Origin of the sequence: Pseudomonas sp. NFACC51, assembly GCF_900103575.1 — a bacterium.
GTDB lineage: Bacteria > Pseudomonadota > Gammaproteobacteria > Pseudomonadales > Pseudomonadaceae > Aquipseudomonas > Aquipseudomonas fluorescens_Q.
This window is the reverse complement of sequence record NZ_FMXH01000004.1, coordinates 287,178-342,979: the sequence shown is the minus strand read 5'-3', so window position 1 is coordinate 342,979 and position 55,802 is coordinate 287,178. Positions and strand designations below refer to the sequence as shown.

Below are 55,802 nucleotides of genomic sequence, written 5' to 3'. Positions count from 1 at the left end.
CGCCGAAGGCCTCGCCGAACTCGAAGGCGCCTCCGCCCGTGTCGCCGTCGACGAAAAGCGCATGATCAACTGCCGCGCCGACCTCAACCAGCTCGTGCCATTCAAATACGATTGGGCCTGGCAGAAGTACCTGGACGGCTGCGCAAACCACTGGATGCCGCAAGAAGTCAACATGACCGCCGACATCGCCCTCTGGAAAAACCCGGAAGGCCTGACCGACGACGAGCGCCGCATCGTGATGCGCAACCTGGGCTTCTTCTCCACCGCCGACTCCCTGGTTGCCAACAACCTGGTCCTGGCCGTGTACCGCCTGATCACCAACCCGGAATGCCGCCAGTACATCCTGCGCCAGGCCTTCGAAGAGGCGATCCACACCCACGCCTACCAGTACTGCATCGAATCGCTGGCCATGGATGAAGGCGAGATCTTCAACATGTACCACGAGATCCCATCGGTCGCAAAAAAAGCCGCCTGGGGCCTGAAATACACCCGTTCGATCTCCGATCCGAAGTTCGAAACCGGCACCCCGGACACCGACAAAGAGCTGCTGCGCAACCTGATCGCCTACTACTGCGTCCTGGAAGGCATCTTCTTCTACTGCGGCTTCACCCAGATCCTCTCCATGGGCCGCCGCAACAAAATGACCGGCGTCGCCGAGCAGTTCCAGTACATCCTGCGCGACGAATCCATGCACCTGAACTTCGGCATCGACGTGATCAACCAGATCAAGATCGAAAACCCGCACCTGTGGGATGCCGAGATGAAGGAAGAAGCGACCCAGATGATCCTGCAGGGTACGCAGCTGGAGATCGAATACGCCCGCGACACCATGCCTCGCGGCGTGTTGGGGATGAATGCGGCAATGATGGAAGACTATCTGAAGTTCATCGCTAACCGTCGCCTGTCGCAGATTGGTCTGAAGGAAGAGTATCCAGGCACGACTAACCCGTTCCCTTGGATGAGCGAGATCATGGACTTGAAGAAAGAGAAGAACTTCTTTGAGACGCGAGTGATTGAGTATCAGACGGGTGGGGCTTTGAGCTGGGATTGATTTCGAGAGAGAAATCCTGAGCTGAACCACCAGCGACTTAACTTAAAACCCCGTGAAAACGGGGTTTTTTGTGTTCCGCAGAAGCCAAGCCACGTTTAACTCTGGCGCAGGCGCGCTACCTTTGCCCTACGAAAAACTCAGAATCCTTCCGCATTGACGCCGTATCGCCTCGTTACCTATCTTAGTCGCAGGTGCCTAAGAAACGCCCAACGTAGTAGCTGATCGCCCCCCCATAGAAGCGCATGTTGTCTAGGAACATGAGCAATTCTGTGTAGGGAAATAGCTTGTTGGGATTTTCTTACATCCTCTACGTCGGGCTCGCGCCGCTAACCTTCGAACGTAGAGGTGGTTATGCCCACAAAAATTTCACCCTGCTCTCCGTATACCTTGGAGATCAATCATGCCTGATGCTTATCTCCCGGGATCGTTCACCCGTCACAACCTCCATCTTCATGCCCTCTTGGTTGAAAACCAGGCTTGGTTCAGCGCCTACGACTTGGGACGTTTGATGAGCAAGCACCTCGATGAGCGCATGACCCGCAAGCTTGACCCTGACCAACGCCGAATGATGCTCGTGCATGTCCACGGCTTGACCGAAGAGCGTCTGATGCTGAGCGAGTCGGGCGTTTATGCGTTGTTGGTTTATCACTACTGCCCTGAGTATCGGTTGCTGCGTGAGTGGATCACGCATCAGGTGGTGCCTGCGCTGCGGGATGAGCGCTGCTCGCATAAGGTGGAGCGGCCGACGTTGAGCGTGTTGGATTGGCCGAAGATGTCGCTCTGCATGCTGCATTGGCAGGATGAGCCATGGATTCGTTTGCGGGATATGCCGGCGGTGTTGGTGGATGATCCGTTTGGCCAGCATGAGTCTTGGTGGCGGAAGGCGTCGCGGGTTTTGCGTGGGTTTTGAAGCTCAGTCTGAAGCCGTCGTTCGTGTTCGAGCGGCGGTTTTTCGTTGGTGAAATGAGGTTGGGGGCTGCTTCGCAGCCCAGCGGGAGCAAGCTCCCTCGCCACAGGGTCGGTGTTGAGCTGGAAGAATATCAATAACGTCTCGGGCGCTGTCCATGGGCGGGGCATCGCTACAAATTTGCTCTGAGCTGAAAACAGTCAGTGCAACCCACCCCGCCTCCCGCTATTAATACCCTTCTCCTCTCAAGGACCCGAGCCCGTCATGAAATTCGACCTCGCCTACTGCCGCAGCCTCGACGACAAGCTGTCGATCTATGACGTGCGCGATCTGAATTTCGACGAGACGGTGGCGTTCGATTCCGCGAAAGAACAGTTCCAGTGCCCCAACGATGCCTGTCGAATGGCGTTTGATGCGGCGAATGTGTTGGGGACGTTCAACGCCAAGAATGTGAATTACGTGCGCACGCCGCACTTCAAGAACATCCCCAGCACGCGGCATATCGAGGGTTGTCCTTATGTCAGCCTGAAGGCATCGGCGTCGGACCTGGAAGCGGATGGGGCGGAATCGGATGACGGGCGGGAGGAGCATTTCCCTTCGGAGTTGTTGCTGACTCGACGTGAGTATGTGCGCAAGCCCTCCGGCCCGGCGGTGGTGGCGGACGTGATGCCCGATGAGCGCCTACCTTCAGCCACCTGGCATGACGAGCACCCGGGCCATGGCTCGGCGCCGGACAAGACCCATGTCTTCGCCCATCCGGTGGAGTGCTTCGTGTCGAACTTCGCGGACAAGGACCTGCTCAAGCGCATGATGCTGAAGATTGGCGAGCACACGGCGCCCTATGGCTCGTTCTTCAAGAAGGTCGAGTACCTGCTGGATAACAAGGGGCTCATTTACTGGGGCAAGATCAAGGAGATCAAGGATTACACGCAAAGCTTTCGCATCGATTTCGAACAGAAGGTCTGGTTCAAGCAACCGGACGAGACGAAGAAGAAGCCTTACTCAGTCAATGTTTACCTGAGCAAGAAGTTGATCGACAACTACCGCAAGCGCAAAGCGTTCCTGGAAGAGATCAAGCATGCCGTCGACAGTGACGCGCCGTTGTATTGCTTCTTTTATGGCGTGACGCCGGAGTTGAAACAGGTACCGAGCAAGAAGAACCCCGAACAGACGTTCGGGGTGTTCAGTGCCAGTATCGAGAACCTCGATCACTTCGTTATTCGGGAGGCACCCGGGTTGGCTGAGGGTTAGTCACCAGTCCCGGGCAATTGAAGTTTGACCGCACCGGGGTGTTGTTTTACGACTGCGTATGGCAGCACCGACCAGCCAGGATCATCACAAACGCGTTGCGCGCGGGCGAAGAACGGTCCCAGGTACAAACCTTTTTCGGTGAAGTACCAATTGGAATATCCCCAGACGCCTTCATCGGTGTAGTCGCAGCTGTCTTCATCCGTTGGCTTCAGCATCTCGTCGGGGTACAGCGTGGTGAATTGCTTGATCAGCCATGGCGCGAATACCTCGCGCTGGTAAGTGTATCGCGCCTGGCTCTCTGCATCGGTCAACGGAGCATCACCCATGTCGTTGTGGCCGGCGTACAGCGGTGGCTTGCCTGTGCCAACCCAGAGCACATCTTCCAGCGACAAACTGTGGCCGGTGTGAGCATCGAGATTGAGCGGCGAATTGCCAAAATCCGGATGCACGCCGCCGCAGTAGTAACTTGTGGAAATGTTCAGGCTGATCACATCGGGCGATAGGAATTTGGGCGCAACGCCTTGGTCGAACTCGGCATTATCCGCGCCCTGCAACAGACAGCCGTGGTAGCTGATGACTTCGGTCCAGAGCCGTCCCAACAATTGCCGATTGACCCGTTGTAGTTCGTCTTTCGAGTAGCCGGACTCGACGCTGAACATGGAAATACCGGAATCTGGCTCCGTCCACCATTGCAAGTCATGCCCCATGAAAGATTCTTTCTTGCCCGGCTTGAGTTTCAAGCCTTGCAGGCGGAGATACTCATAAGGATCACTTTTTTGCAGCTCGGCGATAACGGGGGAAAGATCAGCCCCAGGTGCCGGGAGCCTGGCCTCGGTCAACTGTACGGGCAGAACTTTGCCCTTGAGACTTTTCCATTCACCCTGCCAGCCGTTGGCCGTTTTTTGCAGCGTCAGGGTTGGCAGCGATTGGCCGTCGTCGTAACGGGTACCGCTCTCGACCAGCGTCAGGGTCTTTCCTTGCTGCGAGCCGCTCAATCCCAAGTCACGATGGTATTTCTCATAGAAATAACGACCGATGACCTCGTCCTCTTGAGCAGTGTTGAGTCCCAGCACAATCGGCATCTTGCCCAAGGTGCCGGTAAAGACGCCACTACCACCATCGGCACTGGCTGTCGAACAGAGCGCGAGCAGGCACGCGGCGCTGGATGCGAGGAGCAACAGTCCTTTGAACATGGAATCTTCCTGGAAAAAGCGAGCGTCAGCTCACGAAATGAGTGGCGCGAAGTATGACGAATCAGCCTCATAGAATCGATATGCCACCCTCTCCCACAAAATTTTTAGCAATGCCACGCAGCAACTTACCGCACCGATATGCCCAACATCACGACGATCAACAATCCGATATAGACCCCGGCGTGAAATCGATCCGGTATCCGCCCGATCCATGGCGTAGCTAATCGAATCCCCACTAACGAGCCCAGTGTCAAAACCGCAAACGCCTGCAAATCCACATACCCAACAAACCACGGCCCCAAATCAAACTCGGTAAACCCGGCCATGGCCATGTAAGTCAACGTCCCGGCCACCGCAACCGGCAAACTCAGCGGGTTAGCCATGGACGTCGCGCGCGACATGTTCAGCCCGCAACGACGCAATAACGGCACGGTCATGACGCTGCCACCCACGCCCAGAAAAGTGGCGATGACGCCGATGCTGATTCCGCCTGCCGATACCTCTGCCCTGCCCAATCGCCGTGGGACTACAGCGTCAGGCTGCGTCAGAAAACCGCGTCTGAACAAGCAGTCCAGGATGGTCACGCCCAGATAAACGATGAAGGCATAGCGAATGACTTCGCTACTCGCCCACATCGCGGCAACGGCTCCGACGATAGCGCCCAGGCCGATGAAACCGCCCAACGGCCACACGTAGTGGCGAATGAGGTTACCGGCGCGGTGATGCTTGGTGGTGGCGATCAGCGCGTTGACTATCATCACGCAGGTCGAGGTGGCCACGGCAATATGCATCGCCGATTGGCCGATAGGGTCGTCAGCGCCGTGGCTGGCGGTGAGCATGCGGTATAGCAAGGGCACCACGACGAATCCACCGCCGAAGCCGAACAGCACAGCAGTGATGCCAGTCATGCAACCGAAGAGTGCCAGCAAGAGGTAGAACATCGCGCAGCATCCGTAAATTGAGAGAGGCCGACGATAGAGCGATGGGGCTTGGCCTGCCTCAGCAAGTAGGCCAATAATGTTTGTGTTTACGCCAATCGCTGGATACCGCTCGATGCGCAATGTTTCGATTGACCTGCTGGACGACACGCCACGGCCAGTAGTGGCTATCGGCACGGATTACCCCGACGGTCATCGGTTGCCGCGCCATACCCACCGGCGGGCGCAGTTGCTCTACGGCGCCACCGGAGTCATGCAGGTCAGCACCGCGGACGGCAATTGGGTGGTGCCGCCGCAACGGGCGGTGTGGATCCCGCCCGGGGTTGCCCATGAGGTGCTGATGCTGGGCGTCAGCACGCGAAGCTTGTATATCGAACCGGCCGCCGTAACGGCCATGGACGCCCGTTGCCAGGTCATCAGCGTGTCGCCGCTGATGCGCCAGTTGCTGATGGAAGCCGTGGAACTTGCCCCGGACTATGACGAGGCTGGACGCGACGGTGCATTAATCGATCTGTTGCTGCACGAGCTGGCCCGCAGCGCGCATTTGCCGCTGCACCTTCCACTGCCCAAGGACCCGCGTCTGCTAGGCCTGTGCCAGGGTTTTCTGAAACACCCCAACGCCCACGTCTCGCCCGTGCAATGGGCGGCGCAGCTACATATCAGCTTGCGCTCGTTCAATCGCCTGTTCAGCCAGCAAACCGGGGCAAGTTTCAGCCAATGGCGGCAACAGGCGTGTGTGATGTCGGCATTGTCCCGATTGGCCGTAGGCGATTCGGTAACCCGCATTGCCCTTGATCTGGGCTACGACAGCCCCGCCGCGTTCTCCACCATGTTCCGCCGGGTACTGGGACACGCACCGAGTGCCTGGCTGGAAAAGACCGCTGGTCATTGATCAAAAAAATGAGATTGATCGGGATTCAAAACAACTGTACAAAAACACAGTGCTTTTTTATCCCATAGCTTTGGAGCCCCCCATGGCCTCTCTCGCAATCAAAACCACCCTGCAACGCATCGCTGTCTATCAATTCACCCCTGCTCACAGTGCACAGGCGCGAGCCATGCTGGGCTGGAGTGTCGAGGAGCTGTCCCGCCAATCCGGCGTCTCGGTCCAGGCCATCCGCCGCTTCGAGGCTGGGGGCGAGTTGCTCGATGTGACCCGCCTGGCCCTGGCCTTTCGGCTGGAGGCCGAGGGCCTGGTGTTCTTCCCCGGCTTCGCACCGGGGCGCGGCATGAACATCAAGGGCGCCACGCCGGATCCGATGGAGCGCCCAGACTACGCAATGATCGAATGATCGATGCGTCGGGAGTCAGGCCATGTCGGGCTGGTCCTGATAAGCCGAGGGCTCCACATCCAGCCACCAGGCGCGGCCACGTTTCGGCTGCGTCAGGGTGAATGCTTCGCCCATTTGCGGCGTAGCGATGCTGACGTTGCGCTCCCAGGCCAGCGCCAGGATGCGATCGAAGGGTTCATACCAGGCATGCATCGCCAGGTCGAATGTGCCGTTGTGGATCGGCAGTAGCCAACGGCCCTTGAGATCGATATGAGCTTGCAGGGTTTGCTCCGGCTGCATGTGGACATGCGGCCAGTCGACGTTATAGGCACCAGTTTCCATCAGCGTCAGGTCAAAGGGGCCGTATTGCTCACCGATGCGTTTGAAACCATCGAAATAACCAGTGTCGCCGCTGAAGAAAATCCGGGTACCGGCGTCGATCATCACCCACGAGGCCCATAACGTGCCGTTGCTGTCGAACAGGCCGCGACCGGAAAAATGCTGGGATGGCGTGGCAATGAACTCGATACCGTCCACTTCGGTGCCTTGCCACCAGTCCAACTGACGGACCTTGCTGGCGTCGATGCCCCATTTGATCAGGGTGTCGCCCACGCCCAAGGGAGCCAGGAAGTGGCGAGTCTTGGCAGCCAGTTTGAGAATGGCCTGATGGTCGAGGTGATCGTAATGATCATGGGAAAGGATCACTGCTTCGATCGGCGGCAGTTCTTCCAGGCTGATGGGTGGCTGATGAAAACGCTTGGGACCGACCCATTGCACGGGTGAGGCACGTTCGGAGAAAACCGGGTCGGTCAGCCAGAACTTGTCCCGCAGCTTGAGCAGCACGGTGGAATGGCCGAGGCGCCAGACACTGTTGTTTGGCGCGGCCAGCAGGGTGTCGCGCGACAGCGGTTGAACCTCGATGGCGCCCGAAGGCCGAGTGGTGCGCGGCTTGTGGAAGATCATGTTCCAGATGATACGCAGGGTGGTGCCAAAGCCTTCCCGAGGCGTGAAGGCATGATTGCGATACTTGCCCTGTTCACGCCGGGATGCGTCTTGGGCGGACGGATTGTCGGTCGAAAGAGAGGGAATGGTCATGGTGCGATAACTCCAAGGGCGTCGGCGCAATTGCGCTTCGCCGTTGTGGGACGCTGGATGGCCGTTGCATGCACGCTCAGCCGCTTGACTCAAAAAACTACACCACTCGGTGTACTTTCTAGATTGCATGAATCCCGGCAGCAAGTAAACTGCCGAGTGTAAGTTCTCTCATCTCACCGACGAATTGCCCATGACCGTACCGCAGCGCCTTACCGAGCGAAAACGCGAAGCCATCCTCCAGGCCGCGATTGCTGAATTCCGTAGCAGCGGTTTCGAGATCACCAGCATGGACAAGATTGCGGCGACTGCCGGCGTATCGAAGCGCACGGTGTATAACCATTTTCCGAGCAAGGAAGAGTTGTTTGCCGAAATTCTGAATCGGTTATGGAACAGCATTACCGCGGAACAGGACATGCCCTACAGCCCGCGAAAGCCGCTACGGGAGCAGCTGCAAACGTTGCTGCAAGCCAAACTGCACATGCTGGCGGACGAGAACTTCCTTGACCTGGCGCGCATCGCCATCGCCGCAACCATTCATTCCCCGGAGCGGGCGCGGGACATGGTGTCGCGCATGGGCCAGCGGGAAGAAGGCCTGACGGCCTGGATTCGCCAAGCCCAGGCCGATGGCCGGTTGAAAGCCGTGGAACCAGCATTTGCCGCCCAGCAAATGCATGGGCTGCTCAAGACGTTCGCCTTCTGGCCGCAGGTCTCGATGGGGCAACCCAGCCTGACCCAGGATGAGCAGGCCCAGGTGATCGAATCGGCCCTCGACATGTTCCTGAGCCGTTACCAGGCTTGATCAAGAAGTCTTGGCGTGAAGGGCTATTGAACCGATGGGTTGTGCACGACCTTCTGGTGCATTTCAGTGGTCAAGTTGTCGATGCGCTCGGTCAATGCCTTGGTCATTTCCGTCAGGCGGGTGTTCTGTTCCAACAACTCAAGTAACTGCGCCGTATTCTGCGCGGCCTGGGCCTGGCGCTCGCTATTGGCGATGGCCAAGGCTTCACGATGCTGGGCATCGGCTTCCGCCTGGGCTTTGTCCCGAGCAGCCTGACGGGTTTGTGCCAGCAAGATCAGCGGCGCGGCATAGGCTGACTGCAGGCTGAACGCCAGGTTCAGCAAAATGAATGGGTAAGCATCGAAATGAAAGACCCCCAGCAGGTTCAGGCTGACCCATATCAACACGATCAAGGTTTGCGCGCCGAGGAACATCGGCGTCCCGAAAAAACGCGCAAACGCCTCCGCTCTCAGCGCAAAGCGGTCATTGCCGAAGGTCGGCGCCAGATGCGCGTGGGGGCGATGAAAACGCAAGTGGTCAACGGGTGCGGCGGGAGTGGGTTGGGAAGACTTCGTCATCGTGATGTTCTCTGCCAAGGGCGGGTGCTTGAGGCACTATAATCGTTGGGGGCCCATCATCCATTGAGTCATGCACACCCTACTCGTTAAAAGTCAGCGCCAGCGCAGATTGCGCCCCAGCTCATCGAACAAGCTCACCACCGAGCGCAAGGCCCGGCAGTCAGGGCGAGTCAGGAGCCACAGGGCGGTGTCATACCCCTCCAGCGGTTCGCCAAGGGGTATCAGGCCCTGGTGTTCATCGATCAGAAAGTCTGGCAGCGCCGCCACCCCCAAGCCGGCTCGCACCAGTTCGGTGACCGAGAGCATGCTGTTGCAGCGATAGGCGGGCACCACGGCGGGTAGATGTTGGCGGCGCCAGGCTACGGTGGGGTGATCCGGGAGAAAATCGTCCGACGCGATCCAGGTCATGGAAGCCAGGTCATCCGTATTCGCCAAGCGCAGGTAGGTGGCGCTGGCGCATACCCGGTATGCCACATCGCCCAGATTTCGACCGACCAGGTGTTCCGGCGGCGTACGGGTCAGGCGTAACGCGATGTCGGCATCGCGGCGGCTCAGGTTGGCGAAGTCGTTCGAGGTGCTCAGCTCAAGGGTCAACGCCGGATACGCGGGCATGAAACGCGCCAGCGCAGGCAGCAGCAACGCTTGCAGGACCGAGTCGCTGCACGTCAAGCGTACCGTCCCGCTGATGACCTCGCCGCCCTGCTCCACCCCCACCCGCGCCGCCTCCAAGGCCTGTTCGGCGCGCTCGGCTTGCTCGGCCAGCGCCTGGGCCAGGCTCGTGGGCAAGTACCCGGAACGGCTTTTTTCGAACAAGGGCTGGCCCAGGGCCGCCTCCAGCCGACGTACCGAACGAAACACCGTGGACACATCCACCTGCAGCAATCGAGCGGCCCGGGCCAATGAGCCGCCACGGACCAGTGCGAGGATCAGGGACAGGTCGGGATAGTCCAGACGATAGTGCACTGCTGCATTGATCACTTGTATAAACGCCAATATTGATTGCGTGAACGCCAATCTATAGTGGCGACCAGGAATCAACAAGCGGCGACTCTCCCATGGAAAAACAGCGTCCTTTACACATCGCCCTGGTCGGCGACCATGCCCCCCAGATAACGGCTCATCGGGCAATCCCCATCGCCCTTGAGCTCATCACCAGACAAACCGGCCAAGACATTCACTTCCAATGGTTGGCAACCGACTCCATCGCTGACAACAGCGTTCTAAATGACTTCAACGGCGTCTGGTGCGTGCCCGGCAGTCCTTACCGAAGTGAAGACGGCGCCGTGCAAGCGATTCGTTTTGCCCGCGAACAGCGTCGCCCTTTCCTCGGCACCTGCGGTGGTTTTCAGCATGCCGTGCTGGAATACGCGCGCAATGTGATGGGTTGGGCCGATGCCGCCCATGGCGAAACCGATCCCGAAGCTAAACGCGCGCTGTTGACGCCGCTGAGCTGTGCCTTGATCGAAACCATCGATAGCCTTCAGCTCGATGCGGACTCGTTGATTGCCAAGGCTTATGGTCGCCAGATGGTATTCGAGGGCTACCATTGCCGCTTCGGGGTCAACCCGAACTTTGAAGAAGACTTGCTCAATCAGCGCCTGCATCCCGTGGCCCGAGACTCGGCCGGCGGCCTGCGAGCGGTGGAGCTGCAGGACCATCCGTTCTTCGTCGCCACGCTGTTCCAGCCTGAACGTGCCGCATTGGAAGGGCGCGTGCCGCCGCTGGTCAGCGCGTTTGTCCAAGCCTGCGCCAGGACAACGCCATGAACGCCCACTACTACGCAGTGATTTTCACCTCCCTGCGCACCGAGGGGAACCAAGGATACGCCGAAGCCGCCGAGCGCATGCTGGCCTTGGCTCGAGAGCAGCCGGGGTTTCTCGGTGTCGAATCGGCGCGTGGCGAAGATGGCCTGGGGATTACCGTGTCCTATTGGAGCGATGAAGCCGCGATCCTGGCCTGGAAGCAGCATCCCGAACACTGCGCGATCCGTGAGCGCGGCCGCTCCACCTGGTATAGCCATTGCCATACGAGGGTGTGCAAGGTCGAACGCGACTATGCCTTCCAACGCCCAATCTAATGTCACAGTGTTTACCGTTGATCAATCTGTAGCGTGATAGCAGGGAAGCTTTTGTGGCGAGGGAGCTTGCTCCCGCTTGAGTGCGCAGCGCTCATCGCTTTTTTGCGGGCCGCTGCGCGACCCAGCGGGAGCAAGCTCCCTCGCCACAGGACCGTGCCATTCCAAAAATCCTTGTGGGCTCCCACAGGATCTCTGTTCAACGCAAGCTCGAGGGCTTCAGCCCTCCACCAACTGCCGCACCGCCACGATCTCTGGCAAATCACTGCGGGCCATGTACACCCGCAAGGGTTCGGTGAGGTTGATCCGGTCGTCGATGTGCTGGTCCAGCAGCAACTGGATCCGCTCGCGCTTGAGGGCCATGGTGCCGTCTGCCACGGGGGCCCAGACAAATTCGCAGGTGGGGATGATGCCGTCGTCGGCCACGTCCATGCCGAAAGCGTCTTCGCTGAAACGCACGATGTACTGGCCAGTCTTGCGGTTCAAGCCGACAAAACCCTTGAGCTGGTCGGCGGCCTGGCAGATGAATGTCGAAGTGGTGCGCATGGTAAACCTCATGGATGCGTCCCTCAGGACGTCTGATCAATGGTTTACACGCAGGGCAAGCGGACGCAGGATTTAAGGTTTCCCTCTGCCGGGGAAACTGATGCGGCAAGGGTACTGCAAAGCGGCCTGGAAATGCGTGGGAAAAATCTTCTTTGCACAGCTTTATGTCGGTATGGCGATAGCGCCGACCGCGTTCAGTTGTTAAAAGATAGTTTTTTGCACACCGACGAAAGGATTTCGAGCATGCCTGTCACCTTCACCCGCACCGCCTTGATGCTGAGCCTGTTGCTCGGCTTCGGCCAGCCCCAAGCGTCCGAGGCCCCAAGCCCCAAGGCCCTGGCAACCCTCCAGGGCATTCCGCACCCCGCCGTGATCGCCCACCGCGGGGCCTCGTTCGACGCGCCGGAATCTACTGCTGCCGCCTACAAGCTGGCCCGCGACCTGGGCGCCGATTACCTGGAACTGGACCTGCAACGCAGCAAGGACGGCGTGTTGTTCGTCCTGCATGACGACAGCCTGCTGCGCACCACGGATGTCGCGGTCAAATTCCCCGAGCGTAAGGACAGCACCGCCAACGAATTCACCATGGCGGAACTCAAGACGCTCGATGCCGGCAGTTGGTTCAACACCGCTTACCCGGACCGCGCGCGCCCTTCGTTCGCCGGCCTGAAGATCCTGACCCTCGATGAAGTGATCAATATCGCCGAGGGCAATCCGCAGCAAAAACCCGGGCTGTACATCGAAACCAAAGAGCCGAAACTGTTCCCCGGCATCGAGCGCGACCTGAAGGACAAATTGCAGGACCGCGGTTGGCTGAGCCCGGCCGGGTCGAAACTGGCCAAGCGGGCCACGGGAGTCGGCCAGGGCAAGGGCAAAGTCGTCTTGCAGACCTTTGAAAAGAGCAGTCTCGAACTGCTGCACAAAGAGATGCCGAAGGTGCCGAAGATCCTGCTGTTGTGGGTGGGCGAAGGCAACATCGAGCCCAAATCCAAGGTGCCTTTTGCCGAGTCCGGCGAAACGGACAAGGCCGCCTATTACGCCAAACAGGAACCCAAGGACAAGGCTGAATTCGAAAAATGGATTCAGTACGCCAAGGCCCAGGGCGCCGTTGGTACCGGGCCATCCGCGGCGTTGACCCATGGCGGCAGCCAGAGTTACGCGGACCTGGTGCAACCATGGATGAACCAGTACACCCATGACCAGGGTCTGCTGGTGCATGTCTACACCGTGGATGAAGCGGTGGACTTCAAGAAAGTGATGGATGCCGGTGTCGATGGCATCTTCACCAACCGTGCCAATGAGTTGCTCAAGTACTTCCAGCGTCCCGAGACAGGCAGCGTGGTGCAACTATTGGAAAAGAATGGCTACTGAGTCGCAAGACGGTTGCCAGGCAACTTGCTTCAGGTTTTTTCGAATTAAGGGTGAATTAAGTTGCCACAGTTAATCTGAGCTCACTTAAACGACTCACCCTTAACGACACCAAGGAAAGAACTCATGAAAACATTGACTGCCCTGTTTACCGCCGCTGCCCTGACCCTGACTGCTGGCCTGGCCCAGGCAGATGTTCGCGTCGATCAGATTCCTCAACTGGTCAAGGAAGGCAAGATCAAGTCCCTTGAGTCGATGAACGACGAAGCCCTGAAGTTGCACCCGGGCGCGACCATCACCGACACCGACCTGGATAACCACTTCAACGGTTATGAATATGAAGTCGAATTGAAAACCGCCGACGGCAAAGAGTTTGATGTTGATTTCGATGCCACTAACGGCAAAGTCTTGAGCAACAAGCAAGACACTTGATCCATCAGCAAAAAAGAGCCGCGCAACCTTGGGGTTGCGCGGCTCTTTTGCGTTTATCAATACCTGTCGCGAACGACCGTCAGGCACTCAACCGCGCCGTCACTTCATTCAACTGTCCCGACAAACCGTGCAAGTCCCGACTGGCGGCTTCGGTGCGCTGCACATTGTCCAGGTTAGTGCTGGCAATGCAGGTGATTTCCGTCAGGTTGCGGGATATGTCTTCGGCCACGGAAGTCTGCTCTTCGGCTGCGGTGGCGATCTGGCGGTTCATGTCGCGAATCGCTTCGACAGCCTGGGTGATGCGTTCGAGCATCACACCGGCCTGGGTCACTTGCTCCACACTTTCTTCGCTGCGCGATTGCCCACTCTCAATGGCGTGGGCCGCGTCCACCGCTCCCGTTTGTACAGTCTGGATAATCTGGTTGATCTCGATGATTGACGAGGCTGTACGCTGGGCCAGGCTGCGGACCTCATCGGCGACCACCGCGAAACCGCGCCCAGCCTCCCCGGCTCGCGCGGCTTCGATGGCAGCATTGAGGGCCAGCAGGTTGGTCTGTTCGGCGATCCCGCGGATCACCTCCAGCACCTTGCCGATGCGCCCGCTGTCGGTTTCCAACTGACGGATGACCGTGGCCGTGTTGGCGATCTCGCCGCGCATCCGGGTGATGGTGTGAATGGTCCCTTGCATGACCTTCTCGCCCTGCTGCGCCGATTGATCGGCGTCATCGGCCGCCCTTGCAGCGTCAGCCGCATGGCGGGCCACTTCCTGGGCTGTGGCGGACATTTCGTTCATCGCCGTCGCCACCTGATCGGTGCGTTCGAATTGCTCGCTGGTGCCCTGGCTCATCAGGCTGGCGATGGCATTGAGCTCACCGCTGGCACTGTCCAGTTCCGTGGCACTGCGTTGCAGGCGGGTAAAGGTTTCGGCAAGGAAATCGCGCAATGTGTTGGCCGCTACCGCCAGATTGCCCAACTCGTCCTGACGGTTGCTCGTCACACGCTCGGCGAAACGCCCATGGCTGAGTCGGGTCACGTAGTCGATCAGGTTACGGATCGGTTGAACCAGGTTGCGATTGACCAGCCACAGGCTGAACAGCCCAATCAGCACACCCGACACCAGCATGATCACGGTGCCCAGCATAATCGTGCGATCGGCGCCGGCACTGATCAGCGTCGATTGCTCGGTGGCCAGCTTGCGCAGCTCCACCACCAGCGCACTCATTTGCTCACTGGCCGCACGGTCCACGCCCTTGACCGCCGCATCGCCCGCCGCCGAATCGCCACCGGAGGCGACAAATGCGTCACGGCCCTTTTGGTAGGCAGCACCCAACTGACGATGTTCATCACGCAGGGCCACGATGCGGGTCTTGATTGGCGCCGGCACACCTTCACGCCCGCTCAATTGGCCAAGGATGTCTTGGACCTCACGCTGACGTTCCTCGAACTGCTTCCAGTATTTATCCAGGTCCGCCGGCTGCTTGCCGCGCAGCAGGACGTTTTTCCATTCCTGCACCTGCACCTTGAACTGCAGGTTGGCCTCGTCGATCAATTGCGAGGCACGCAACGGTCCATCGATCAGGTTGCGATAGTTCTGGACACCATTGGAAAGGAAATGAAAGGACGCCAGGGCGATCAGCAACATCGCCAGCAGGCTGCCGCTCAACAGGGCGAGAATCTGGGCTCGAAGGGATTTTTGTAGAATCATGGGGCGCAATCTCTAAGCAAGAGGAACAGGAACGATGTCCCGCCCCCATATCCGCAACACACCGAATACGGGGGATATGTACACGACATCGGCCTGCCCGGGGCATTCTTGAAACTTGGCGACTGCCGGTAGCGCCAGCTTGGCGGTGCGGATGGAACTGTCACAAAACCATCAAGAAAGCTTGCGAAGATGGCGTTCAAGTGAACCTGTAGCCGCGACAGGCACTTCCCGCCAGCGAGACTTCATGAACCACAGCCTTGATCAAAGCCACCGTGATCCGGACCTGTTCGGCCTGCTTTACGGGTTCCGTTTCCGCCCCGGCGAACGCGGGCAGGAAATCGATTCGGCCCAGGCCTTACGGAGCCTGCAACACCCGCAAGACTCGGATGAGTTCCTCTGGCTGCACCTGAACCTGGCCCACGCTGCGTGCGAGCGCTGGATGAAAGGTCACCTGGCCCTGCCCCAGGAATTTTTCGAAGCCTTGCACGAAGGCTCGCGCTCGACCCGCATCGAGCATGTCGACTCGGCGTTGCTGGCCGTGGTGAACGATGTCGTGTTCAACCTCAGCAACATGGTGTCCTCGGATGTCTCCACATTGTGGGTTTGCGTGCACAGCCGATTGATCGTCAGCGCGCGCCTGCAACCCTTGCACTCGGTCGACAAGCTGCGCTCGTCGGTGAAGGCCGGCGAGTGCTTTCGCTCGCCAGTGGAATTACTCGTGCACTTGCTGCGCGACCAGGGCGAAGTGCTGACCCAGATCGTGCGCAAGACCAGCCTGAGCGTCGACCAGGTCGAAGATCAATTGCTGTCCTCGCGGCTGTCCACCAACCGCGCCGAGCTGGGCAGCAACCGCCGGGTGCTGGTGCGCTTGCAGCGCTTGCTGGCCCTGGAGCCGGGTTCATTGCTACGTCTGCTCAACCGCCCGCCGCAATGGTTGCAGAAAGAAGACGTCAAGGAGCTGCGCAAATCCACCGAGGAATTCGCCCTGATCATCAACGACCTCACCGCGTTGAGTGAACGGATCAAGCTGCTCCAGGAAGAAATCGCCGCCAATCTCAACGAACAAAGCAACCGCACCCTGTTCACCCTGACGGTGGTCACGGTATTGGCATTGCCCATCAACATCATTGCCGGTTTCTTTGGCATGAACGTCGGTGGCGTGCCGCTTGCCAGCGATCCCGAAGGCTTCTGGATCCTGGTGGCACTGGTGGCAACCTTCACGCTGATTGCCGGCCGCTGGGCATTTCGCAAGCGAGGTGACTATTGAACATGACGTGTCTAGACAATCCCTTTTGTCGGCCCGACGGGATTTAAAAGTCTTTTTGTCATTTCTCCTGCTGTATCCTGCCCAGGCTTTGTAAAAGCGCGGATCTACCAGATCTATCCACAGACCTTGCGAGGAGCGCGATATGCACGAGATCCCTAATCTCCCCTTCCCAAGCCTGCACGACACTGAGCAGACGACCACGCTACAAGCCGGGGGGCAAGCAGACGCCCAGCAACCCGAGCCAAAAGAAGCCACTGAACGCCGCCAGGCCGACAGCGAAGACTGATTGACCCGCACCACCAGACCGTGTGGAAAGCGCTAAGATGCGCTTTCCACACCGCCTGAACCCCGAGCCCTCCATGACCGATGACACCCCTCCATTCAGCGAAGCCCAGGCCAGCGTACTGATCGGCACTGCCGAAAAAATGGTCGAGATCTGGACCCGCCTTCCTGCCGAGAAACAAGCGGCCCTGCTGGCGCGCTTTGGCAGCGAAGAAAACGCCATCGCCGCACTGGTTACCACACGCCTGGTCAGCGGTGAGAGCGGCAACTGAACCACCATTGGGCAAATAGTTTTACTTTTCTGCGCCCTGACCCCACGGTCGCCGTTATCATAAGCAGCCTATCTATCCTGCTGCTCCGTGGACCTTTACCCCATGTCAGATTCCCAGCGCCCCCTGGCGGTCACGCTGCAAGTCGTCTCCATCGTCCTGTTCACCTTCATCGGCTACCTGAATATCGGCATTCCCCTGGCCGTGCTGCCCGGGTTCGTCCACGGCGAACTGGGCTTCGGCGCAGTGATCGCCGGGTTGGTGATCAGCGTGCAATACCTGGCCACCCTGCTCAGTCGTCCTTACGCCGGGCGAATCATCGATAACCTGGGGAGCAAGCGCGCGGTGATGTTCGGCCTCGCCGGCTGCGGGCTGAGCGGCGCGTTCATGCTGGTCTCTGCCTGGACGCCCCACCTGCCCACGTTCAGCCTGATCAGCCTGCTGATCGGTCGTCTGGTGCTCGGCAGCGCGGAAAGCCTGGTGGGCTCCGGTTCGATTGGCTGGGGCATCGGCCGGGTCGGCGCGGCGAATACCGCCAAGGTGATTTCCTGGAACGGTATCGCCAGTTACGGCGCGCTGGCGATCGGCGCACCGCTGGGGGTGTGGCTGGTCAATGCGCTGGGGCTGTGGAGCATGGGCGTGAGCATTATCTTGCTCGGTTTGCTGGGGTTGGCATTGGCCTGGCGCAAAACCGCCGCGCCCATCGTCACTGGCGAACGCCTGCCGTTCATGCACGTGCTGGGGCGCGTCCTGCCGCACGGCTGCGGCCTGGCCCTGGGTTCCATCGGGTTTGGCACCATCGCCACGTTCATCACCCTGTACTACGCCACCCAGCATTGGGACAACGCGGTGTTGTGCCTGAGCCTGTTCGGCGCCAGCTTCATCGGTGCGCGCTTGCTCTTTGGCAACCTGATCAACCGAATGGGCGGCTTCCGCGTCGCCATTGCCTGCCTGTCGGTGGAAACCCTGGGCCTGTTGCTATTGTGGCTCGCACCGGATGCCCACTGGGCCCTGGCGGGCGCGGCGTTGAGCGGTTTCGGCTTCTCCCTGGTGTTTCCGGCGCTGGGCGTGGAAGCGGTCAACCTGGTGCCGGCCTCCAGCCGTGGGGCGGCGGTGGGGGCTTATTCACTGTTCATTGATTTGTCGCTGGGGATCACCGGCCCGCTGGCCGGTGCGATTGCTGCGGGCTTCGGCTTTGCCTCGATCTTTCTGTTCGCCGCATTCGCGGCCCTGGGCGGGTTGGCATTGAGCGTCTATCTGTACCGACAGGCGCCGAGGCATCGCCAGGAACGGGAGAAAAGCTAGAAGTCCACCTTGCCGCGGCCGGCCTTGATCGAGCCGCGCTTGGTCTTGGATTCCAGGCGACGCTTTTTCGAACCCAGGGTCGGTTTGGTCGGACGGCGCTTCTTCTCGACCTTGGTGGCGCTGAGGATCAGCTCGAGCAGGCGCTCCAGGGCATCGGCCCGGTTCTGTTCCTGGGTGCGGTACTGCTGGGCCTTGATGATCAACACACCGTCGCTGGTAATGCGACTGTCACTCAGGGCCAGCAGCCGCTCCTTGTAGAACTCGGGCAGCGACGAGGCCGGAATGTCGAAGCGCAAATGCACGGCACTGGAGACCTTGTTGACGTTCTGCCCCCCGGCCCCCTGGGCGCGGATGGCCGTCAGCTCGATCTCGGCATCCGGGATGTGCACGGTGTTGGAAATCGCCAGCATGGAAAGTGTCCGGTATCAGGCCCCACAGGATACCGCGAATCCCCCCGACAACGCCTAACCCTGTGGGAGGTGTGAGCCGGAAACGACAAACCCGGCACTTGGCCTAATGCGGTTCATTCAAGAAAAATGATGGACCTGTGGCGAGGGAGCTTGCTCCCGTTCGGCTGCGAAGCAGTCGAAAACCGGCGGGTGCGGTGCGTCTGATGCTCCGCATCTGGCAGGTTTTGGGGCCGCTTCGCGGCCCAGCGGGAGCAAGCTCCCTCGCCACGGGTTTGTCGATTGCCTTGAGTGAACAGCATTACGGCACTTCGCCGGTTTGTTGTTTTTTCAGGAGGGGTTACTTGGCTGCTGCCGCCACAGCCAGTTCCTGCCGCGCACTGCGCTTGTTCTTGATCCAATAGCACACGGCCATGAACACCACCCACACCGGAATCGCATAGACCGATACCTGGATGCCCGGGATCAACAACATCACGCCCAGGATGAACACCACGAACGCCAGGCAGATGTAGTTGCCGTACGGGTACCACAGCGCCTTGAACAGCGGCGTCTGATGGGTCTGGTTCATGTGCTGGCGGAACTTGAAGTGCGAGTAGCTGATCATCGCCCAGTTGATCACCAGGGTCGCGACCACCAGCGACATCAGCAACTCCAGCGCATGTTGCGGGATCAGGTAATTCAACAGCACCGCCACCAGCGTGACCGCCGCCGATGCGAGGATCGAACGCACCGGCACGCCGCGCTTGTCGATCTTGGACAAGACCTTGGGCGCATCGCCCTGCTCGGCCATGCCCAGCAACATACGGCTGTTGCAATAGGTGCCGCTGTTGTACACCGACAGCGCGGCGGTCAGCACCACGAAGTTGAGGATATGCGCTGCGACGTTGCTGCCCAGCATCGAGAACACCTGCACGAACGGGCTGCCGCTGTAGGCATCGCCGGAGGCGTTGAGCGTGCTCAGCAGGCTGTCCCAAGGCGTCAGGGACAGCAGCACCACGAGCGCACCGATGTAGAAAATCAGGATCCGGTAGATCACCTGGTTAATGGCCTTGGGGATCACGGTTTTCGGTTTGTCGGCCTCAGCGGCGGTGAAACCGAGCATTTCCAGGCCACCAAAAGAGAACATGATGATCGCCATGGCCATCACCAGGCCGCTGACGCCGTTGGGGAAAAACCCACCATGGGACCACAGGTTGGTCACCGACGCTTGCGGGCCGCCGTGGCCACTGACCAGCAAATAGCTGCCCAGGGCAATCATGCCGACAATCGCCACGACCTTGATGATCGCGAACCAGAACTCGGCCTCGCCGAAGACTTTGACGTTAGCCAGGTTGATGACGTTGATCAGGATGAAAAACGCCGCCGCCGACACCCAGGTCGGGATATCCGGCGCCCAGTAATGGATGTACTTGCCGACAGCAGTCAGTTCGGACATGCCCACCAGGATGTACAGAATCCAGCAGTTCCAACCCGACAGGAACCCGGCGAAACCGCCCCAATACTTGTGGGCGAAGTGGCTGAAGGACCCGGCGACTGGCTCTTCGACGATCATTTCGCCCAACTGGCGCATGATCATGAAGGCGATGAAGCCGCAGATGGCGTAGCCAAGGATCATCGACGGGCCGGCTGATTTCAGCACCCCCGCCGAGCCGAGGAACAGGCCAGTGCCGATCGCGCCACCGAGGGCGATCAGTTGAATGTGGCGATTTTTCAGGCCGCGTTTCAGCTCGCCCGAATGCGAGTTTTGTCCACTCATGAAAAGGGTCTCACGCAAGGTTTGATGATGTTCGTTAGACGTTGCCGCTCGAATCGGATCTCAAGCAGCGCCGATCAAACCCCAGCGCAGGCACCAGGAATTCAGCGTTTTTACAACGGTCATGCGTCACCTGTTTGTTTTTATCTGTGACGAAATCGAACCCGACACGCTTGTGGCGTGGCGGAGTGAACAAGGTGGATAACCTTGAAAGTGCGTGGGTACGCGAAGGGTCACAGTAAAACGCGGCGCATTGTACACCGCTGACCCCCTGCTGCCAGACACCACCGGATCAGCGTGTCGTTTGCCGGGATTGCATGGGGCCGCCCCGAACATGCCGGGCGGCTGCAAAAAAGTGTCCAGGCCCTTGCGAGCCCCTGAAGGGTATAGCGCTAAAAACGCTACGACGGGAGAAATGCACTTGAGCTGCGGCGTTCATTGCGCCTCCTTCTTGTTATTCACCTGCACGACAGGCATGAGGCGCATCTCACCCTGCCCATCGATTCGAAACAAGCGGGCCAGAGCTTTGGAAACCCCTGCAGGGCGGGGCTTACGGAAGTTTTTTCTTACGCTTTGGGAAAACGACGTTTCGGCCCCTCTCGACCGGCCTTTTACGTCAGCATTTCTTTACAACCCGTCACGCAAATTTTCCAAGTAGGAAATTTCCGTAGGCTGACTGCAAATTGACGGTAGGTAGCTACCTATTTAAAAAAACACCCAGGCGGCTGTTTTTGAATGAGTAATGTCGTCGCTGAAAATGGAACAAAAAGTTCAAACGAAAAAAATAAATTATTTTTTTGCAATCCAAAATTCCCTCGACTAGGTTTTCAGCGACTTGCCAAGGCATCGTGCCGACAAGTTCTGCGGTGCCGTCGCCGGCCTGTTTCCACTCGCCGAAGCGAGCCGCTTATTTCCGTAAAAGTCATCTAGGAGATTCACTATGCAAGCACTGGACAAAGACTTGGAAACCGAACTGCAACTGGACGAATGGTTTGAAGCCCCAACCCATGAAGCCGCCGTTGAAATGATGCAGGCCGATGCCGTCGTTCCATTCGGCACGGCGATGTGGCCTCTGTAGGCACCGCCCGGCGGAGGCGATCCGGCCGGTCGACTCCGCCACTTTTGCCGGTTGTCAGGGACGTTTAATGAACTTGTCAGGGAAGAATAAGCATGGACACGCAACGAGCCATCTCACATTTCCTTTACTACCTCGAACACCATCCCGCCCTGGCCGGCATCCAGCCCGCCAAGGTGTTGCTCGGCCATACCGCTGACTACGAAGCGCTGACCGGCGCCATCGCCGAACAGGCGGGCAGCGGCTCGCCCTTCCGGTTCAGTGCCATGCGCCTGGACCTCGAACCCACGGAGCGCCTGTCCAAGGCCATTGCCGACTGCGATCTGTATATTTTCTTCTACGACTCCTCGACCCTGCCCAACCCTCGTCCCGACGGCCCGGACTTTGTCCGCGCACTGCAAGGCGTGATGGCCGACAACTGGAAGAAATCGCTGCTGTTCAAGGACTACGGCGACTACTTCTACGACACCTTCAGCGTGATTCCCCAGCGTATCGCCGGGCTCAACAGTCACCTGATCCGACGCATGTCCCAGGCGGCGACCCTGAGTTTCCAGGATGACCACGGTTCATATTTCGACACAGTCCTGGGCGGCGTGAAGAAGTGGACCGACATCAACGGCCTCGGCAACTACGACCTGGCGCCCGGCGAAATCGCCACTCACAGCGACACCATCAATGGTCGGGTGAATTTCGTCGGCACCTTCCTGAGCACCATCCCGTTCGCACGTAAATACGGCGTGCTGCAATCGCCGCTGGAGCTGTGGATCGAAGACTCCACCATCCAGAAAATCGCCACCGACGTACCGGGCCTGGAGCACGACTTCAACAAGTACCTGGACGCCAACCCGTCCAATCGCCGCATCGAGGAACTGGGAATCGGCACCAATGAAGGGGTCAAGAGTCTTTATGCACGCAACGCCGGTTTCGAGGAGCGCCATTGCGGCCTGCACCTGGGACTCGGTGGCGGGGCCAAGGGCAGCCATCACCTGGACCTGATTTTCGAGAGCGGCGTATTGGCGCTGGATAACGAGCCGATGTTTGATGGGCGGTTTGTGCTTTAGAGGCAGTTGCAAGCGGCGAGCTTCAAGCGGCAAGAAAGAGCGAGCAGCCTCTGGATCGTGGTGTGGAGCTGCTCGCGAAGACGGCCGCACCGGCAGCGTATCAATAACGCCAGACACAAAAACGGCAACCTAGTGGTTGCCGTTTTTTCTTGCAGCTTGCAGCTAGAAGCTCATGGCTGCCTCACTCCGGCTTACGACGCCCGAACCCCGGACGCTGTCCCGAACCTGCCGGTGCACCACGGCGCTTGCCCGATGGCGCATCGCGATCGGCCAGGACGATACCCGGGCGCTTTTTCGGCGCGGGCTTGGCCGGACGCTTGGTGTCGGCCGGGCGATCGGCGACTGGCGTACCGCGGCCAGCCGGAGCACCGCGCCCCTCACCACGTTCAGTCCGACCATTGGCCGGACGCGGCGTACGTGGGCCACGCTCACCGTCCTGGCGAGGTGCAGGCTTGCGGGCCGGGCGTTCGCCTTCGATCTGCGGCTCGCGGGAAGGACGCGGGCCGGTCGCCACACCTTCAGCAGCCGGACGCAGGGTACGCACGCGCTCGGTCTTGCCCATCGGACGCGAGGACTTGCGCTGCATCCGCTCCAGCTTGTCCTTGCTCTTGGCGGTCATCTGCGGCATTGCTACCGGCTTGAGGCCCACTTCGGCCGCCAGGATGTCGACTTCGTACTGGCTCATTTCGCGCCAGCGGCCCATCGGCAGGTCGGAATTGAGGAACACCGGACCGAAGCGCACGCGCTTGAGGCGGCTGACCACCAACCCCTGGGATTCCCACAGACGCCGCACTTCACGGTTGCGGCCTTCCATCACCACGCAGTGGTACCAGTGGTTGAAGCCTTCACCGCCGGGCGCCTGCTTGATGTCGGTGAAACGCGCCGGGCCGTCTTCCAGCACGACGCCGGCCTTCAGGCGCTCGATCATCTCGTCATCGACTTCGCCACGCACACGCACAGCGTATTCGCGGTCCATCTCGTAGGACGGGTGCATCAAACGGTTGGCCAGCTCACCGTCGGTGGTGAACATCAGCAGGCCGGTGGTGTTGATGTCCAGGCGCCCGATGTTGATCCAGCGGCCCTCTTTCGGACGCGGCATCTTGTCGAACACGGTCGGACGGCCTTCCGGGTCGTCACGGGTGCAGATCTCGCCGTCGGGTTTGTTGTACATGATCACGCGACGCACCGTTTCGGCGGCCTCTTCGCGCTTGATCACCTTGCCATCGATGGTGATGGCGTCATGCATGTCGACACGCAGGCCCAAGGTGGCATCTTTGCCATTAACCTTGATCCGGCCCTGGGTGATCCAGGCTTCCACGTCACGGCGCGAACCAACGCCGATACGGGCGAGGACTTTTTGCAGCTTCTCGCCTGCTGGGCCGATTTCCTGGCTGTCGTTCTGGTCTTGGTCTTTCATTCTGGGCACCTCCCGGTGTGGTCGAGCCAGGCTTGGCCTGACGCTTTGAAAACGGGTCTTCGACGAAGGGATCGCCAAAGGGTCGCGAATCATACGCTCGTTGAGGCGATTGCGCATCAGAGACTAGCTGATCAACCCAGGCTCAGCGCTTTTTCCGCCGACCGGTGGCTGAAGGCCCCCTGTGGGGGCCGAGCTTGCTCGCGATAGCGGTGGGTCAGCTTGCATTGATGCTGAATGTTCCTCTGTCATCGCGAGCAGCTCGGCTCCCACAGGCGACCGCGTTCCAAACCAGTTGAATCAATCGTCGAACTGGCGCCGTTCGTTTTCGATCGCTTCGGCCAGGGCGCGGGCTTCGGCTTCCTCGTCGCTCAGTTCGGGTTCCGGCGGTTGGAGGGCGGCGACGGCGGCCAGCAGTTTTTCCCGGGCTTCGGCAACGCCGAGGATGTCTTCTTCCGGTTCAGGTTCAGGTTCAGGTTCAGGTTCAGGCTCCGACTCGCTGTCAGGCTCCGGCAACTCATCCGTCTCGCCTTCAGGCCCCGGCCCCTCACGCAGCAGGTCGTCGAAATCGGTCTTCAAGCCCTCCTCCATGGTGTCCAGCTCCAGCAACAACGAGTGGAAACTGGTCTCTTCCTTCGGCTCCTCAGGCTCGGCACTGGCGTCGGCCAATTCCTGCAGGCCTTGGGGCACCGGGGCGTCGTCGAACTCCAGCATCGGTTCGGGTTCCAGCTCCCGCAGTTCGGCCAGCGGCGGCAGGTCATCCAGGTTCTTCAGGTTGAAGTGATCGAGAAAGGCCTTGGTGGTGGCGAACATCGCCGGTTTGCCGGGCACATCGCGATAGCCGACGACGCGGATCCACTCGCGCTCCAACAGCGTCTTGACGATATGGCTGTTGACCGCCACGCCGCGCACATCTTCGATCTCGCCCCGGGTGATCGGTTGGCGATAGGCAATCAATGCCATGGTTTCGAGCATGGCGCGGGAGTAGCGCTGCGGCCGCTCCTCCCACAGGCGCCCGACCCATGGCGCGAACTTCTCGCGGATCTGCAGGCGATAACCGGACGCCACTTCCTTGAGCTCGAAGGCCCGTCCCTCGCAGGATTTGCCCAGCAGCGTCAGGGCTTTCTTGAACACGGCCGGCTCAGGTCGCTCGCCTTCTTCGAAGAGTTCGAACAGGCGCTCCATCGATTGCGGCTTTCCCGAGGCCAACAGGAAAGCTTCAAGCAAGGGGGCCAGCTCGCGGGGTTCAGTCAGATTCATTGATTTGCTCGTTATTCGGCTCGTGCCCGCACATGGATCGCTGCGAACGGCTCATTCTGTACCAGCTCGACCAAGGATTCCTTGACCAATTCCAAGACCGCCATAAACGTCACAACGACCCCCAGGCGCCCTTCCTCGGCGGTGAACAGCTCGACGAACGGCACGAAACCGCCGCCCTTGAGCCGCTCCAGCACATCGCTCATGCGCTCGCGGGTGGACAGCGCTTCGCGGCTGACCTGATGACTTTCAAACATATCGCCCCGGCGCAGAACCTCAGCCATGGACATCAGCAACTCTTCCAGGCTCACATCCGGCAGCAACTTGCGCGCCCGCGCCTCGGGGGCATCGAGCTTGGGCACCACCACATCGCGCCCGACCCGGTTCAAACCATCGAGGCCTTCGGCTGCGACCTTGAAGCGTTCGTACTCCTGCAAACGACGGATCAGTTCGGCCCGCGGGTCGTCTTCTTCCGCTTCGACCTCAGCCGAGCGCGGCAGCAGCATCCGCGACTTGATCTCGGCCAGCATGGCCGCCATCACCAGGTACTCGGCCGCCAGTTCCAGGCGCACCGACTGCATCAACTCGACGTAGCCCATGTACTGGCGGGTGATTTCCGCCACGGGGATGTCGAGGATGTTGATGTTCTGTTTGCGAATCAGGTACAGCAGCAGGTCAAGCGGGCCCTCGAAGGCTTCGAGGAACACTTCCAGCGCATCCGGCGGAATGTACAGGTCCAGGGGCATTTCCATGACCGCCTGGCCATAGACCATGGCAAACGGCAGCTCCTGCTGCGCGCCGGCCTGGCTGTCTGTACGCTCCACGGCGGTTTCCACGGCGGACATTCAGGCCTCGACCATGAACGGCGTCGGATCGCCACAACCGACGCGCACCACCTGGGGCTCGCCATCGGCCAGGTTGATCACCGTGGACGCCGACATGCCGCCGAAACCGCCGTCGATGATCAGGTCCACCTGATGCTCGAGGATCTGGCGCATCTCATAGGGATCGGTCAATGGATCGGTCTCGCCGGGCATGATCAGCGTCACGCTCATCAGCGGCTCACCCAGTTCCGCCAGCAGCGCCAGGGCAATGGGATGGCTTGGCACCCGCAGGCCGATGGTGCGCTTTTTCGGGTGCAGCAACAGCCGCGGGACTTCCCGCGTAGCATTGAGAATAAAGGTGTATGGCCCCGGCAAATGCGCCTTGAGCAGGCGGAAGGTGCCGGTGTCGATCTTGGCGAACAGGCCCAACTGCGACAGGTCGCTGCAGATGAGCGCGAAGTTGTGCTTGTCGTCCAGTTGACGCAGGCGTCTGACACGCTCCACGGCATTCTTGTCGCCGATCTGGCAACCGATGGCATAGGACGAGTCGGTGGGATAGACCACCACGCCACCGCTACGAATAATCTCCACGGCCTGTTTGATCAGGCGCGCTTGCGGGTTTTCCGGATGAATCTGGAAAAATTGACTCACGTGTTCTACCTGTTCAGACGGCGGCGGTAACGGGATCATGTTTGAATCTACACCATAGTGGTGGCAGATCTTCCGGCAACGGGCGGTACTCGCCAATCTCGGACCAGCCCCCAGGGCCATGGAAATCACTGCCGGCGGTGACCAGCAGGCCGAACTCACGGGCCAGGATCGCCAGGCTGCCGACCTGCTCGGCAGGCTGATGGCCGTTGACCACCTCAATGGCATGGCCCCCCGCTTGAATATAGTCGGCGACCAGGCGACGGCGCTTGCTGCGAGTGAAATCATAATGCCATGGATGTGCCAGGCTGACCCAGGCGCCAGCGGCCCGCAGGGTCTGGACGGTTTCTTCCAGCGTCGGCCAGTGCTGCTTGACATCCCCCAGCTTGCCGGCCCCCAGCCATTTGCGGAACGCTTCGGCGCGATCCTTGACGAACCCTTCGCGCACCATCCAGTCGGCAAAGTGTGGCCGGGCCGGTGCGTTGCCGCTGTCGCCCAGTTCCTGCTGGATCTGCCGGGCGCCGTCCAGCGCACCGGGCATGCCCTTGAGGGCCAGCTTGCGGCTGATCTCTTCGGAACGCAGCCAGCGCCCGTCGCGCAACTGCGCGATGGCCTGGACCAACGCGGGCGCATTCACATCGAAACCATAGCCCAGCACATGGATGGTCGCCCCGCCCCAGGTACAGGACAACTCGACCCCATTGACCAGTTGCATGCCCAGTGCCGTGGCGGCGCTGCGGGCCTCGTCGAGGCCTTCGAGGGTGTCGTGATCGGTCAGGGCCAGGACTCGCACGCCGTGCTCGAACGCCCGCGCCACCAGAACCGCAGGCGCCAGGGCGCCATCGGAGGCCGTGCTATGGCAGTGCAAATCAACATTCACGAGAGTTTGTTACCTCAAATCAGCTGGCCCTATCGCGGCCAAGGATGTTTGTTATTATGCCGCCACATCCTGCTTCTGGCTGCCACTGTGAAACAATTCATCGACTTCATCCCGCTCCTGCTGTTTTTCATCGTCTACAAACTTGATCCCCGGGCCGTCGACTTCGCCGGTCATTCCTTGACTGTAGGCGGTATTTACAGCGCCACCGCAGTGCTGATCATCAGTTCCCTGGTGGTCTACGGCGCATTGTTCGTGTCCCAGCGCAAGCTGGAGAAGAGCCAGTGGCTGACCCTGATCGCCTGCCTCGTGTTCGGCAGCCTGACCCTGGCGTTCCACAGCGAAACCTTCCTCAAATGGAAGGCCCCGGTGGTCAACTGGTTGTTCGCCCTCGCCTTCATCGGCAGCCACTTTGTCGGTGACCGCTTGCTGATCAAGCGCATCATGGGCCATGCCATCAACCTGCCAGAACTGATCTGGACCCGGTTGAACATCGCCTGGATCGCGTTCTTCCTGTTCTGCGGCGCCGCCAACCTGTTCGTTGCGTTCACGTTCCAGGACTACTGGGTCGACTTCAAGGTCTTCGGTAGCCTGGGCTTGACGCTGTTGTTCCTGATTGGCCAGGGTATCTACCTGTCCCGTCATCTGCATGATGCCGACCCCACTACGCCAAAAACCGAGGACTGACATGCTCTACGCAATCATTGCTACCGACGTCGCCAACTCCCTGGAAAAACGCCAGGCCGCTCGTCCCGCGCACCTGGAGCGCCTGCAAAAACTCCAGGACGAAGGCCGCGTAGTGCTGGCTGGACCGCATCCGGCGGTGGACAGCAATGACCCGGGCGCCGCGGGCTTCAGTGGCAGCCTGATGGTGGTCGAATTCGACTCGCTGTCCGCCGCGCAGCAATGGGCCGAGGCCGATCCGTTCGTTGCGGCCGGCGTCTATGCCAATGTCGTGGTCAAGCCATTCAAGCAAGTCATGCCGTAAATGCCCCTGGCGCGATGAGCCTTCGCGGCTCATTGCGTTCAATTGCTCATTGTTCTCGTTTGCCTGCCGACAACCTGTCTAATCTCGATTGGAATTCAGGAGTTGCAATGCGCAAAGGTCCGTTGTGCCTGTTATTGGTCACGTTGGCGATCGGGGCACCCGCCCATGGCGAGGAGAACACCGAGGGCAGTCATTCGACGCCTTTGTCCCTGAGTGCCGGCAGCCAGATCGCCGAACTGCAGCAACGCTTGAAAGACAGCGAACGCCAGCGCGAAGAACTGAGCAAGCAGTTGCAAAACGCTGACAGCGAACGCGAGAGCGCATTGCTGGCCCGGTTGCGCCAGGAGAACCAGCGCCTGAAGCTGCAACTCAAGGAAGCCCAGGCCAGCCCCCTGCCACGCCTGTTGACCGATCAACAGCAATGGTTTGTCATCGGTGCCGGGGTAGCGCTATTGGCCCTGCTGTGCGGTATCTTTGCCAGCGGTGGACGTAGACAACGTCGGCAATGGCTAAATTGAGTGAGTCATGAGCGAGCTGTTACTGATAGACGATGACCAGGAGCTGTGCGAGCTCCTCGTTAGCTGGTTGAGCCAGGAAGGTTTTCAGGTCCGGGCCTGTCACGATGGCCAAAGTGCCCGCAAGGCCCTGGCCGAAACCGCCCCGGCAGCCGTGGTACTGGACGTGATGCTGCCCGACGGCAGTGGCCTGGAACTGCTCAAGCAATTGCGCAGCGATCACCCGGAGCTGCCGGTGCTGATGCTGTCGGCCCGGGGTGAACCGCTGGACCGTATCCTCGGCCTGGAACTGGGCGCCGATGATTACCTGGCCAAGCCCTGCGACCCACGCGAACTGACCGCCCGCCTGCGCGCCGTGCTACGGCGCAGCCACCCGACGGCCGTGTCCACCCAGATCGAACTGGGTGACCTGACTTTCAGCCCGGTGCGTGGCGTGGTCAGCATCGATGAACAGGAACAGGCCCTCACCATTTCCGAAAGCCGCCTGCTCGAAGCGCTGCTCAAGCAGCCGGGCGAGCCGCTGGACAAGCAGGAACTGGCGCAGATCGCCCTGGGCCGCAAGCTGACCCTGTACGACCGCAGCCTCGACATGCACGTGAGCAACCTGCGCAAGAAGATCGGCCCCCACCCCGACGGCCGCCCGCGCATCGTGGCGCTGCGTAGCCGTGGCTATTACTACAGCCTTTAAAGGTTGTGGCTGCTATTACGGCCCTTGGAGGCTTTTGTGGCGAGGGAGCTTGCTCCCGCTCGGTTGCGCAGCAACCGCAAAATATTGGGGCCGCTTCGCAGCCCAGCGGGAGCAAGCTCCCTCGCCACAATGAACCAAGAGCCTTCCTCCTTCCCATTGCATGCCCCACGGGGTTTTGTGCAGGCTGTTTGTCAGGTCCGTACCAAAACCTCTTTACCCAAGCTTTACCCACCCCTGACCGCCGCTGACCTTGATCTCCGTAATCTGCACTCATCCGGAACTGACCGGGAATGAGACAAGGAGACACACCATGCGCAAGACCCTTATCGCTCTGATGTTCGCTGCTGCCCTGCCGACCGTCGCCATGGCCATGCCTGGAGACGCCGGCCCGATGGGTCCGATGGATGGCCCGCGCCACGGCGGCATGATGCATGACAAAGGTCCCTTCAGCGATCTGGACCTGAGCCGCGAACAGCGCCAGCAGATTCGCCGGATCATGGGCGAACAGCGCCACGAACAACGCGAACTGGTAGACAAGTACCTGGCCAAGCTGTCGCCAGCCGACCAGAAAGCCATGCAAGACGAAATGGACGCCCGGCATCAGAAGATCGATGCCCAGATCCGCGCGCTGTTGAAGCCTGAGCAGCAGAAAGAGTTCGACGCGATCCAGAAGAAACAGGCCGAGCGTCGCGCCGAGTGGGCTGAGTTCAAGGCCTGGAAAGCGCAACAGCCGCAAAAAGCGCAATAATGCACTGAAGCCCCCAGCCCAACGGCAAGTCGCCGTTGGGCTTTCTTTGTTTTCGAGGATTTACCGTGCGTTCATTGTTCTGGCGCATCCTGGCCAGTTTCTGGCTGGCCATCGCTCTGGTTGCAGGGCTTTCGCTCCTGATGGGCCACATGCTCAATCAGGACGCCTGGATCCTCAGCCGCCATCCGGGTCTCAACACCCTGCCCGAAGAGTGGACACAAACCTACGAAAGCCAGGGCGAGGACGCCGCGCAGGACATCCTGCAACAGCGCAAGCGTCAATATCACATCGACGTCCAAGTGTTCAATGAAAGCGGCGACCCGGTGGTGCGCGGCACCTTCCCACATCGCGCCGCGGCCTTCGAGGCTCGGCAGAACAACAACGAGCGACGCCTGCCCTGGCGGCGACTGACCGACGAATTCACCAGCGCCAAAACCGGCGACACGTATCTGTTCATCTACCGCATCCCCCATCCCGAACTGGACGCCTGGCACCGCGACAGCCTGCTCTGGCCCCTCAGTGCGCTGGGGATCGCGCTGGTGGTGCTGACCTTGTTCAGCCTGTTGGTGACGCTTTCCATCACTCGCCCGCTGAGCCGCCTGCGTGGTGCGGTGCATGACTTGGGCCAGGCCGCCTATCAGCAGAACAGCCTCGCCAAGCTGGCCAACCGGCGGGATGAGTTCGGCGTACTGGCCACTGACTTCAACCGCATGGGCGCACGCCTGCAAAGCTTGATCACCAGCCAGCGACAACTGCTGCGCGACGTGTCCCACGAACTGCGCTCGCCCCTGGCCCGGCTGCGCATTGCCTTGGCCTTGGCTGAACGGGCCAGCCCCGAGGAGCGTGAAAGGCTCTGGCCACGCCTGACCCGCGAATGCGATCGCCTGGAAGCGTTGATCAGTGAAATCCTGGTGTTGGCCCGGGTCGATGCCGACAACGCCAGCGCCGAAGAGGTGGAACTCAACGGTTTGCTGGTCACCCTGCAAAAAGATGCGCAACTGGCCTCACCGGAACAAACCGTGCAGCTCGAAACCGAGGCGGACCTGACCCTCAAGGGCTGGCCGACCATGATCGAGCGAGCAGTGGACAACCTGCTGCGCAACGCCCAGCGCTTCAATCCGGCCGGGCAATCGATCGAGATGCACGCGATGCGCCAGGGTGAACGGATCCTGATCAGCGTGCGCGACCACGGGCCAGGCGTGGATGCCGAACACCTGGGACAATTGGGCGAGCCGTTCTATCGCGCGCCCGGCCAGACCGCCGCCGGCCATGGCCTGGGCCTGGCCATCGCGCGCCGTGCCGCCGAACGCCACGGCGGCACGCTGGTGCTGGGCAATCATCCTGGCGGCGGGTTCATCGCGACGCTGGAGTTGCCGTTGGTGCCGGGGGCGGTCGTCCAGCCGTAACCTGCAAATGAACAGTTGATCTGTTGACTCCAGGGCAACGCTGCACCCTGTGGCGAGGGAGCTTGCTCCCGCTGGGCTGCGAAGCGGCCCCAAGATTTTGCGGTTGCTGCGCAACCGAGCGGGAGCAAGCTCCCTCGCCACAGGGAATCGAGCAAGCCTGAGTGAGCAGTGTTGCCGCCAGGCAAGCGCGACCCCCTCAACCAAACGATAATTCCTCTTATTCAAACAGCCCCGCCCTGTTAGACTTTGCGCCCTCGTTTTCACTCATCTCCCAGGACGCCCGATGCCGTCGTTGCCTCTTCGTTTATGTGCGTTGTTCATGGCCCTGGGCCTGAGCGCCTGCGATGATGCCCCGCGCTTTACCCAGGCCGAACCGGGTGAAGCCCGTTCCGGTGGCGCCGCGACAGTACGCAAGACGGACCAGAACGCCTTTTCCCTGCCCTCGGCCAACCTGCCGCCCTCACGGCGCGTGGATTTCAGCGTCGGCAACAGTTTCTTCCGCAGCCCCTGGGTGATCGCCCCCTCGACCACCACCGCTCGCGACGGCCTCGGGCCCTTGTTCAACACCAACGCCTGCCAGAACTGCCACATCAAGGACGGCCGCGGCCACCCACCTGCGCCGGACGCGACCACCGCGGTATCGATGCTGGTACGCCTGTCGATCCCCGACACACCGCCATACGCCAAGGTCATCGAACAATTGGGCGTCGTGCCGGAACCGGTTTACGGCGGGCAATTACAGGACATGTCCGTGCCCGGCGTCGCCCCCGAAGGCAAGGTGCGGGTCGATTACACGCCGGTCCCGGTGCGTTTCAAGGACGGCACCGTGGTGGAACTACGCAAGCCGGACCTGCAGATTACCCAACTGGCCTATGGGCCGATGCACCCGGACACGCGTTTTTCCGCCCGCGTCGCCCCGCCGATGATCGGCCTGGGACTGCTCGAGGCGATCCCCGACGAAGCCATCCTCGCAAACGCCGAAGCCCAGGCCCGGGAGAAAAACGGCATCGCCGGGCGTCCCAACGAGGTCTGGGACGATGCCCAGCAAAAAACCGTCCTGGGAAGGTTCGGCTGGAAGGCCGGACAGCCCAACCTCAACCAGCAGAACGTCCACGCGTTCTCCGGCGACATGGGCCTGACGACAAGCCTGCGACCCTTCGACGACTGCACCCAGACCCAGGTCGACTGCAAGCGTGCGCCCAGCGGCAACGGCCCGGATGGCGAACCGGAAGTCAGCGACAACATCCTGCGACTGGTGCTGTTCTATAGTCGCAACCTCGCCGTACCGGCCCGGCGCGAGGTGAATTCACCCCAGGTGCTGGCGGGCAAGAATCTGTTCTTCCAGGCCGGTTGCCAGTCCTGCCACACCCCGAAATACACCACCTCCGCCAACGCCGCCGAACCGGAGTTGGCGAACCAGGTCATCCGCCCTTACACCGACCTGCTGTTGCACGACATGGGCGAAGGCCTGGCGGACAACCGCAGCGAATTCAAGGCCAGCGGCCGTGACTGGCGAACCCCGCCGCTGTGGGGCATCGGCCTGACCGAAACCGTCAACGGCCACACCCAGTTCCTGCATGACGGCCGGGCCCGCAACCTGCTCGAAGCCGTGCTGTGGCATGGCGGCGAAGCACAAGCGGCGCAGCGTCAGGTTTTAGCGTTCAATGCCGAGCAGCGCACTGCGTTGCTGGCCTTCCTGAATTCCCTTTAAATGCCTTTTCCAGAAGTGGGAGCACGACATGTTCCGTCCCAAGCTGTTGTTCACCAGCCTCGCCGCCATCGCCCTCGGTGCCTGCTCGCCCCAGGATCCACAAGCCGTAACCTCGGCCGCCATCGCCAAGCAAGTGATCCTGCCGACCTATAGCCGCTGGGTCGACGCCGACCGGCAACTGGCGACCAGCGCCCTGGCTTTCTGCCAAGGCAAGGAAAACCTGGAAACCGCCCGCGCCGATTTCCTCAAGGCACAAAAAGCCTGGGCCGAATTGCAACCGCTGTTGATCGGTCCGCTGGCCGAGGGCAACCGCGCCTGGCAGGTGCAGTTCTGGCCGGACAAGAAAAACCTGGTGGGCCGTCAGGTCGAGCAATTGGTCAACAGCGAGCCACAGATCGACGCCGCCGGCCTGGCCAAGTCCAGCGTAGTGGTCCAGGGCCTCTCGGCCTATGAATACCTGCTGTTCGACGCCAAGATCGACATGGCCGACAGTGCGCAAAAAGCCAAGTATTGCCCGCTGCTCACCGCCATTGGCGAACGCCAGAAACAACTGGCCGAAGAGATCCTGTCGCGCTGGAACACCAACGACGGCATGCTCGCCCAGATGAGCAAATTCCCCAACCAGCGCTACGCCGATTCCCACGAAGCCATCGCTGACCTGCTGCGGGTCCAGGTCACCGCCCTCGACACCCTGAAGAAAAAACTCGGCACGCCGATGGGCCGCCAGAGCAAGGGTGTGCCGCAACCGTTCCAGGCCGATGCCTGGCGCAGCCAGTCGTCGCTGCAAGGCCTGGAGGCCAGCCTGAGCGCGGCCAGGACTGTCTGGGCCGGCGTGGACAACAAGGGTCTGCGCGGCCTGCTGCCCAGCGACCAGAAACCGTTGGCGGACAAGATCGACGCCGCCTACGATGCCTCCTTGAAGTTGTTCGCCAGCAGCCAGCGTTCGCTGACTGAAATGCTCAACGACGATGCCGGGCGCCAGCAACTCAACGATTTGTATGACAGCCTCAACGTCGTCCATCGCCTGCACGAAGGCGAACTGGCCAAGGCGCTGGGCATTCAACTGGGCTTCAATGCCAACGACGGTGACTGATCATGTTTCGACGTCAGGTCCTGGCACTGAGCAGCTTGCTGCTCGGTGCCGTCACCCTGGGCGGCTGGACGCTGTTCAAGCAAAAGGACAAGCACCCACTCTTGCTTTCGGCACGGGACGATGGCGACGGCAAGCACTACGCCGTCGGCTATCGACTGGACGGCACCCGGGTGTTCGCCACCCAGGTCGGCCAACGCTGCCATGACATCATCAATCATCCGACACAGCCGATTGCGCTGTTCGTCGCCCGTCGTCCAGGCACCGAAAGCTACTTGATCGACCTGCGCGACGGGGCGCTGCTGCAAACCATCGCCTCGTTGCCGAACCGGCATTTCTACGGCCACGCGGTCATCCATAACAGCGGCGAATGGCTGTACGCCACCGAGAACGACACCACCGACCCGGGACGCGGCCTGTTGGGCGTTTACCGTTTCGAAGGCGAGCGGCTGGTGCACAGCGGCGAGATATCCACCCATGGCATCGGTCCGCACCAGGTCTCATGGATGCCTGACGGCGAAACCCTGGTGGTGGCCAATGGCGGCATTCGCACCGAGGCCGAAAGCCGGGTCGAAATGAACCTCGACGCCATGGAGCCGAGCCTGGTGCTGATGCAACGCGATGGCACCCTGCTGAGCAAGGAAACCCTCGCCCAATCGATGAACAGCGTGCGCCACCTCGGCATCGCCAGTGACGGCACCATCGTCTCCGGCCAGCAGTTCATGGGCGCAGCCCACGAGTCGTCGGAACTGCTAGCGATCAAGCGGCCGGGCCAGCCGTTCCAGGCGTTCCCCCTGCCTGAGGAACAATTGCAGGCCATGGGGCACTACACCGCCAGCGTCGCCGTGCACAGCGACCTGCGCCTGGTGGCCCTGACCGCTCCCCGTGGCAACCGCTTTTTCATCTGGGACCTGGACAGCGGTGAAGTGCGCCTGGATGCACCTTTACCGGACTGTGCCGGTGTGGGTGCGGTGGCCGACGGTTTCGTCGTGACGTCGGGACAAGGGCGTTGCCGTTATTACGATTGCCGGCAGACACAACTGGTTGCAAAGCCGCTGGATCTGCCGGCAGGGCTCTGGGACAACCATTTGCATCTGGCCTGAGCCAGGGAGCGAAGCCCATCGGCGCCGAGCTCCCTGATTTTTCGGAAAAATCCCACGCACCTCCAGCCCGCCAGCATCTGGAATAGCCCGCACACTCAGGGTAATGTGCCCGCCTATCTGTATTTTCTCTCAGCTCTTTTCCAAGGAAGTGGAACATGCTGCGACGCCGCATGCTGATCATGTTGGGTGTTGTCCTGCTGGTGGTGCTGTTGCTCGCCGGCTACAAGGCCTTCTCCATCTACCAGCAGATCCAGATGTTTTCTGCACCGAAACCACCCGTCAGCGTGGCCGTGGCCAAGGCCATCGAGCAGCCCTGGCAGGCACGCCTGCCCACCGTCGGTAGCCTCAAGGCCCTGCAAGGCGTGGACCTGAGCCTGGAAATCGCCGGGACCGTGCAGAAGGTGCAGTTCCAGTCCGGGCAGAAGGTCAAGGCGGGCCAGCCGCTGCTGCAACTGGATAGTGAAGTCGAAAGCGCCCTGCTGGAAACCGCCGAGGCCGACCTTGGCCTGGCGCAACTGGATTTCGGTCGCGGCCGACAGTTGGTGGGCAGCCAGGCGATCTCCAAGGGCGAATTCGACCGGCTCTCGGCACAACTGAAGAAGAACCAGGCCACGGTCAACCAGCTCAAGGCTTCGCTGGCCAAAAAACAGATTCTGGCGCCATTCAGCGGCACCATCGGCATTCGCCAGGTGGACGTCGGCGACTACCTGGCCAGCGGCACGGTGATCGCTACCCTGCAGGATCTCAGCAGCCTTTATGTGGACTTCTACGTACCTGAGCAAAGCGTGCCCAGGCTCGCGGTCGCCCAACCGGTCAACGTCAGCGTCTCGGCCTATCCCGGGCAGACCTTCGTCGGCACCATCAGCGCGATCAACCCCAAGGTCGAGGACAGCACCCGCAACGTGCTGGTGCGCGCCACCCTGGGCAACCCCGACGGCAAGCTGCTGCCCGGCATGTTCGCCAACCTGCAGGTGATCCTGCCGGACGTGGCCGCCGGAATCGTCGTGCCGGAAAGCGCCGTGACCTACACCCTCTACGGCAACTCCATGTACGTGGTGGCGCAAAAGAAAGCCGCCGACGGCACAGTCGAGAAAGACGACAAGGGCCAGCCGGTCCTGATCGCTGAACGGCGTTTCGTTGAAACCGGCGAGCGACGCGACGGGCAGGTGCTGGTTACCAAAGGTGTGCAGAGCGGCGAACAAGTCGTGATCGCCGGCCAGATCAAGCTCGATAACGGTACGCCCATCGCCATCAGCGACGACAAGACCCTGACCGAACAGAACAGCCCGCCGCGCGCGGACTGATCAAGGAACCCCCATGGCTTTTACCGATCCGTTCATCCGCCGTCCGGTGCTCGCCACCGTGGTCAGCCTGTTGATCGTGCTCCTGGGTTTCCAGGCCTGGAGCAAGCTGCCCCTGCGTCAGTATCCACAAATGGAAAACGCCCTGATCACGGTGACCACCGCCTACCCCGGGGCCAACGCCGAGACCATCCAGGGCTACATCACCCAACCGATGCAACAGAGCCTCGCCAGTGCCGAGGGCATCGACTACATGACCTCGGTCAGTCGCCAGAACTTCTCGGTGATTTCGGTCTATGCCCGCATCGGCTCCAACAGCGACCGGCTCTTTACCGAACTGCTGGCCAAGGCCAACGAGGTCAAGAACCAGTTGCCCCAGGATGCCGAGGACCCGGTCCTCAGCCGCGAGGCCGCCGATGCCTCGGCACTGATGTACATCAGCTTCTTCAGCAAGGAACTGAACAACCCGCAGATCACCGACTACCTGTCACGGGTGATCCAGCCCAAGCTGGCAACATTGCCCGGCATGGCCGAGGCGGAGATCCTCGGCAACCAGGTCTTCGCCATGCGCCTGTGGCTGGACCCGGTCAAGCTCGCCGGCTTCGGCCTGACTGCCGCCGACGTAACCAATGCCGTGCGCCAGCACAACTTCCTCTCCGCCGCCGGTGAAGTGAAAGGCGAATACATCGTCACCAGCATCAACGCCAACACCGAACTCAAGTCCGCCGAGGCCTTCGCCGCGATCCCGCTCAAGACCGACGGCGATAGCCGGGTGTTGCTGCGAGACGTCGCCCGCGTGGAAATGGGCGCCGAGAACTACGACACCATCAGTTCCTTTGGTGGCACACCCTCGGTGTACATAGGGATCAAGGCCACACCCGGTGCGAACCCGCTGGATGTGATCAAGGAAGTACGCAAGATCATGCCGGACATGGAGGCCCAGCTCCCGGCCAACCTCAAGGCCGAGATTGCCTACGACGCCACCCTGTTCATCCAGGCCTCGATCGACGAAGTGGTGAAAACCCTGTTCGAGGCGGTGCTGATCGTCATCGTCGTCGTGTTCCTGTTCCTCGGCGCCCTGCGTTCGGTGGTCATCCCGGTGGTGACCATCCCGCTGTCGATGATCGGCGTGATGTTCTTCATGCAGTTGATGGGCTACTCGATGAACCTCCTGACCCTGCTGGCCATGGTGCTCGCCATCGGCCTGGTAGTGGACGACGCCATCGTGGTGGTGGAGAACATTCACCGGCATATCGAGGAAGGCAAGACACCATTCGACGCCGCGATAGAAGGTGCCCGGGAAATCGCCATGCCGGTGGTCTCGATGACCATCACCCTGGCGGCGGTGTACGCGCCGATCGGCCTGCTCCAGGGCCTGACGGGCGCTTTGTTCAAGGAGTTCGCATTGACCCTGGCCGGGGCGGTGGTGATCTCCGGCATCGTCGCCCTGACCTTGTCACCGATGATGTGCGCCATGCTCCTGCGCCACGATGAGAACCCCTCGGGGCTGGCCCATCGGCTGGACATGGTTTTCGAGCGTCTGAAGAGCCGTTACCAGCGCATGCTTCACGGCACGCTCAACACCCGGCCGGTGGTACTGGTGTTCGCCGTGATCGTACTGCTGCTGATCCCGGTGCTGATCATGTTCACCAAGTCCGAATTGGCCCCCGACGAGGACCAGGGCATCATCTTCATGATGGCCAACGCCCCGCAGCCAACCAACCTCGACTACCTGAACACCTACACCGATCACTTCATTACCATCTTCAAGGAGTTCCCGGAGTACTACTCCTCGTTCCAGATCAACGGCTACAACGGCGTACAGTCGGGCATCGGCGGCTTCCTGCTCAAGCCCTGGAACGAACGCAGCCGCACCCAGATGGAAATCCTGCCAGAGGTCCAGGACAAGCTCGAAAGCGTGCCTGGTTTGCAGATCTTCGGTTTCAACCTGCCCTCACTGCCGGGCACTGGCGAAGGCTTGCCATTTGCGTTCGTCATCAACTCGCCGAAGGATTATGCGACGCTGCTGGAGATTGCCGAGCGTGTCAAAAAGCGCGCATTGGAATCCGGCAAGTTCGCCTTCATGGACATTGACCTGGCGTTCGACAAACCCGAAGTCGTGGTGGATATCGATCGCGCCAAGGCCGCCCAGATGGGCGTCTCGATGCAGGATCTGGGCGGTACCCTGGCGACACTGCTGGGTGAAGCCGAGATCAACCGCTTCACCCTCGAGGGGCGCAGCTATAAGGTCATTGCCCAGGTCGAACGCCCCTTCCGGGACAACCCGGACTGGTTGAACAACTACTACGTGAAAAATGCCAAGGGTGAATCACTCCCGCTGTCGACCCTGATCAAGGTCAGCGACCGGGCGCGACCGCGACAGCTGAACCAGTTCCAGCAGCTCAATGCGGTGACCATTTCGGGCTTTCCCGTCGTAAGCATGGGCGAGGCGATCGAGACCGTCCGCCAGATCGCCCGGGAGGAAGCCCCAGCGGGGTTCGCCTTCGATTACGCCGGGGCTTCACGCCAATTCGTACAGGAAGGCAGCGCGTTGTGGGTGACCTTTGCCCTGGCCCTGGCGATTATCTTCCTGGTGCTGGCCGCGCAGTTCGAGAGTTTCCGGGACCCGCTGGTGATCCTGGTGACCGTGCCGTTGTCGATTTGCGGCGCCTTGATTCCGTTGTTCCTCGGCTGGTCGAGCATGAACATCTATACCCAGGTGGGGCTGGTGACGTTGATTGGCCTGATCAGCAAGCATGGGATCCTGATTGTCGAATTCGCCAACCAGCTGCGCAGGGAACAGAACCTGACACCGCGGGAAGCCGTGGAACAAGCCGCGTCGATTCGTCTGCGGCCGGTGCTGATGACCACCGCTGCGATGGTGTTCGGCATGGTGCCGCTCATCTTCGCCACAGGCGCCGGGGCGGTGAGCCGCTTCGACATTGGCACGGTGATCGCCACCGGGATGTCGATTGGCACCTTGTTCACGCTGTTCGTGTTGCCTTGCGTCTACACGCTGCTGGCCAAGCCCGATAAACCCTGAAGGCGGCCAGAAGGGAACAGGAGGTTTTTTGTGGCGAGGGAGCTTGCTCCCGCTCGGCTGCGAAGCAGTCGTCAATGCACCAAGGCTACCTGAGCAATCGATTGGGACCGCTTCGCGGTCCAGCGGGAGCAAGCTCCCTCGCCACAGGTTTCAGTGCTCGACTGGAGATTGCGGCAGGAAAAAAAGGCCTCGCACAAGCGAGGCCTTTTGGGCTTCGTGATGTTCAACTCTGCGGCCTCATTCCTTGGGACAGGCTGAACATGAACAGCAACAGATCGTTATCCGGTCGGATCGCCTCGCTGGCCTTGGCTACCCTTGGCAAAGGGCAGTGAGCGCCAGCGTTGGAGGCACTGAGGATCTGCGAACGAGGCTGTTCCCAGACAGCCAACGCCAACGACGCAACTGCCAGGGCTCCGACTAAAAACAAACCTCTAGCAATTTCTAGTTTCATCGCTATAAACCTTTGATAGCGCTGCCAAACGCCGCCTCGTAAAAATAGACCAGTTTTTTCCAGTCAGCCTCGCTGAACGACGAGTGGCGCCGCAACTGCTTCAGGTCATGGGATGCCGCACGTTGGGCGGTCAGACGCTGGCGACACTTTTCAAAATCGAGCAAAGCCACTTCGGCCTTGGCCGCCTCGCCCTCCCCGCTCACGCGCACAAAGACATGCTTGATGTAGATACAGCCATGTTGCCAACGGCCCTTGTGCATGCGAGCCAGGTTTTCAGCCAGTGCCAGGAGGATTTGATCATGCACCGCTTCGCCATGGCGCTCGCGACCACCCCCGGCATACCAGTGCTCGATCTCTTCAAAACCTTCCAGCGCCTGGGTTACCAGCAGCGCACGCCACTGGTGAACCGGGTCCCATTGGGCGCCACAGAAAATGAGCTGGGGGACGCGAACATCCAGTCGGGTCAACGCCAGGAGTGCGTCTTGCTCGCGCAGCACGGTCGGTCTACCGAATGGGTGCAGCCAGCTGCGATAAATATGTCCGGTCTGACGCTTGGCATAAAGCAGCTTGCCATCCTTGCTCTTGATCCGCTGCACGCCGCTTTCACCACCGCGACGTACATTAGGTTCTTCCACCCAATCACCCTGCTGACTCCAGAAATGTTCAAAGTCGTCGAGAAGAAACATTGATGGTTCTGCTGCCTGTACACCCATGCCCTTACCTCTTGCGCAATACATAAACTCGCCACATGGCATAGAGCGGTAGGAAATCCAGCCGTTCCTGAATGCGAAACCCAGACTGCCGAAACTCTTCTTCTACTGTATCTATCGGTAACACAAATCGATTCTGGTAGTCTTTCTGCGCACGAGTGCGCTCCAGACGCTTGCGTTTCCAGGCCTTGAAATTGCCATCAACCCACAATGAAACGATCACGCTGTCGCGGCTGACACGCTCGAATTCCTTCAGAATCGCCAGTCGGTGCGCGGGTTCACCGATGTGGTGCAACAGACGCATGCAAAAAATGCTATCGACGGCGTTATCAGGCAACGCGATGTCGAACGCAGAAGTGTGCAAGGGTTGTACCCGTTTCACCACATCGGTCGGTTGAGCCTCCATTGCGGTCTTGAGCATGGCCTCGGAATTGTCCGCGCCGATGATGACTCGATTCGGCTTTTCGGCTAACAAAGACCAGAAGCGCCCGGCACCGCAGGGCAGGTCCAGGACCAGGCCGGGGTCTGCGACGAGGGCCAATGCACGCCGGGCCAGTTGTTGATCTCGCTGATTGGAAAGACGGCGACTCAAGCCACGGCGGTGCTTATGAAAATATTCCCTGGCGTGCTGCTCGTCGTATTTTTCAGAAAATTCCAGCTTGATGGGTTTGGACATTAGGCGGGTCTCGATGACTGATCGGCCCCACCTTATGGATCGGAATGTCATGCCTTTGTGAAAATAAAGTCAGGTAAACGCTCCAATGTTTACAAGACTTTTCGGCATGGAGGTTTAGCCCTCTGGATTCAATTCCACCTCGAAGTGGCAACCATTGGGCTCCATCGTACTGAGGCTGACTGTCCAAGCCTGGTTCTCGCAGATGCGCTGCACCAGCGACAAGCCCAATCCCAATCCCTCACCGCGTTTTTCGTTTCCGCGCACGAACGGCTCGAACATCGCCTCGCGCTTCTCCTCTGGAATCCCCACGCCGCTGTCCTCGACCACGAATCCGGTGGTGGTCAGCGACAGGCGGATAAAACCCTGGTCAGTGTAGTGCAGGGCGTTACGCAATAGATTGCCCATCACGGCCGTCAGGAACGTGGCGTTATACAGGGTGTCGACGGGTTGCCCTGGTTCGAAGATCAGCGTCAGACCTTTGGATTCGATGGGGGCACGCCACACGCCAAGGAGGTTCTCGGCCACCTGCCCCAAGGTCAGTCGAGGCGACATGCCGTTGTCTTCACGCTCGGCCCTGGCGAGCATCAGGAAGGTCTGCACCAGCTCGCGCATCTCTTCACTGGCCCGATTGATGCGCTCGACCTGGGTACGACCGCGCGGGTCCAGCGCCGGGTTTTCCAACAGCAACTCACAGGAGGTCGCCAGGACCATCAACGGGGTGCGCAACTCGTGGCTCACGTCGCTGGTGAACAACCGCTCGCGGGTCAAGGCCTGGCGTAAACGCCCCAATGTGGCATCGAACGCCACCGCCAGTTCACCCACCTCATCGGCGGCATAATCCGGGGCCAGCGGCGGCGCGAGTCCCAGCAGCTGGTCGCGATGACGCACTTGCCGAGCCAGGCGAACCACGGGCGCCATTACCCGGCGTGCCAAGACCCAGCCCAAAAATACCGCCAGTGCCAGGCTGAGCACGAAACCCACCAGCACCACGGCGAACAGCACCCGTTCGCGCTCTTCGAAATCGCTCTGGTCCTGCAGCAACACGTAGTGCCGCCCATCAACGATCTCTACCATGGCGTGATAGGACAACTGCTCGCGAAACACCTCGTGGAAACCGCGCTCCAGATGGTGCAGATCCTTGGGCAACTCGAAGTCCCCCGGGCCGCCGCTGAAATAAAACAACTGGTCGGGTTCCGGCCGATGGTTCCAGTCCGAGACACTGTCCATCAACAGCAGGCGTTGCAAATCACCGCCAAGCCCGGCGGAAATCAGCTTCTCTTCCACCAGGTGGACCGTCGCCACGATGCCCATGGCGAAAGCGCCTGCCACCAGTGCGCTCATCAGCGCAAAGGCGATGATGATCCGTTGGGCGAGGCTCTGCTTAAACTCCATCGCGGCCCTCGGCCAAGCGATAGCCGACGCCATGTACGGTGTGCAACAACGGTTTGTCGAACGGTTTGTCGATCACCTGGCGCAGTTGATGGACGTGGCTGCGCAGGCTGTCGCTGTCCGGGCAGTCATCGCCCCACAAGGCTTCTTCGAGGATTTCGCGGCGCAGCACGTGGGGGCTTTTCTGCATCAGTACCGCCAGCAGCTTGAGGCCTACAGGGTTGAGCTTGAGCAGCTTGCCTTCACGGGTCACTTCCAGGGTGTCGAGGTCGTAGCTCAGGTCGCCAACCTGCAAGGCACGGCGGCCACCGCCCTGGGCCCGACGCATGACAGCTTCGATCCGTGCGGCCAGTTCCGACAGGGCAAACGGTTTGATCAGGTAGTCATCGGCCCCGGACTTGAAGCCCTGCAAACGATCGTCCAACTGATCCCGGGCGGTGAGCATGATCACCGGTGTATCGCGTCGGGCGTCTTCGCGCAGGCGCTTGCACAAGGTGTAGCCGTCGATGCCCGGCAGCATGATGTCGAGCACGATCAGGTCGTAGTGTTCGGTCGCGGCCAGGTGCAACCCCGACAAACCGTCCTGGGCACAATCGACGGTGTAGCCCTTGAGCCCCAGGTAATCGGCCAGATTGGCCAGGATATCGCGGTTGTCTTCGACCAATAGAATTCGCATGGGCACCTCTGCGTACACAGTTAACGGCCATCTTGGCCCGCGCAGCTTACGGCCAAGTTTGGCTGACGGCTAGGATTGTATCGGCTGTGGCAGCCTGGACCCACAGCCAGACTGCAAGGCATTGACGAGTTTTTCACCCAACATTCACACCGTCCCGACGCAACGCAGACCAGACTGCGCATCGCGCTGCTTACGCCCCCACCACCAAAGGTACTGCCATGGTTTCCACCGCCATCCGCCCCGCTTCCAGGCCCCTGAATTTCTGGATTGCCCTCGGTCTGCCTGCCGCTGTCGCAGCGATTCTGGTGTTACTGGAACTGACCACGTTGGACATGGACCTGGCGAAGCTGTTTTACGACCCGATGGCGGGTGGATTTATCGGTCGACACAGCTTTTTCCTGGAGGACATCCTGCACGACCGGGCCAAAGAGGTGGTGATCGTATTTTCCATGCTGGCGGTCCTGGGATTCATCAGCTCGTTCTTCATCACCCGGCTCAAACCGCTCAAGCGCGAGCTCGGTTGCCTGGTGCTGTCCCTGGCACTGGCGACGTCCTTCGTCACGCCGATGAAAGCGGTGACAGCAGTGCAATGCCCCTGGAGCCTGAAGGAATTCGGTGGCAAGGAAACCTATAGCGAACTGCTCAGCCCACGGCCGGCCACGGACAAACCCGGTCGATGCTGGCCCGGCGGTCACGCCGCCACTGGGTTCACGTTGTTTGCGCTGTTTTTTGTGCTACGCGACCGCCGTCCACGCCTGGCCCGCCAAGCCCTGGTACTCGCCTTTACGCTGGGAACGGTGTTTTCCCTGGGGCGGATGATGCAAGGGGCGCACTTCTTTTCCCATAACGTGTGGACGGCGGTGTTCTGTTGGCTGATCTGCCTGGGGTGTTACTCCTACATCCTGTACCGACCGGCCGCCACGGCTGATCGTGTAGCTGTAACCAGTCCCGCCAATACCTGAAAGCCCCCCGGACAAACCCTGTGGGAGCAAAGCTGCTCGCGATTGCGAGGGCCGCTTCAGCATCCTGACAAGCCGACCCACCGTGATCGCGAGCAAGCTTTGCTCCCACAGAAACAGCTGGCACAGAGACAGCTGGGCCCAGCTCAATGCCGGGATAAATCCAAGGCAATAAAAAACCCCGCTTGCTTTCGCAGGCGGGGTTTTTCGCTACAGGGGTAAGGCTGGCTTACATCATGCCGCCCATGCCACCCATGCCGCCCATGTCTGGCATACCGCCGCCAGCTGGAGCGTCTTCCTTGATTTCAGCGATCATCGCCTCGGTGGTGATCATCAGGCTGGCAATCGACGAAGCCGCTTGCAGAGCCGAACGAGTCACTTTGGCCGGGTCCAGGATACCCATTTCGATCATGTCGCCGTATTCGCCGGTGGCAGCGTTGTAACCGTAGTTACCCGAACCCTGCTTGACCTTGTCGACCACAACGCTTGGCTCGTCGCCGGAGTTGGCAACGATCTGGCGCAGCGGAGCTTCTACAGCGCGACGCAGCAACTGGATGCCGACGTTCTGGTCATCGTTGTCGCCTTTGAGTTCGCTGATGGCTTGCAGGGCACGAACCAGAGCCACGCCACCGCCAGGTACCACGCCTTCTTCGACGGCTGCGCGGGTAGCGTGCAGGGCGTCTTCAACGCGGGCTTTCTTCTCTTTCATTTCAACTTCGGAACCCGCGCCAACCTTGATCACTGCGACGCCGCCGGACAACTTGGCCAGACGCTCTTGCAGTTTTTCACGGTCGTAGTCGGACGAGGTCTCGGCCACTTGTGCGCGGATCTGGGTAACGCGAGCCTGGATGTCAGCCTCAACGCCGGCACCGTCGATCACGGTGGTGTTTTCCTTGGACAGGATCACGCGCTTGGCGTTACCCAGGTGCTCCAGGGTGGTGCTTTCCAGGCTCAGGCCGATCTCTTCGGAGATAACGGTACCGCCGGTCAGTACAGCGATGTCCTGCAGCATGGCCTTGCGACGATCGCCGAAGCCTGGTGCCTTGACGGCAGCCACTTTGACGATACCGCGCATGTTGTTCACAACCAGGGTCGCCAGGGCTTCGCCTTCAACGTCTTCAGCCACGATCAGCAGTGGGCGGCCAGCTTTGGCAACGGCTTCCAGCACTGGCAGCATTTCGCGGATGTTCGAGATCTTCTTGTCCACCAGCAGGATCAGCGGGCTGTCCAGCTCGGCGGTCATGGTGTCCGGCTTGTTGACGAAGTACGGGGACAGGTAGCCACGGTCGAACTGCATGCCTTCTACAACCGACAGTTCGTTTTCCAGGCCCGAGCCTTCTTCAACGGTGATCACGCCTTCTTTACCGACTTTTTCCATGGCTTCGGCAATGATGTCGCCGATGGAGTTGTCGGAGTTGGCCGAGATGGTGCCGACCTGAGCGATCGCCTTGGAGTCAGCGCAAGGCTTGGCCAGACCCTTCAGTTCCTTGACGATGGCGATGGTCGCCTTGTCGATACCACGCTTGAGGTCCATCGGGTTCATGCCGGCAGCGACGGCTTTCAGGCCTTCGTTGACGATCGACTGAGCCAGTACGGTGGCGGTGGTGGTGCCGTCACCGGCGTCATCGTTGGCACGGGAGGCAACGTCTTTGACCAGCTGCGCGCCCATGTTTTCGAAGCGATCTTTCAGCTCGATTTCCTTGGCTACGGAAACGCCGTCCTTGGTGATGGTCGGAGCGCCGAAGCTCTTCTCGATGATCACGTTACGGCCTTTCGGGCCCAGGGTCGCTTTTACTGCGTCAGCCAGGACGTTGACACCGGCGAGCATTTTCTTGCGGGCGGAATCGCCGAATTTAACTTCTTTAGCAGCCATGATCGATATTCCTTAAATACTTTGTAGTAACGGGAAAATGGGCGGGGGAATCAGCCTTCGAGAACAGCGAGGATTTCGTTCTCGCTCATTACCAGCAGGTCTTCGCCGTCGACTTTCACTGTGTTGCTGCCGGAGTAAGGGCCGAACACAACCTTGTCACCCACTTTCACGGCCAGCGCACGTACTTCACCGTTTTCCAGTGCCTTGCCTGGGCCTACAGCGAGAACTTCACCGTGGTTGGCTTTTTCAGCAGCCGAACCTGGCAGGACGATACCGCCAGCGGTTTTCTTCTCTTCTTCGCTGCGACGGATGACGACGCGGTCATGCAGAGGACGAAGCTTCATTGTCGATCTCTCCTAATTTTTGGTTTTCATCGGCCGGTGTAGTCCCGGCGGGTTTAACAAAGCCGGCGGAGCCGGGTGCGGTTCGTCAGTCGAACCGCGGAAGTCTGCCCGGTGTCACCACCGGAAACCTTGCGGTGACCGTTACATAAGGGCGCACAAGTGGATTACAAGGGCGGGGACAGAAATTTTTTTGCTCCGCGCCACCAAAACGAGCACGGCGCCCGAAGGCGCCGTGCTGAAGGTTTTACTTGGAATCCCGGTGTTCGAATTCGCCTTCGATCACATTGGGCTCGCGGCCCATAGGCTCTCGCGGAGCCGGGCCGCCACGGGGTTGGAGGTCATCGGCGAAGGCGCGCTGACGCATCGCCTGCTCTTCGGCACGCTGGCGCATTTTATTGGCCAGCAGCCTACGGGTGAACGGCAACAGCATGACCAGGCCCAACACGTCGCTGATAAAGCCTGGCAGGATCAACAGACCGCCACCCAGGGCCAGCATCAGGCCTTCGAGCATGGTCTGGGCGGGCAGCTCGCCGCGGTTCAGGCTTTCACGGGCACGCAATGCCGTGGCGAGGCCGGCGATACGCAGCACGAACACGCCGAGCATCGAGCCGAGAATGACCAGCAGCAGGGCCGGGAAAAACCCGATCGCACCGCTGACCTTGACGAATACGAACAGCTCCAACACCGGGAACAGCAGAAAGAGCAACAAAAAAGGGCGCATCAAATGGTTCCTCAACGCAAGAATGCCTTGCTATGAAACCCTAAATGACGTCGCCCTTTCGTGAATTCAAGCGTCGACCTCGGCATTTTTCGGCCATTGCTCGGCGTGAGCCAGATAAACCAAGGCTTCGCGCACTTGTGTCGGGGTGTTGCAAGGCGTCGGAAACGCCAGCCAGTGCAGGCCCTGGCCAATGCGCAAGTGCATGCCCTCGCTGTCGATGCCCGCCAGTTGTGCCGGTTCGCTTTTCGGCAGGCCGGTCAGTTCCACGTAATGGGCAATGGCCTTGGCGTGATCGGCATTCATGTGCTCGACCATGCTGGCTTCGGCTTTGCCGGCGAAGGGGTTGGCCAGGGTGAGCTGGTCTATCCAGTGGATGGCGCCAAAGCCGCCAATGTAGCGATGGCGCACCGGCTCGAGCACCCAGAAATCGAAATCATGGGCCTTGTGGTAGTTCTGCGAGTCAGGGAAATAGCGGTAGTAACGCTCGGCGGCAGCCTCGATGACGGCGCTGTCTTCGAGTTTGCGGGCCTCGGCCAGGTAGGTCAGGCGCCCCACGGCCTGCACATCCTCGGCTCCCCGCTCGCCCACCAGCATCGAACACTTGGGGTCTTTCTGCAGATTGTGAGTGTGCTGGGCGATACGGCTGATCAGGATCAGTGGCCGGCCTTGTTCGTCCAGGCAATAGGGCACCACGGAACCGAACGGAAAGCCGGGCATGGATTTGGAATGAGTGGAGAGCACTCCACGGTATTCCTTGAGCAGCAGTTCCCGGGCATGCTTGGCAGCTTCAACGCTCAACTTATGACTCCTTTAATGAAATCCGTCTAGAAAACGGTCAGGCGACTGGAGTAATGTTCCGATACACCGATAGGACAGTTCTCGTGTGCAACCGGGCTACACGGTCGCCAATCGAAAGACATCCCAAAAGGTCCCCTCCATCGCTGCGCCACCTGGACATGAGCATGCAACTCACTGACAAAGTAATCATTATCACCGGCGGTTGCCAGGGCCTGGGCCGCTCCATGGCCGAGTATCTCGCGGGCAAAGGCGCGAAGCTCGCCCTGGTGGACCTCAACCAGGAAAAACTCGACCAGGCGGTTGCCGCGTGTGCAGCCAAGGGCGTCGAAGCCCGGGCGTACCTGTGCAACGTTGCCAATGAGGAGCAGGTCAGCGACATGGTCGCCCGGGTCGCCGAGGACTTCGGCGCGATCCACGGCCTGATCAACAACGCCGGGATCCTGCGTGACGGCCTGCTGCTCAAGGTCAAGGACGGCGACATGACCAAGATGAGCCTGGCCCAGTGGCAGGCCGTGATCGACGTCAACCTCACCGGTGTATTCCTGTGCACCCGTGAGGTGGCGGCGAAAATGGTCGAGCTGAAGAACAGCGGCGCCATCATCAACATTTCGTCGATCTCGCGCGCCGGCAACGTCGGCCAGACCAATTACTCGGCCGCCAAGGCCGGTGTGGCCGCCGCCACTGTGACCTGGGCCAAGGAGCTGGCACGCTACGGCATCCGTGTCGCCGGCATTGCCCCGGGTTTCATCGAAACCGAAATGACCCTGGGCATGAAGCCCGAGGCCCTGGAAAAAATGACCTCGGGGATTCCGCTCAAGCGCATGGGCAAGCCCGAGGAGATTGCTCATTCGGCGGCGTATATCTTCGAGAACGACTACTACACCGGTCGGATCCTGGAGATGGATGGCGGGTTGCGGATCTAAGCGCCCGTACACATCCACTGTGGGAGCCAGCTCGCTCCCACAGTGGATGGCCCAGCCTGTCAATCGTCGCTGACCGTGATGTTCGGCATCATCGGTGAAGCGGCCTCTTGCAACACGATCCGCGCGCCCACGTGGCGGGCCAGTTCCTGATAGACCATGGCGATCTGGCTGTCCGGTTCGGCGATGACCGTCGGCTTGCCGCCGTCGGCCTGTTCGCGGATCAGCATCGACAGCGGCAGCGAAGCCAGCAATTCGACGCCGTACTGGCTCGCCAGTTTTTCCCCGCCACCTTCGCCGAACAGGTGCTCGGCATGCCCGCAGTTCGAACAGATGTGCACGGCCATGTTCTCCACCACGCCCAGCACCGGGATGTTGACCTTGCGGAACATCTCCACACCCTTGCGCGCGTCCAGCAAGGCCAGGTCTTGAGGCGTGGTGACGATCACCGCACCGGCCACCGGGACTTTCTGCGCCAGGGTCAGTTGGATATCGCCGGTGCCTGGTGGCATGTCGATCACCAGGTAATCCAGGTCGCCCCAGGCGGTTTGCGTGACCAATTGCAACAAGGCACCGGACACCATCGGCCCGCGCCAGACCATCGGCGTGTTGTCGTCGGTGAGGAACGCCATGGACATGACTTCCACGCCATGGGACTGGATCGGCACAAACCACTTCTGGTCCTTGACCTGCGGTCGGGTGCCCTCGGCAACACCGAACATGATGCCCTGGCTCGGGCCGTAGATATCCGCATCGAGAATCCCGACCTTCGCCCCTTCACGGGCCAGGGCCAGGGCCAGGTTGGCCGCAGTGGTGGACTTGCCCACGCCGCCCTTGCCCGAGGCCACGGCGATCACGTTCTTGACGTTCGCCAGCCCCGGCACCTGCGCCTGGGCCTTGTGGGCGGCGATCACACTGGTGACGTCGACTTTGGCGGCGCTCACCCCGTCCAGGGCCTCGATCGCCATTTGCAGCATCTGCGCCCAACCACCCTTGAACAGGTCGGCGGCGTAGCCGATTTCCAGCTGGACGCTGACGCGATCGCCCTGGATGTCGATGGTGCGCACACATCCGGCGCTGACCGGATCCTGGTTCAGGTAGGGGTCGGTGTACTGGCGAAGGACGGCTTCCACCGCTGCGCGATTGACGGCGCTCATGGGCAACTCCGATAGCAAGACTTGAAAACAGGCCGCTATCCTACGCCCCACCTGCTTGTGTGGCGAGGGAGCTTGCTCCCGCTCGACTGCGCAGCAGTCGCCATCAGGCAGTAAAGGAGATTGAGGATTGACTGATTGGGGCGGCTGCGCCACCCAGCGGGAGCAAGCTCCCTCGCCACACAAGCCCTGCCAGCATCTGGAAACAGGCTCACAGGGTGAAAAAAAGCCGCCAGCGCTTTATAGTGGCCGACCTCCGTTTCATCAAGTAGCCGAGCCCCATGTCCGAGCCACGCAAGATCCTCGTCACCAGCGCCCTGCCCTATGCCAATGGTTCGATTCACCTCGGCCATATGCTGGAATACATCCAGACCGATATGTGGGTGCGCTTCCAGAAGCATCGCGGCAACCAATGTATTTATGTCTGCGCCGACGACGCCCACGGCTCGGCCATCATGCTGCGTGCGGAAAAGGAAGGCATCACCCCGGAACAACTGATCGCCAACGTCCAGGCTGAACACAGCGCCGACTTTGCCGAGTTCCTGGTGGATTTCGACAACTTCCACTCCACCCACGCCGAAGAAAACCGTGAGCTGTCGAGCCAGATCTACCTGAAGCTGCGTGACGCCGGGCACATCGCTACCCGTTCGATCACCCAGTATTTCGACCCGGAAAAGAAAATGTTCCTGGCCGACCGCTTCATCAAGGGCACCTGCCCGAAATGCGGCACTGAAGACCAGTACGGCGATAACTGCGAAAAATGCGGCGCCACCTACGCACCGACCGACCTGAAGGACCCGAAATCGGCGATTTCCGGGGCGACGCCGGTGCTCAAGGACTCCCAGCATTTCTTCTTCAAGCTGCCGGACTTCCAGCAGATGCTGCAAGCCTGGACCCGCAGCGGCACCCTGCAGGACGCCGTCGCCAACAAGATCGCCGAATGGCTCGATGCAGGCCTGCAGCAGTGGGACATTTCCCGCGATGCGCCGTACTTCGGCTTCGAGATCCCCGACGAGCCCGGCAAGTATTTCTACGTGTGGCTGGATGCACCGATCGGCTACATGGCCAGTTTCAAGAACCTGTGCAACCGCACACCGGAGCTGGACTTCGACGCGTTCTGGGGCAAGGACTCCACTGCCGAGCTGTATCACTTCATCGGCAAGGACATCGTCAACTTCCACGCCTTGTTCTGGCCGGCCATGCTCGAAGGCGCCGGCTTCCGCAAGCCGACCGGCATCAATGTCCACGGCTACCTGACCGTCAACGGCCAGAAGATGTCCAAGTCCCGCGGCACCTTCATCAAGGCCCGGACCTACCTGGACCACCTGTCGCCGGAGTACCTGCGCTACTACTACGCGGCCAAGCTCGGCCGTGGCGTCGACGACCTGGACCTGAATCTCGAAGACTTCGTGCAGAAGGTCAACTCCGACCTGGTGGGCAAGGTGGTCAACATTGCCAGCCGCTGCGCCGGTTTTATCCACAAAGGCAACGCCGGTGTTCTGGTAGCCGGCAACGCCGCGCCGGAGCTGACCGACGCTTTCCTGGCCGCGGCGCCAAGCATCGCCGATGCCTATGAGAGCCGCGACTTTGCCCGGGCCATGCGCGAGATCATGGCCTTGGCCGACCGCGCCAATGCCTGGATCGCCGACAAGGCGCCCTGGTCCCTGGCCAAGCAGGAAGGCAAGCAGGACGAAGTCCAGGCGATCTGCGCCCTGGGCATCAACCTGTTCCGCCAACTGGTGATTTTCCTCAAGCCAGTGCTGCCGCTGCTGGCCGCCGATGCCGAGGCGTTCCTCAACGTCGCACCGCTGACCTGGAACGATCACCAGACCCTGCTGAGCAACCATCAGTTGAACGCGTTCAAACCGTTGATGACCCGTATCGACGCGACCAAGGTGCAAGCCATGACCGACGCCTCCAAGGAAGACCTGGCCGCCAGCCAGACCGACACCGGTGCACCTGCCGGGAACGGCGAACTGGCCAAGGACCCGCTGTCGCCGGAAATCGACTTCGACACTTTCGCCGCCGTTGACCTGCGCGTGGCGCTGATCGTCAAGGCCGAGGCCGTCGAAGGCGCCGACAAGCTGCTGCGCCTGACCCTGGACATCGGCGACGAGCAACGCAACGTGTTCTCCGGGATCAAGAGTGCCTACCCGGACCCGGCCAAGCTCGAAGGTCGGTTGACGATGATGATCGCCAACCTCAAGCCGCGCAAAATGCGCTTTGGCATCTCCGAAGGCATGGTGATGGCGGCGGGCCCCGGCGGCGAGGAAATCTACCTGTTGAGCCCTGACAGCGGCGCCAAGCCGGGCCAGCGGATCAAGTAACGCGGCCGCTTGCTGCACCGATCCCACAGTCGCCTTGCAGGTGGCTGTGGGATTTTCATATCTGGCCCATGCTCCCGGCGTGCCGGATAATGCCTAATCTTGTAACAGGCCCTTTGTCGCCAACGCACCCATGACCGAAATCGTCCTCACGCTGTTCAGCGCTGCCCTGATCAACAACCTGGTGTTGCACTGGCCGCTGGGCGTCGATCCGCTGCTGGCGGCCAATGGTCGAAAGCAGGTGCACGCCTTGGGCCTGGCGACGGCGTGCCTGATGCTGATCGTCGGTACCCTGGGCTACCTGATCGATCATTGCCTGCTGGCGCCGAGCAACCTGGTCTCGCTGCGCTTGTTGGCCTGGCTGTCCTTGAGCGTGTTGCTGATCGGCCCCTTGCTGCGCCTGCTGGCACGCTGGCGGCCGGCAATGTCGTTCGAGGGGTTGTGGCCGCTGTTGCTCGGCAATGCCGGCATACTGGGCGTCACACTGCTCAACGGCCAGGATGACCGGGGCCTGGGCCACGCCATCGCCCTGAGCCTGGGTGCCGGGCTGGGGTTCTGGCTGGTGCTGGGCCTGTTCGACGATTTGCGCCAGCGCACTTTCAATAACGATATTCCCCTGCCCTTTCGGGGCCTGCCGATTCAGTTGATCAGCGCCGGACTGATGGCGGTGGCCTTTCTCGGATTACGCGGGCTGGTCAAAACATGATCCTGATTCAACGTATCGACGCCCTGCTGCCGCAGACCCAATGCGGCAAGTGCGGCCATCCCGGGTGCAAACCCTACGCCGAAGGCATCGCCCAGGGCGAGCCGATCAATAAATGTCCGCCCGGGGGGCGCGAAACCATCGCGGCCCTGGCCGAACTGATGAAAATACCGGTGTTGGAGCTGGACACCAGCCGCGGCGTGGCCCCGGCGCAAATCGCCTTTATCCGGGAAGCCGAATGCATCGGTTGCACCAAGTGCATCCAGGCCTGTCCGGTGGACGCGATTGTCGGCGCCGCCAAGCTGATGCACACCGTCCTCATCGACGAATGCACAGGCTGCGACCTGTGCGTGGCGCCCTGCCCGGTCGATTGCATCGAAATGCGTCCCCTGCCGACGGCAAACGTGCTGCCGATTGTCGGCGGCCTGGCCTTCAGCACCGAAGAACAACAGGCGCGAACCGCCAAGCGCAATCATGCCCGGCGCCGCTTCGAACAACGCAATGCGCGCCTGCGCCGCGAAGAGGAACAGCGCCAGGCCGAGCGCCTGGCTCGGACCCAACGGGCGGCGCAGGCCCAGGCTCAAACCCAGGACCCGGCACTCGACCCCGTACAAGCCGCGCTGGAGCGCGTGCGCGCGCAAAAAGCCGCCACCGCCGATGCCGCCTTGAAAAAAGCCAAGGTCGACCTGGCCATGAGCCGGGCACAGTTGAACAAATCCTTGAAAGCGTTCGGCCACCCGCCAACCTTCGAGCAGCAGTCGCAACTGATCGTGCTGCAACGCCAGTTCGAAGCGGCCGAACAGGCGCTGAACCAACTGGAAAACGCCGCGCCCGCGGCCACGCCAGCCCCAGCACCGACGCAAAACGCCGAGCTGAAGCGGGCCAAGATCCAACTGGCGATGCGCCGCGCCGAACTCAGCAAAGCCCGGGCAGCTACGGCATCGGATGAACAACTGCAGGCATTGGAACAAGCGGTGAAGGATGCCGAACGCCAGGTGGACGCCCATGCCGCCTCTTGAGCCAGTGGACGAACGGCTGCGCCAAGCAATGACGCGAGTGTTGCTGGCGACGCTGCCCGGCGTACTGGCGTTGCTGTGGTTCCAAGGCTGGGGCGTGGCGCTCAACCTGCTGTTGTCCGGCGTCACTGCGCTGGCAGTGGAGGCGTTGGTGCTGCGTTTGCGACGCCAGCCACTCAGGCCCGACCTGAACGATGGCAGCGCGCTGGTCAGCGCCACGCTGCTGGCCCTGGCCTTGCCGGCCTATTGCCCCTGGTGGCTGACCGTCACGGCGGCCGCCTGCGCCTTGCTGTTCGGCAAGCACCTGTGGGGCGGCGTCGGCAGCAACCCGTTCAACCCGGCAATGCTCGGGTACGCCCTGGTACTGGTGGCCTTTCCTTCCCAGATGAGTCACTGGCCGGCGCTCCACGGCATGGGCCTGTCTGAAGGCTTGCAGCAGGTATTCGGCGCTCATCCGGCGCCCGATGCCTGGGCGGGGGCGACCGCACTGGACAGCCTGCGAATCAACGCGAGCCTGACCGTCGATGAACTGTTCGCCAACGATCCGGCGTTCGGGCGTTTCGGTGGCCGGGGTGGCGAATGGGTCAACCTGGCCTTCCTGGCGGGCGGTCTGTTTCTGCTGCAGCAACGGGTGTTCAGTTGGCATGCACCCGTGGGCATGCTGCTGAGCCTATCCGTCGTCAGCCTGCTGTGCTGGAACGGTTCGGGCTCCGACTCCCATGGCTCGCCGCTGTTTCATCTGTTCAGCGGCGCAACCATGCTCGGCGCGTTTTTTATCGCGACCGAACCGGTCTCAGGTGCCAAGGCTCCTCTCGCCCGCCTGCTGTTTGGCGCGGGCATGGGATTGCTGGTCTATCTGATACGCA

The 55,802-nt window shown here is 60.8% G+C and carries 57 protein-coding genes (2 of these 57 cut by a window edge); 33 read left to right on the top strand and 24 right to left on the bottom strand.

Annotated elements, in window-relative coordinates; all coding sequences use genetic code 11:
- From BLT00_RS11005 to BLT00_RS10995, 3 genes are all read left to right on the top strand, one after another.
- Positions 1–1,051 carry the 3' portion of a ribonucleotide-diphosphate reductase subunit beta gene (locus BLT00_RS11005; RefSeq protein ID WP_063324703.1) on the top strand. It extends 197 nt beyond the left edge of the window, so 1,051 of the gene's 1,248 nt are visible here — the last part of the coding sequence; the start codon falls outside the window, past its left edge; its stop codon occupies positions 1,049–1,051.
- A 400-nt stretch (positions 1,052–1,451) separates the two neighbouring features.
- Positions 1,452–1,961, top strand: a complete 510-nt coding sequence (locus tag BLT00_RS11000) for a BRO-N domain-containing protein (RefSeq protein WP_092145228.1) — start codon at positions 1,452–1,454, stop codon at positions 1,959–1,961.
- Positions 1,962–2,222: 261 nt separating this feature from the next.
- On the top strand, positions 2,223–3,209 hold the full coding sequence (locus BLT00_RS10995; protein ID WP_092145226.1) for a hypothetical protein: 987 nt from the start codon (positions 2,223–2,225) through the stop codon (positions 3,207–3,209).
- On the opposite strand, the gene BLT00_RS10990 is transcribed toward BLT00_RS10995, so the two are convergent.
- Positions 3,206–4,402: a DUF3298 domain-containing protein gene (locus BLT00_RS10990; protein ID WP_092145225.1), complete on the bottom strand. Its 1,197-nt coding sequence runs from the start codon at positions 4,400–4,402 to the stop codon at positions 3,206–3,208. The two genes, BLT00_RS10995 and BLT00_RS10990, sit on opposite strands and share 4 nt — an antisense overlap.
- 125 nt (positions 4,403–4,527) lie before the next feature.
- Complete coding sequence (locus BLT00_RS10985) at positions 4,528–5,343, bottom strand: sulfite exporter TauE/SafE family protein (protein ID WP_092145223.1); 816 nt, start codon at positions 5,341–5,343, stop codon at positions 4,528–4,530.
- A 112-nt stretch (positions 5,344–5,455) separates the two neighbouring features.
- Here BLT00_RS10985 and BLT00_RS10980 point away from each other — a divergent pair, with 112 nt between their 5' ends.
- Together BLT00_RS10980 and BLT00_RS10975 are read left to right on the top strand one after the other, a co-directional pair.
- Complete coding sequence (locus BLT00_RS10980; protein WP_092145221.1) at positions 5,456–6,232, top strand: AraC family transcriptional regulator; 777 nt, start codon at positions 5,456–5,458, stop codon at positions 6,230–6,232.
- Between the two features lie 82 nt (positions 6,233–6,314).
- The gene (locus tag BLT00_RS10975; RefSeq protein ID WP_063324696.1) at positions 6,315–6,632 is read left to right on the top strand and encodes a helix-turn-helix domain-containing protein; all 318 of its coding nucleotides are present in this window, start codon (positions 6,315–6,317) and stop codon (positions 6,630–6,632) included.
- A gap of 15 nt (positions 6,633–6,647) precedes the next feature.
- On the opposite strand, the gene BLT00_RS10970 is transcribed toward BLT00_RS10975, so the two are convergent.
- Complete coding sequence (locus tag BLT00_RS10970) at positions 6,648–7,706, bottom strand: MBL fold metallo-hydrolase (protein ID WP_092145219.1); 1,059 nt, start codon at positions 7,704–7,706, stop codon at positions 6,648–6,650.
- Between the two features lie 190 nt (positions 7,707–7,896).
- Here BLT00_RS10970 and BLT00_RS10965 point away from each other — a divergent pair, with 190 nt between their 5' ends.
- Entirely contained in the window at positions 7,897–8,505 is a 609-nt protein-coding gene (locus BLT00_RS10965; protein ID WP_092145217.1) for a TetR/AcrR family transcriptional regulator, read from the top strand.
- 23 nt (positions 8,506–8,528) lie between these two features.
- Here BLT00_RS10965 and BLT00_RS10960 read toward each other — a convergent pair whose 3' ends face one another.
- Positions 8,529–9,062, bottom strand: coding sequence for a DUF1003 domain-containing protein (locus BLT00_RS10960; protein WP_092145215.1), 534 nt, complete (start codon positions 9,060–9,062; stop codon positions 8,529–8,531).
- A gap of 93 nt (positions 9,063–9,155) precedes the next feature.
- Complete coding sequence (locus BLT00_RS10955) at positions 9,156–10,103, bottom strand: LysR family transcriptional regulator (RefSeq protein ID WP_092145213.1); 948 nt, start codon at positions 10,101–10,103, stop codon at positions 9,156–9,158.
- A gap of 14 nt (positions 10,104–10,117) precedes the next feature.
- Here BLT00_RS10955 and BLT00_RS10950 point away from each other — a divergent pair, with 14 nt between their 5' ends.
- A complete protein-coding gene (locus tag BLT00_RS10950) occupies positions 10,118–10,828 on the top strand; it encodes a CTP synthase C-terminal region-related (seleno)protein (RefSeq protein WP_092145211.1) in 711 nt (236 codons plus the stop codon).
- The gene (locus BLT00_RS10945; RefSeq protein ID WP_092145209.1) at positions 10,825–11,139 is read left to right on the top strand and encodes an antibiotic biosynthesis monooxygenase family protein; all 315 of its coding nucleotides are present in this window, start codon (positions 10,825–10,827) and stop codon (positions 11,137–11,139) included. The genes BLT00_RS10950 and BLT00_RS10945 overlap by 4 nt, the downstream gene beginning before the upstream one ends.
- 216 nt (positions 11,140–11,355) lie before the next feature.
- Here BLT00_RS10945 and BLT00_RS10940 read toward each other — a convergent pair whose 3' ends face one another.
- Positions 11,356–11,682, bottom strand: a complete 327-nt coding sequence (locus BLT00_RS10940; RefSeq protein ID WP_063324689.1) for a DUF2025 family protein — start codon at positions 11,680–11,682, stop codon at positions 11,356–11,358.
- Positions 11,683–11,925: 243 nt separating this feature from the next.
- On the opposite strand from BLT00_RS10940, the gene BLT00_RS10935 reads away from it, so the two are divergent.
- Both BLT00_RS10935 and BLT00_RS10930 read left to right on the top strand, forming a co-directional pair.
- Positions 11,926–13,053 carry a glycerophosphodiester phosphodiesterase gene (locus BLT00_RS10935; protein WP_092145207.1) on the top strand — a complete coding sequence of 376 codons (1,128 nt, stop codon included), beginning with the start codon at positions 11,926–11,928 and terminating at the stop codon, positions 13,051–13,053.
- Positions 13,054–13,176: 123 nt separating this feature from the next.
- On the top strand, positions 13,177–13,482 hold the full coding sequence (locus BLT00_RS10930; protein WP_092145205.1) for a PepSY domain-containing protein: 306 nt from the start codon (positions 13,177–13,179) through the stop codon (positions 13,480–13,482).
- Positions 13,483–13,561: 79 nt separating this feature from the next.
- Here the strand turns inward: BLT00_RS10930 and BLT00_RS10925 are convergent, their stop codons facing one another.
- Positions 13,562–15,187: a methyl-accepting chemotaxis protein gene (locus BLT00_RS10925; protein WP_092145203.1), complete on the bottom strand. Its 1,626-nt coding sequence runs from the start codon at positions 15,185–15,187 to the stop codon at positions 13,562–13,564.
- A gap of 244 nt (positions 15,188–15,431) precedes the next feature.
- On the opposite strand from BLT00_RS10925, the gene BLT00_RS10920 reads away from it, so the two are divergent.
- From BLT00_RS10920 to BLT00_RS10910, 4 genes are all read left to right on the top strand, one after another.
- Positions 15,432–16,454 carry a transporter gene (locus BLT00_RS10920; protein WP_063324685.1) on the top strand — a complete coding sequence of 341 codons (1,023 nt, stop codon included), beginning with the start codon at positions 15,432–15,434 and terminating at the stop codon, positions 16,452–16,454.
- A gap of 142 nt (positions 16,455–16,596) precedes the next feature.
- A complete protein-coding gene (locus BLT00_RS31855; RefSeq protein ID WP_003204853.1) occupies positions 16,597–16,740 on the top strand; it encodes a hypothetical protein in 144 nt (47 codons plus the stop codon).
- Positions 16,741–16,777: 37 nt separating this feature from the next.
- On the top strand, positions 16,778–17,008 hold the full coding sequence (locus tag BLT00_RS10915; RefSeq protein ID WP_092145201.1) for a hypothetical protein: 231 nt from the start codon (positions 16,778–16,780) through the stop codon (positions 17,006–17,008).
- 102 nt (positions 17,009–17,110) lie between these two features.
- Positions 17,111–18,310 carry an MFS transporter gene (locus BLT00_RS10910; RefSeq protein ID WP_092145199.1) on the top strand — a complete coding sequence of 400 codons (1,200 nt, stop codon included), beginning with the start codon at positions 17,111–17,113 and terminating at the stop codon, positions 18,308–18,310.
- On the opposite strand, the gene arfB is transcribed toward BLT00_RS10910, so the two are convergent.
- On the bottom strand, positions 18,307–18,720 hold the full coding sequence (gene arfB, locus BLT00_RS10905; protein ID WP_092145197.1) for an alternative ribosome rescue aminoacyl-tRNA hydrolase ArfB: 414 nt from the start codon (positions 18,718–18,720) through the stop codon (positions 18,307–18,309). The two genes, BLT00_RS10910 and arfB, sit on opposite strands and share 4 nt — an antisense overlap.
- A gap of 337 nt (positions 18,721–19,057) precedes the next feature.
- Entirely contained in the window at positions 19,058–20,476 is a 1,419-nt protein-coding gene (locus BLT00_RS10900) for an amino acid permease (protein ID WP_092145195.1), read from the bottom strand.
- Positions 20,477–21,413: 937 nt separating this feature from the next.
- On the opposite strand from BLT00_RS10900, the gene BLT00_RS31850 reads away from it, so the two are divergent.
- The gene (locus BLT00_RS31850) at positions 21,414–21,551 is read left to right on the top strand and encodes a hypothetical protein (RefSeq protein ID WP_003178782.1); all 138 of its coding nucleotides are present in this window, start codon (positions 21,414–21,416) and stop codon (positions 21,549–21,551) included.
- Between the two features lie 92 nt (positions 21,552–21,643).
- On the top strand, positions 21,644–22,609 hold the full coding sequence (locus tag BLT00_RS10895) for a M29 family metallopeptidase (protein WP_092145194.1): 966 nt from the start codon (positions 21,644–21,646) through the stop codon (positions 22,607–22,609).
- Between the two features lie 181 nt (positions 22,610–22,790).
- Here the strand turns inward: BLT00_RS10895 and rluB are convergent, their stop codons facing one another.
- From rluB to BLT00_RS10870, 5 genes are all read right to left on the bottom strand, one after another.
- On the bottom strand, positions 22,791–24,026 hold the full coding sequence (rluB, locus tag BLT00_RS10890; protein ID WP_060740973.1) for a 23S rRNA pseudouridine(2605) synthase RluB: 1,236 nt from the start codon (positions 24,024–24,026) through the stop codon (positions 22,791–22,793).
- A gap of 297 nt (positions 24,027–24,323) precedes the next feature.
- The gene (gene scpB / locus BLT00_RS10885) at positions 24,324–25,283 is read right to left on the bottom strand and encodes an SMC-Scp complex subunit ScpB (RefSeq protein ID WP_092145192.1); all 960 of its coding nucleotides are present in this window, start codon (positions 25,281–25,283) and stop codon (positions 24,324–24,326) included.
- Positions 25,284–25,294: 11 nt separating this feature from the next.
- A complete protein-coding gene (locus BLT00_RS10880; RefSeq protein ID WP_165826070.1) occupies positions 25,295–25,993 on the bottom strand; it encodes a segregation and condensation protein A in 699 nt (232 codons plus the stop codon).
- A 132-nt stretch (positions 25,994–26,125) separates the two neighbouring features.
- Entirely contained in the window at positions 26,126–26,755 is a 630-nt protein-coding gene (locus tag BLT00_RS10875) for an L-threonylcarbamoyladenylate synthase (protein ID WP_063325238.1), read from the bottom strand.
- Between the two features lie 13 nt (positions 26,756–26,768).
- Positions 26,769–27,632 (bottom strand): PHP domain-containing protein, encoded by an 864-nt coding sequence (locus BLT00_RS10870; RefSeq protein ID WP_060740970.1) that lies wholly within the window; start codon positions 27,630–27,632, stop codon positions 26,769–26,771.
- An 87-nt stretch (positions 27,633–27,719) separates the two neighbouring features.
- Here BLT00_RS10870 and BLT00_RS10865 point away from each other — a divergent pair, with 87 nt between their 5' ends.
- From BLT00_RS10865 to BLT00_RS10815, 11 genes are all read left to right on the top strand, one after another.
- On the top strand, positions 27,720–28,316 hold the full coding sequence (locus BLT00_RS10865; RefSeq protein ID WP_063324677.1) for a septation protein A: 597 nt from the start codon (positions 27,720–27,722) through the stop codon (positions 28,314–28,316).
- A gap of 1 nt (position 28,317) precedes the next feature.
- Complete coding sequence (locus BLT00_RS10860; RefSeq protein ID WP_057452480.1) at positions 28,318–28,617, top strand: YciI family protein; 300 nt, start codon at positions 28,318–28,320, stop codon at positions 28,615–28,617.
- A gap of 107 nt (positions 28,618–28,724) precedes the next feature.
- Entirely contained in the window at positions 28,725–29,135 is a 411-nt protein-coding gene (locus BLT00_RS10855; RefSeq protein ID WP_063324676.1) for an SH3 domain-containing protein, read from the top strand.
- Positions 29,136–29,142: 7 nt separating this feature from the next.
- Positions 29,143–29,820: a response regulator transcription factor gene (locus BLT00_RS10850; protein WP_063324675.1), complete on the top strand. Its 678-nt coding sequence runs from the start codon at positions 29,143–29,145 to the stop codon at positions 29,818–29,820.
- 310 nt (positions 29,821–30,130) lie between these two features.
- Entirely contained in the window at positions 30,131–30,568 is a 438-nt protein-coding gene (locus BLT00_RS10845; RefSeq protein WP_092145190.1) for a Spy/CpxP family protein refolding chaperone, read from the top strand.
- 65 nt (positions 30,569–30,633) lie between these two features.
- On the top strand, positions 30,634–31,974 hold the full coding sequence (locus BLT00_RS10840; protein ID WP_063324673.1) for a sensor histidine kinase: 1,341 nt from the start codon (positions 30,634–30,636) through the stop codon (positions 31,972–31,974).
- 283 nt (positions 31,975–32,257) lie between these two features.
- Positions 32,258–33,685 carry a di-heme oxidoreductase family protein gene (locus tag BLT00_RS10835; protein ID WP_092145188.1) on the top strand — a complete coding sequence of 476 codons (1,428 nt, stop codon included), beginning with the start codon at positions 32,258–32,260 and terminating at the stop codon, positions 33,683–33,685.
- 28 nt (positions 33,686–33,713) lie between these two features.
- Positions 33,714–34,778, top strand: coding sequence for an imelysin family protein (locus BLT00_RS10830; protein ID WP_003204891.1), 1,065 nt, complete (start codon positions 33,714–33,716; stop codon positions 34,776–34,778).
- A 2-nt stretch (positions 34,779–34,780) separates the two neighbouring features.
- Complete coding sequence (locus tag BLT00_RS10825; protein WP_092145186.1) at positions 34,781–35,878, top strand: DUF1513 domain-containing protein; 1,098 nt, start codon at positions 34,781–34,783, stop codon at positions 35,876–35,878.
- Positions 35,879–36,033: 155 nt separating this feature from the next.
- Positions 36,034–37,182: an efflux RND transporter periplasmic adaptor subunit gene (locus tag BLT00_RS10820; RefSeq protein WP_092145184.1), complete on the top strand. Its 1,149-nt coding sequence runs from the start codon at positions 36,034–36,036 to the stop codon at positions 37,180–37,182.
- A gap of 13 nt (positions 37,183–37,195) precedes the next feature.
- Positions 37,196–40,222, top strand: a complete 3,027-nt coding sequence (locus BLT00_RS10815; protein WP_092145183.1) for a multidrug efflux RND transporter permease subunit — start codon at positions 37,196–37,198, stop codon at positions 40,220–40,222.
- A gap of 223 nt (positions 40,223–40,445) precedes the next feature.
- Here the strand turns inward: BLT00_RS10815 and BLT00_RS32135 are convergent, their stop codons facing one another.
- From BLT00_RS32135 to colR, 5 genes are all read right to left on the bottom strand, one after another.
- Positions 40,446–40,673: a hypothetical protein gene (locus BLT00_RS32135; protein WP_092145179.1), complete on the bottom strand. Its 228-nt coding sequence runs from the start codon at positions 40,671–40,673 to the stop codon at positions 40,446–40,448.
- 2 nt (positions 40,674–40,675) lie between these two features.
- Positions 40,676–41,386, bottom strand: a complete 711-nt coding sequence (locus BLT00_RS10800; protein ID WP_092145178.1) for a lipopolysaccharide kinase InaA family protein — start codon at positions 41,384–41,386, stop codon at positions 40,676–40,678.
- 4 nt (positions 41,387–41,390) lie between these two features.
- On the bottom strand, positions 41,391–42,059 hold the full coding sequence (locus BLT00_RS10795) for a class I SAM-dependent methyltransferase (protein WP_092145176.1): 669 nt from the start codon (positions 42,057–42,059) through the stop codon (positions 41,391–41,393).
- A gap of 114 nt (positions 42,060–42,173) precedes the next feature.
- Entirely contained in the window at positions 42,174–43,451 is a 1,278-nt protein-coding gene (locus BLT00_RS10790) for a sensor histidine kinase (protein WP_092145174.1), read from the bottom strand.
- On the bottom strand, positions 43,441–44,124 hold the full coding sequence (colR, locus tag BLT00_RS10785) for a two-component system response regulator ColR (RefSeq protein WP_025215158.1): 684 nt from the start codon (positions 44,122–44,124) through the stop codon (positions 43,441–43,443). The genes BLT00_RS10790 and colR overlap by 11 nt, the downstream gene beginning before the upstream one ends.
- A gap of 218 nt (positions 44,125–44,342) precedes the next feature.
- Between colR and BLT00_RS10780 the strand changes: the two genes are divergently transcribed.
- Positions 44,343–45,086 carry a phosphatase PAP2 family protein gene (locus tag BLT00_RS10780; RefSeq protein ID WP_092145172.1) on the top strand — a complete coding sequence of 248 codons (744 nt, stop codon included), beginning with the start codon at positions 44,343–44,345 and terminating at the stop codon, positions 45,084–45,086.
- A gap of 226 nt (positions 45,087–45,312) precedes the next feature.
- On the opposite strand, the gene groL is transcribed toward BLT00_RS10780, so the two are convergent.
- From groL to BLT00_RS10760, 4 genes are all read right to left on the bottom strand, one after another.
- A complete protein-coding gene (gene groL, locus BLT00_RS10775; RefSeq protein ID WP_063324663.1) occupies positions 45,313–46,956 on the bottom strand; it encodes a chaperonin GroEL in 1,644 nt (547 codons plus the stop codon).
- A gap of 50 nt (positions 46,957–47,006) precedes the next feature.
- Complete coding sequence (locus tag BLT00_RS10770; RefSeq protein WP_003204913.1) at positions 47,007–47,300, bottom strand: co-chaperone GroES; 294 nt, start codon at positions 47,298–47,300, stop codon at positions 47,007–47,009.
- 244 nt (positions 47,301–47,544) lie between these two features.
- A complete protein-coding gene (locus tag BLT00_RS10765) occupies positions 47,545–48,021 on the bottom strand; it encodes an FxsA family protein (RefSeq protein ID WP_063324662.1) in 477 nt (158 codons plus the stop codon).
- Positions 48,022–48,087: 66 nt separating this feature from the next.
- Positions 48,088–48,819: a HugZ family pyridoxamine 5'-phosphate oxidase gene (locus BLT00_RS10760; RefSeq protein ID WP_063324661.1), complete on the bottom strand. Its 732-nt coding sequence runs from the start codon at positions 48,817–48,819 to the stop codon at positions 48,088–48,090.
- 164 nt (positions 48,820–48,983) lie between these two features.
- Here BLT00_RS10760 and BLT00_RS10755 point away from each other — a divergent pair, with 164 nt between their 5' ends.
- Positions 48,984–49,742, top strand: a complete 759-nt coding sequence (locus BLT00_RS10755; RefSeq protein WP_092145170.1) for an SDR family oxidoreductase — start codon at positions 48,984–48,986, stop codon at positions 49,740–49,742.
- A gap of 59 nt (positions 49,743–49,801) precedes the next feature.
- Here the strand turns inward: BLT00_RS10755 and apbC are convergent, their stop codons facing one another.
- Positions 49,802–50,896 carry an iron-sulfur cluster carrier protein ApbC gene (apbC, locus tag BLT00_RS10750; RefSeq protein ID WP_092145168.1) on the bottom strand — a complete coding sequence of 365 codons (1,095 nt, stop codon included), beginning with the start codon at positions 50,894–50,896 and terminating at the stop codon, positions 49,802–49,804.
- A 278-nt stretch (positions 50,897–51,174) separates the two neighbouring features.
- Between apbC and metG the strand changes: the two genes are divergently transcribed.
- From metG to BLT00_RS10730, 4 genes are all read left to right on the top strand, one after another.
- Entirely contained in the window at positions 51,175–53,220 is a 2,046-nt protein-coding gene (gene metG / locus BLT00_RS10745) for a methionine--tRNA ligase (RefSeq protein ID WP_063324658.1), read from the top strand.
- A gap of 130 nt (positions 53,221–53,350) precedes the next feature.
- Positions 53,351–53,923, top strand: a complete 573-nt coding sequence (locus BLT00_RS10740) for an Rnf-Nqr domain containing protein (protein ID WP_092145166.1) — start codon at positions 53,351–53,353, stop codon at positions 53,921–53,923.
- Positions 53,920–54,939 (top strand): electron transport complex subunit RsxB, encoded by a 1,020-nt coding sequence (gene rsxB / locus BLT00_RS10735; RefSeq protein ID WP_092145164.1) that lies wholly within the window; start codon positions 53,920–53,922, stop codon positions 54,937–54,939. The genes BLT00_RS10740 and rsxB overlap by 4 nt, the downstream gene beginning before the upstream one ends.
- Positions 54,926–55,802, top strand: the 5' portion of a protein-coding gene (locus BLT00_RS10730) for an RnfABCDGE type electron transport complex subunit D (protein ID WP_092145162.1). 110 nt of this gene lie beyond the right edge of the window; 877 of the gene's 987 nt are visible here — the first part of the coding sequence; the start codon lies at positions 54,926–54,928; its stop codon lies off the right edge, out of view. Before rsxB ends, BLT00_RS10730 begins: the two co-directional genes overlap by 14 nt.

What these genes read in the sequence shown, in the direction of transcription:
- BLT00_RS11000 (WP_092145228.1), top strand. Translation starts at nt 1,452, where the DNA reads ATGCCTGATGCTTATCTCCCGGGATCGTTCACCCGTCACAACCTCCAT.
- BLT00_RS10995 (WP_092145226.1), top strand. Translation starts at nt 2,223, where the DNA reads ATGAAATTCGACCTCGCCTACTGCCGCAGCCTCGACGACAAGCTGTCG.
- BLT00_RS10990 (WP_092145225.1), bottom strand. Translation starts at nt 4,402, where the DNA reads ATGTTCAAAGGACTGTTGCTCCTCGCATCCAGCGCCGCGTGCCTGCTC.
- BLT00_RS10985 (WP_092145223.1), bottom strand. Translation starts at nt 5,343, where the DNA reads ATGTTCTACCTCTTGCTGGCACTCTTCGGTTGCATGACTGGCATCACT.
- BLT00_RS10980 (WP_092145221.1), top strand. Translation starts at nt 5,456, where the DNA reads ATGCGCAATGTTTCGATTGACCTGCTGGACGACACGCCACGGCCAGTA.
- BLT00_RS10975 (WP_063324696.1), top strand. Translation starts at nt 6,315, where the DNA reads ATGGCCTCTCTCGCAATCAAAACCACCCTGCAACGCATCGCTGTCTAT.
- BLT00_RS10970 (WP_092145219.1), bottom strand. Translation starts at nt 7,706, where the DNA reads ATGACCATTCCCTCTCTTTCGACCGACAATCCGTCCGCCCAAGACGCA.
- BLT00_RS10965 (WP_092145217.1), top strand. Translation starts at nt 7,897, where the DNA reads ATGACCGTACCGCAGCGCCTTACCGAGCGAAAACGCGAAGCCATCCTC.
- BLT00_RS10960 (WP_092145215.1), bottom strand. Translation starts at nt 9,062, where the DNA reads ATGACGAAGTCTTCCCAACCCACTCCCGCCGCACCCGTTGACCACTTG.
- BLT00_RS10950 (WP_092145211.1), top strand. Translation starts at nt 10,118, where the DNA reads ATGGAAAAACAGCGTCCTTTACACATCGCCCTGGTCGGCGACCATGCC.
- BLT00_RS10945 (WP_092145209.1), top strand. Translation starts at nt 10,825, where the DNA reads ATGAACGCCCACTACTACGCAGTGATTTTCACCTCCCTGCGCACCGAG.
- BLT00_RS10940 (WP_063324689.1), bottom strand. Translation starts at nt 11,682, where the DNA reads ATGCGCACCACTTCGACATTCATCTGCCAGGCCGCCGACCAGCTCAAG.
- BLT00_RS10935 (WP_092145207.1), top strand. Translation starts at nt 11,926, where the DNA reads ATGCCTGTCACCTTCACCCGCACCGCCTTGATGCTGAGCCTGTTGCTC.
- BLT00_RS10930 (WP_092145205.1), top strand. Translation starts at nt 13,177, where the DNA reads ATGAAAACATTGACTGCCCTGTTTACCGCCGCTGCCCTGACCCTGACT.
- BLT00_RS10925 (WP_092145203.1), bottom strand. Translation starts at nt 15,187, where the DNA reads ATGATTCTACAAAAATCCCTTCGAGCCCAGATTCTCGCCCTGTTGAGC.
- BLT00_RS10920 (WP_063324685.1), top strand. Translation starts at nt 15,432, where the DNA reads ATGAACCACAGCCTTGATCAAAGCCACCGTGATCCGGACCTGTTCGGC.
- BLT00_RS31855 (WP_003204853.1), top strand. Translation starts at nt 16,597, where the DNA reads ATGCACGAGATCCCTAATCTCCCCTTCCCAAGCCTGCACGACACTGAG.
- BLT00_RS10915 (WP_092145201.1), top strand. Translation starts at nt 16,778, where the DNA reads ATGCGCTTTCCACACCGCCTGAACCCCGAGCCCTCCATGACCGATGAC.
- BLT00_RS10910 (WP_092145199.1), top strand. Translation starts at nt 17,111, where the DNA reads ATGTCAGATTCCCAGCGCCCCCTGGCGGTCACGCTGCAAGTCGTCTCC.
- arfB (WP_092145197.1), bottom strand. Translation starts at nt 18,720, where the DNA reads ATGCTGGCGATTTCCAACACCGTGCACATCCCGGATGCCGAGATCGAG.
- BLT00_RS10900 (WP_092145195.1), bottom strand. Translation starts at nt 20,476, where the DNA reads ATGAGTGGACAAAACTCGCATTCGGGCGAGCTGAAACGCGGCCTGAAA.
- BLT00_RS31850 (WP_003178782.1), top strand. Translation starts at nt 21,414, where the DNA reads ATGCAAGCACTGGACAAAGACTTGGAAACCGAACTGCAACTGGACGAA.
- BLT00_RS10895 (WP_092145194.1), top strand. Translation starts at nt 21,644, where the DNA reads ATGGACACGCAACGAGCCATCTCACATTTCCTTTACTACCTCGAACAC.
- rluB (WP_060740973.1), bottom strand. Translation starts at nt 24,026, where the DNA reads ATGAAAGACCAAGACCAGAACGACAGCCAGGAAATCGGCCCAGCAGGC.
- scpB (WP_092145192.1), bottom strand. Translation starts at nt 25,283, where the DNA reads ATGAATCTGACTGAACCCCGCGAGCTGGCCCCCTTGCTTGAAGCTTTC.
- BLT00_RS10860 (WP_057452480.1), top strand. Translation starts at nt 28,318, where the DNA reads ATGCTCTACGCAATCATTGCTACCGACGTCGCCAACTCCCTGGAAAAA.
- BLT00_RS10855 (WP_063324676.1), top strand. Translation starts at nt 28,725, where the DNA reads ATGCGCAAAGGTCCGTTGTGCCTGTTATTGGTCACGTTGGCGATCGGG.
- BLT00_RS10850 (WP_063324675.1), top strand. Translation starts at nt 29,143, where the DNA reads ATGAGCGAGCTGTTACTGATAGACGATGACCAGGAGCTGTGCGAGCTC.
- BLT00_RS10845 (WP_092145190.1), top strand. Translation starts at nt 30,131, where the DNA reads ATGCGCAAGACCCTTATCGCTCTGATGTTCGCTGCTGCCCTGCCGACC.
- BLT00_RS10835 (WP_092145188.1), top strand. Translation starts at nt 32,258, where the DNA reads ATGCCGTCGTTGCCTCTTCGTTTATGTGCGTTGTTCATGGCCCTGGGC.
- BLT00_RS10830 (WP_003204891.1), top strand. Translation starts at nt 33,714, where the DNA reads ATGTTCCGTCCCAAGCTGTTGTTCACCAGCCTCGCCGCCATCGCCCTC.
- BLT00_RS10825 (WP_092145186.1), top strand. Translation starts at nt 34,781, where the DNA reads ATGTTTCGACGTCAGGTCCTGGCACTGAGCAGCTTGCTGCTCGGTGCC.
- BLT00_RS10820 (WP_092145184.1), top strand. Translation starts at nt 36,034, where the DNA reads ATGCTGCGACGCCGCATGCTGATCATGTTGGGTGTTGTCCTGCTGGTG.
- BLT00_RS10815 (WP_092145183.1), top strand. Translation starts at nt 37,196, where the DNA reads ATGGCTTTTACCGATCCGTTCATCCGCCGTCCGGTGCTCGCCACCGTG.
- BLT00_RS32135 (WP_092145179.1), bottom strand. Translation starts at nt 40,673, where the DNA reads ATGAAACTAGAAATTGCTAGAGGTTTGTTTTTAGTCGGAGCCCTGGCA.
- BLT00_RS10800 (WP_092145178.1), bottom strand. Translation starts at nt 41,386, where the DNA reads ATGGGTGTACAGGCAGCAGAACCATCAATGTTTCTTCTCGACGACTTT.
- BLT00_RS10795 (WP_092145176.1), bottom strand. Translation starts at nt 42,059, where the DNA reads ATGTCCAAACCCATCAAGCTGGAATTTTCTGAAAAATACGACGAGCAG.
- BLT00_RS10790 (WP_092145174.1), bottom strand. Translation starts at nt 43,451, where the DNA reads ATGGAGTTTAAGCAGAGCCTCGCCCAACGGATCATCATCGCCTTTGCG.
- colR (WP_025215158.1), bottom strand. Translation starts at nt 44,124, where the DNA reads ATGCGAATTCTATTGGTCGAAGACAACCGCGATATCCTGGCCAATCTG.
- BLT00_RS10780 (WP_092145172.1), top strand. Translation starts at nt 44,343, where the DNA reads ATGGTTTCCACCGCCATCCGCCCCGCTTCCAGGCCCCTGAATTTCTGG.
- groL (WP_063324663.1), bottom strand. Translation starts at nt 46,956, where the DNA reads ATGGCTGCTAAAGAAGTTAAATTCGGCGATTCCGCCCGCAAGAAAATG.
- BLT00_RS10770 (WP_003204913.1), bottom strand. Translation starts at nt 47,300, where the DNA reads ATGAAGCTTCGTCCTCTGCATGACCGCGTCGTCATCCGTCGCAGCGAA.
- BLT00_RS10765 (WP_063324662.1), bottom strand. Translation starts at nt 48,021, where the DNA reads ATGCGCCCTTTTTTGTTGCTCTTTCTGCTGTTCCCGGTGTTGGAGCTG.
- BLT00_RS10755 (WP_092145170.1), top strand. Translation starts at nt 48,984, where the DNA reads ATGCAACTCACTGACAAAGTAATCATTATCACCGGCGGTTGCCAGGGC.
- apbC (WP_092145168.1), bottom strand. Translation starts at nt 50,896, where the DNA reads ATGAGCGCCGTCAATCGCGCAGCGGTGGAAGCCGTCCTTCGCCAGTAC.
- metG (WP_063324658.1), top strand. Translation starts at nt 51,175, where the DNA reads ATGTCCGAGCCACGCAAGATCCTCGTCACCAGCGCCCTGCCCTATGCC.
- BLT00_RS10740 (WP_092145166.1), top strand. Translation starts at nt 53,351, where the DNA reads ATGACCGAAATCGTCCTCACGCTGTTCAGCGCTGCCCTGATCAACAAC.
- rsxB (WP_092145164.1), top strand. Translation starts at nt 53,920, where the DNA reads ATGATCCTGATTCAACGTATCGACGCCCTGCTGCCGCAGACCCAATGC.